The organism is Streptomyces sp. NPDC058662, assembly GCF_042716255.1.
Taxonomy (GTDB): domain Bacteria; phylum Actinomycetota; class Actinomycetes; order Streptomycetales; family Streptomycetaceae; genus Streptomyces.
Genome location: NZ_JBHXRU010000026.1, coordinates 1 through 54753, shown reverse-complemented (window position 1 = coordinate 54753; position 54753 = coordinate 1). Strand labels below are relative to the sequence as shown.

Here is a 54753-nt window from a genome sequence, read left to right as displayed (position 1 = left end):
CGACGCTGGACGACGGCACGGGCCTGGTCGACCTGGCCTTCCTCGACGACAGCCACGACGCGTGCGCGCCCACCGTCTCCCACTCCTTCCTGCTGCTGGTACGCGGCGTGGTGCAGCGTCGGGGGCCGCAGAGCCTGAGCGTGGTGGGAGCGGCGGCGTGGGACCTGGCGGAGCTGGTGGAGCTGCGGGCGGCCGGCGGCCTCGACGCGGTCGCGGCCCGGCTGGCGGCCACCGGCGGCCGGACCGGCGGCGCGGGCGGCGGCGGGCTTGCCCCGGACCCGGCCGGAGGCCGGCGGACCCGGCCGTCCGCGGGGTACGGCGCCCACCCCGGGGCGGACGTCCGGCCCCCGGGCGACGGCCCCGCGGCCGGACGCAAGCTGTGGCACTCCAGCTCCGGGAGCGCGGGATGAGCACGGGTACGGGCGGGATCCCGGGCGCGGGTACGGGTGCGGGCACCGGCGCGGGCACGGGCACCGGCGCGGCGGCCGGCACCGGCGCGGGCCGTGGCGCGGCCCCGGGAGCCGCGGTGATGTGCCTGCGGCTGCACCGGCCCGACGGGGTCCCCGTCGGGGCGCCGGAGTACGCCGGGGTGCTCGCGCTGCTCGGCGGCTTCACCCCCGACGTGCAGGCGCTGCCGCCCGACACCGCCCTCGCCGACATCCGGGCCGCGCTGCGGTACTTCGGCTGCGACGCCGGCCGGCTGGCCGCCGTGGTCCGGGTCCGGGCCCTGGCGCTGTACGGCGTGGACTGCACCGCCGGGGTGGCCGGGAACCCCATGCTGGCCCGGGCCGCCGTCCGGGAGGCCCGCCCCGGCGGGGCCCTGGTGGTACCCGCCGAGCCGGCCGCCGTGCGCGAGTTCCTGGCCGGCAAGCCCGCCACCGCCCTCGACGGGGTCGGCCCCGGCACCGCCCGCACCCTGTGCTCGTACGGCCTGGACTCCGTCGGCCGGATCGCCGCGGCCCCGCCCGCGACCCTGCGGCGGATCCTCGGCGCCCGGCTCGGCCGCGAGGTGCACGAGCGGGCCCAGGGGATCGACCGGACCCCCGTCCGGCCGGGGGCGGCCGCTTCCGCCGTAGCCGCCGAGCGGGCTTTCGACCGGGACGAGCTGGATCCCGTACGGCACCGGCGGGCGCTGCTCTCGCTGACCGAGGAGCTCGGAGCGAAGCTTCGTACACAAAGCGGCCGGGGGCAGGTCTGCCGCACCCTCGCGCTCACCGTCCGCTGCGCCGACCGCACCGTGCTGACGCGGACCCGCACCCTGGCCGAACCCACCGCGCACTCCGACACCCTGACCGAAGCGGCCTACGCCCTCTACACCGGGCTGGGCCTCCAGCGGGCCCGGGTTCGCGCACTGGCCCTGCGGGCCGAGGGGCTGGCCCCGGCCGAAGGGGCCGCGAGGCAGCTGAGCCTCGACCCGCAGGACGAGAGGGCGCGCCGCCTGGAGGCCGTCACGGACCGGGTCCGGGTCCGCTTCGGACCGCACGTCATCGCCCGCGGCACGCTCGCCGCATAACGGCAGCGGCGCGAGACACAGGAGTTTTTACCGACGCGTAACTTCCCAGTCCTGCTACTCGCCCGTAATTTAGCGGCAGCAGCCCCCTTGTGATCCGGATCACGGGACGAATCCCCACGCCCATCCCCTTGACCCCACCCGCAAGGAGATCACTCGATGCTGCCCTGGAGACGCCTGCTCCGCCCGCTGGCCGTCCTCGTCCTCACCGCCGCCGCGCTCGTCGCCCCCACCGGCGCCGCACAGGCCGCGTCCGCCCCCAGCAGCGGCTGGAACAACTGGTCGTGCAAACCGTCCGCCGCCCACCCGCGCCCCGTCGTGCTCGTGCACGGGACCTTCGGCAACTCCGTCGACAACTGGCTCGGCCTCGCGCCGTACCTCGCGCACCGCGGGTACTGCGTCTACTCGCTCGACTACGGGCAGCTGCCCGGCGTGCCCTTCTTCCACGGGCTCGGCCCCATCGACAAGTCCGCCGGCCAGCTCGACGTCTTCGTCGACAAGGTGCTCGCGTCCACCGGCTCGGCCGAGACCGACATCATCGGTCACTCGCAGGGCGGCATGATGCCCCGCTACTACCTGAAGTTCCTCGGCGGCGCCGACAAGGTCAACGCGCTGATCGGGCTGGCTCCCGACAACCACGGCACCACCCTGCTCGGCCTCACCAAGCTGCTGCCGTTCTTCCCGGGCGCCGAGGACCTGATCAGCTCCGCGACGCCGGGCCTCGCCGACCAGATCGCCGGATCGGCCTTCCTGACCAAGCTGAACGAGGGCGGGGACACGGTGCCCGGCGTGCGGTACACGGTGATCTCCACCATGTACGACCAGGTGGTCACGCCGTACCGGAGCCAGTTCCTCGACGGGTCGAACGTGCGCAACGTCGTGCTCCAGGACCTGTGCGCCGTCGACTTCTCCGAGCACGTCGCCATCGGGCTCACCGACCGGATCGCCTGGCACGAGGCGCTCAACGCCCTCGACCCGACCCACGCCGAACGGACCACCTGCGCGTCGGTCTTCGACTGACGACGCACGGGCGGTCCGTCCGGTAACGCGTCACCGGCTACCAGTGCTGGGACCGTCCTAGCCGCCGTGGCGGCCCGTCGTCGTCGCACGGCGACGGGCCAGCCCGAACAGCACGGCCGCGCCGACGGCGAGGACGCCGGCCCCGCCGATCGCGATGACCGGGGTGGCGCCGCTGCCGCCGGTCTCGGCGAGGGCCTCGCCCTGCGCGGGCCGCTGCGCGCCGACGGGCACGGCGGCCGGCTCCCCGTTCGTCCTCGGGTCGTTGTCGCCGTGACCGTTGTGCTCCACGCTGGACTTGCCCGCGCCGTCGGCGATCTGCTGGTCCGTCGGGGCCGAGGGCTGCTCGGCCGGCGCGGTGGCCGGCTGCTCCGTACCGGGCGCGGTGCTCGGTGCGGCGCCCGGCTTCGTGCTGGGCCGGGTGGTCGGCTGGGCGCTCAGGCCGCCCGTGGAGCCGCCGTTGCCGCCGCCCCCGGTGCCGCCGTTGTCCTTGCCGAAGACCACGTCCGAGCAGGTGTAGAAGGCCTCCGGGCTGTCCGAGCGCTGCCAGACGCTGTAGACCAGGTGCCGGCCGGACTTCTTCGGGACGGTGCCGGAGAACACGTAGTCGCCGTTCTGCATGCCCGGGTCGGTGACCTTCGCGAACGGCGCGGCCTCCAGGTCCGACCACGCGAGCGGCTTCGACGGGTCGTACCCGTCCTTCGTCACGTACAGCTCGAACGAACCGCGGTGGGGCGCGGTCCCCTTGTAGCGGAACGTGTGGGGACCGGCCGCGAGCGGGCTCGCCGGCCAGTCGGCGCGCGCCAGGTCGAGCCCCTTGTACTTGCTGTTGCCCGCCGAGCACAGCTGCCCGTCGGGGATCAGCTCCTTGCTCCGGCCGGCCGCGTTGGCGATGTTCACCTCGTTCCAGTCGTAGAACGCCTGGGTGCCGCTCGCCGCGACCGCCGCCTTGCAGGCCGCCGACTTCGGCGACTCCGGGCCCTCCGCGTAGCACGCCGCCACCCGGCTGACCGGGTCCGTCATCGACCCGTGGGCGACCGCGGGGGCGGCGGCGTACGCGGCCACGGCGAGCGGGGCCAGGCCGGCGGCGGCGATACGGGTCAGGGCGCGGGCGGAGGCGGCGGGGGTGCGGCGTGCGGGCATGAGGGTCTCCTTCGGCACAAGGCTGGGGCGCGCCATCGGGAGGGGCTGGGCGGCGCCGTCCCTCGCGGGTCCCGGCACCGCCTCCGGCCCTCCCTGGCCCCGCCAAGCTAGCCCCCGCCGGCGCGTCCACCACCCCCTCGCCGCCCCCGCGGCCGATCCTTAGGGCGGCTTTAAGGAAGCGGTAAGAGGGGGCTCAGGAAACCGGGTTGCCGGCCGCCGTGGGGCTACCCTCCGAGGATGCAGCGAGCTGAGGTCCTCAAGCGAGTCATCGGCATCCTCACGGAGGCCCAGGAGATCCGCCGAGCGGCGGAGGCCGGCGAGGACGACTCCGGCCCCGACACGGAGACGGGCGTGGTCACCAACCTGCTGAACGAGATGCTGCCCTCGATCAGCGTGCCGGCCGACGCCACCCCCCAGCAGGTGGCCCGCCTGGTCGCGGAGGCGCTCGGCCCCGCTTTGCAGACCATGGTCGCCGGCTTCAGCCTGGCCTTCACCAGCCTCGCCATCGTGCACGACGACGGCCGCACGGACGTGACGGCGGTCGAAGTCCTGCAGAAGCTCGCCCTCGAAGTGGAGGCCGGCTACTTCGACGAGGACTGAGCCCCCGCACCCGCCCGGCCGCGCACCCGCCCGCCGCTCCCCGTCACTTGAGGAGGGCGGCCAGGCCGGCCGGGGTGCGGGCCTGGTCGTCCAGGGCGTCGAGGGCGCGGACGGCCTGGGCCGCCGCCTCCGGATCGCCGGCGGCGAGCCCGCTCGCGGCGAACTCGTCCTCGTCCAGCCGCAGTACGCGGGACCCGTCCGCCGAGACCCACAGGTCGAGGTCCAGGTCCTCCACGAAGATCTCCCCGCTGCGGATCACCGCCGGGCGCGTGACGTCGCAGTACCAGCCCTTGAGGACGCCGTCGCCGGTCCACACCTCCTTGACCGCGTACCAGCGGGTCCGCCAGAAGTGCTCCACGAACACGTCGCCCGGCTCGAAGCGCACGAACCCGAAGTCCCGTACGCCCTCCGCCGCCCAGGGTGCGCGGACCGAGATCCGGTCGCCGTCGTCGGCGACGGCCGCCGCCGGGTACCGGATCTTGACGCGTCCCGCCTTGACCAGAACGACGGTCAGCTGCTGCCCGCTCATCGTGCCCCCAGCTTCCTCGTGAAGCGCGTCTCCGTCGCGCAGACCTCGTACCCGAACGCCTTGTTGACAGCCAGCATCGGCGCGTTGCCCGTGTCGTTCCCCGTGAACGCCTCCGTGTACCCGGCCGCGCGGGCCCGGTGCAGCGACACCGTCTTGGCCAGCTTGGCCAGGCCCCGCCCCCGGAAGGCGCGCAGGGTGCCGGTCATGGCCGAGCCGTAGCGGGTGGCGCCGTCCGTCTGCGCGGCGCTGAACGCCGCCACCGCGCCGTCGACCAGGACGACGGTGGTCAGGTCCCGGTCGAGGGACGGGTTGGCCCAGGTGTGCCGGAGCCAGTCCTCGTAGTCGTCGAGGGCGGCCCCGACGTCACCCGGTTCGTCGGCGGTTACCTCCGCGTCGGCCTCGAACAGCGGGCGCGGATCGGCGGCGAAGGCGGAGCCGGGCCGCACCTCGACCCCGGCCGGCAGGGCGTCCGGCAGCGGGGGCAGCGCGGCGGTGGCGAGGTCCAGCCGCAGGAAGTGCGCCGAGCGGCCGGGGCGGTAGCCGCGCCGCTCGGCGAAGGCCCGGTGGGCGGGCTCGTCCAGCACCCAGGCGTACACCTCCTCGGCGCCCCGGGCGGCGAGGTGCTCCTCGGCGGTGCGCAGCAGGCGCCGGCCCGCGCCGAGGCCCCGGTGCGCGGGGTCGACGTACACGTTGACGAACGACCGGCCGGGCTCGGGGCTCTCGTAGGCGATGCCGACCTGGGCGGTGCCGATGACGCGGCCGTCGGCGGTCTCGGCGACGAGGAGGCGGTAGTGCTTGTCGGGGTGGGCGCAGGACAGCTCGAAGGCGACCGAGGTCCCGGTGGTGATCATGAACGGCAGTGCGGCACGGCGCACCCGGGCGACGGACTCCGCGTCCTGGAGGTCGCCCGGGCGGAGGTCGCGGATCGATACGGTCATGGGCCGACGCTACGTCCGCATGTGCGCCCGGCGCCCCCCAATAAACCGCCGATGGGGAACAATCGGGCCCGTGACCTCGACGAACCTGAAGATCGCCATCGACGGCTCGGCCGGCTCGGCCGCCCCGTACGAACAGCTGCGCGCGCAGATCGCGGACCGGGCCCGATCGGGCCGGCTGCCGGCCGGCTTCAAGCTGCCGACGGTGCGGGGGCTGGCGGAGGACCTGGGGCTGGCCGCCAACACGGTCGCGAAGGCGTACCGGGCGCTGGAGGCGGACGGGGTGGTCGAGACGCGGGGCCGCAACGGCACGTTCGTCGCGGCCGCCGGCGAGGGCGCCGCCCGCGAGGCGGCCGCGGCGGCTCAGGCGTTCGCGGAACGGGCCCACCGGTTGGGCCTGACCCGCGCGGAGGCCCTCGCCGCGGCCACGGAAGCCCTGCGCGCCCGCTACGCCACCCCGTAGCGCCGGGGGTCGGCCGGCGTGTGCGGCGCGGGTACGGGCGGAGCCCGGCGAGCCCGCTACCGGGACCGCCCCGGACCAGTGGCCGTCCGGACCGGTGGCCGTCCGTACCTCCGGCCCCGCCGGGGGCTAGAGGTACAGGCCGGCTTCCGCGGTGTGCGGCTGCGGCGGCAGCACCGCCGCCGGCCCCGTACCGCGCCGCAGGGCGAACAGCTCCGCCAGGCTGGCACCCTCGCGGGGCACCCCCTCGTCCGTGCCCAGCCAGTCCACCGCCTCGCGGTGGGTCAGCCGGCCGACCTCGATCCGTGCCAGGCAGCGCCCCGGCCGGACCACCGCCGGGTGCAGACGCTCCAGGTCCTCGTTCGTGGTGACGCCGACCAGGACGTTGCGGCCCTGCCCCAGCAGACCGTCCGTCAGGTTCAGCAGCCGCGACAGCGCCTGCCCCGCCGTGTGGCGCGCCTCGCCTCGGATCAGCTCGTCGCAGTCCTCCAGCAGCAGCAGCCGCCACCGGCCCTTGGCCGTACCCTCGTCCTCGCCGATCGCGATGTCCATCAGGTACCCGACGTCGTTGAACAGCCGCTCCGGGTCCAGGACGCAGTCCACCTGGCACCAGTCGCGCCACGAGCGCGCCAGCGTGCGCAGGGCCGAGGTCTTGCCGGTACCGGGCGGCCCGTGCAGCAGCAGCAGCCGCCCGGCGATGTCGTCCGGGGTCACCTTCATCAGCCGGTCCATCGCCCCCGCCACGGGCGCGGTGTAGTTGGGCCGCACCTCGGGCCAGGTACCGGCGGCGATCTGGCGGGTGGTCCGGTACGGGCCGCGCCGCGGGGAGACGTACCAGAACCCCATCGTCACGTTCTCGGGCTGCGGTTCGGGGTCGTCCTGCGCCCCCGCCGTCGCCTCGCCGAGCACGTTCGCGGCGAGGTCGTCGCTGACCGCCGTCACCGTGACGTCCGCGCCCCGGCTCCAGCGGGAGACGAGCATGGTCCAACCCTCGCCCTCCGCGAGGACGGCGCTGCGGTCGCTGTCGCGCGCCGAGCGCAAGATGCTGGCCCCGGGCGGCAGCAGGCTGGCCTCCGCCTTGACGCGGTCGATCGAGACGCTGTGCGAGAACGGCTGCTCGCCGGACGCGAACCGGCCGAGGAACAGCGCGTCGACGACGTCCGACGGTGAATCGCTGTCGTCGACGTTGAGCCGGATCGGCAGCGCGTCATGCGGGTTGGCTGGCATGGCGCCCATGATCCGGCACACCGTGCCCCCGTGCACGCGTGTTTCGCCGGAACGAGTGCTCGGATTCCCTCTTCAAACGCGTGGGCCGTGAAGGTTCGGACCGTAATCCGCCGCAAAACATTCTTGGCATGGACACTTACAGAAGTCCTCGGCTCCTTGTACCACGGACTCAGGAGTAACCCCCACAAGGAGCCGCATCCCCATGAGCATGAGACTGACGCGCTTCGCAGCCCTGACCTCCACCCTGTTACTCGCCGCGGGCACCGCCCTGTTCGGCGCCGGCCAGGCGTCCGCCGCCCAGGCCGACTTCGGCTACGTCGCCCTCGGCGACTCCTACTCCTCCGGCGTCGGCGCCGGCAACTACGACAGCGGGAGCGGCAACTGCAAACGAACCCCCCGCGCCTACCCGGCCCTGTGGGCCGCCGCCCACTCCCCGCAGACCTTCTCCTTCACCGCCTGCTCCGGTGCCCGCACGGGTGACGTCCTCAACGGCCAGCTCGGCCCGCTGAACTCCGGTACCGACCTGGTGTCCGTCACCGTCGGAGGCAACGACGCCGGATTCTCCGACGTCATGACGACCTGTGTGCTCCAGTCGGAGTCCACCTGCGTCAACCGCGTCAACCAGGCCAAGGCGTACGTCGACTCCACCCTCCCCGGCCAACTCGACCAGGTCTACGGCGCCATCGACAGCCGCGCGCCGAACGCGCGTGTCGTCGTCCTCGGCTATCCCCGCTTCTACAAGCTCAACGGCACCTGCACCGCCGGCCTCAGCGAGGGCGAACGGGCCGCCATCAACGGCGCGGCCGACTACCTCAACGCCGCCATCGCCAAGCGCGCCGCCGACCACGGCTTCACCTTCGCCTCGGTCGCCGGAGCCTTCACGGGCCACGAGATCTGCTCCGGCAGCGCGTGGCTGCACAGCGTCAACTGGCTGAACATCGGCGAGTCGTACCACCCCACCGCCGCCGGGCAGTCCAGCGGCTACCTGCCGGTCTTCACCAACGCCGCCTGAACGGAGCGCACCGCAGGGCACCACAGCGCAGGGTGAGCAGGGGGCCCCGGCCCGGGGCCTCCTACTCCAGCAGCAGCCATCCGAGCACGCCCACCGCCAGCAGCACGAAGACGACACCGACGGCGAGGACCAGCGCCGCCCGCCCCGGCCGCGGCGCCGGATCCCGCCCCGCGGCCCCGGCCGCCGGGGCCGGCGGCGAGTCCCCGGAGTCCCCGGAGTCCCCGGAGCCCCCGGAGCCCCCGGAGCCCCCGGCGTCGCCCCCGCCCCCGCCGCCGTGCCCGTCCCCACTCCCGCGTCGGTGCGGCGCGGTGTCCGCGGCGGCGGGTCCCGACTCCGGCCCGCCCGGGGCCCGTACGGCGCCGCCCGCGCCCAGCACCCGCAGCATCCCGGCCGCCTCGCCCGCCGACAGCCGGGCGGCGGGATCCTTGCGCAGCAGCCCCTCCAGTACCGGTTCCAGGGGTCCGGCCCTGCGCGGCGCCGGCACCTCGCCCTCCAGTACGGCCCGCAGCGTGTCCGCCCGGTCCGCCCGGCGGAACGGCGATATCCCCTCGACGGCCACGTACAGCAGCACCCCGAGGGCCCACAGGTCGGACCGCGGCCCGGGATCGCCCCCCGACACCCGCTCCGGCGCCAGGTATTCGGGGGAGCCCGCCGTCCCGCCCGCGGCGGTGGGCCCCGGGGACCCCTGCGGGACCGCGACCCCGAAATCGCTCAGCAGCACCCGACCGTCGTTGGCGAGCAGAATGTTGCCGGGCTTGACGTCCCCGTGCAGTACCCCGGAGTCGTGCGCGGCGCGCAGCGCCGCGAGCACCTGCTCCCCGATGTGCGCGGCCCGCTGAGGGGGCATCGGCCCCTCCGCCTCCAGTACCTCCGCCAGCGACAGCCCGCGCACCAGCTCCATCACGATCCAGGGCCGCCCGTCCTCGGAGGCCACGTCGTGGACCGTGACGACCCCCCGGTGCGAGATCCGGGCCGCTGCCCAGGCCTCCCGCTCCAACCGGCGGTACAGGCGCTGGAGTTCGGCCGCCTCCAGGCCCGCCGGCGCCCGTACCTCCTTCACGGCGACGTCGCGGGCCAGGACCTCGTCCCGCGCCCGCCACACGAGACCCGTCACGCCGCGGCCGAGCGGCTCCAGCAGCCGGTAGCGGCCCGATATGAGACGTTCGGCCCCTGGATCCCCGCCGGTGTCGCGCACGTCACTCACATTTCCGCTCATGCGAGCCCCCCTGTGTGTCCCCGCGCTGTGTGCCCCTGTGCGCCCCCGCGCACCCACAGGTCACTGGTTGATCACTCCAAGTTAGCGCAGTGGGCCGGAAGTGGCGCCCGTCGTGACGTGACTTGCACCGACAGTTCCGAGGCCCTCGAAACCTGTGCGGAGAGTGACGGTCGACTCCACTGAGTAATCGTCAACTCCCCGTCGCCACAGGGGTAATTCACACCACCGGGATACCCGGGGGCGACCCGGGGGCGATAGGGTTAACCTGCCCGGGCCGGGTGCCCTCGTACGGGTGGGGAGAGAACATGGAACAGATAGCAATGCGCAGCAGGCCGCCTCGCGTGCCTGCCATCACCTGCGGCAGCGGTGCGACCAGTTCGCGCCTCGACCGCCATCTCGCCGTGCTGGGCGGACCCGCCGTCCCGCACCGGGAGGCCGCCGAGGCGACGCTCCTGATGCGCGAGCTCACCTCCCGCGACCACACGCACCGTCTGCGGAGCCGGAGCGCGCGTGTGTCGCTCTTCGCGCCGCTGCGCCGTCTGCGTCGCACGCTCTTCGGCAGCCGCCGCTTGTAACTGCCGCAACCCTTGGGGCCGTTCACCGTCCGGCCCCCGGCACCTCCGGCTCCCCGGCCCTACGCGACCACACCGTCCCGGCGCAGCGCTGAGATCTGCTCGTCCGACATCCCCAGGGCGTGCAGCAGGGCTCCGGTGTGCTCGCCCAGCGCGGGCACCGCACCCATGTGCGGTGCCGCGCTGTCCGGCAGTCCGATCGGCGGCAGCAGGGCCCGCAGCGGACCGGCCGGTGAACCCACCTCCCGCCAGCGGTCGCGCGCCGCCAGCTGCGGATGCCCCGCCAGCTGCGCCACCGAGTTCAGCCGTGCACACGCGATCCCCGCCGCCTCCAGCCGCCGGATCGCCTCGTCCGCGCCCAGCCGGCCCAGCGCCCGTGCGACCACCGCGTCGGTCTCCGCGCGGTTCGCGGTGCGCGCCGCGTTCGTCGCGTACGCCGGGTCGTCCGCCAACCGCGGTGCGTCCAGGACCTGTTCGGTGAGCCGGCGCCATTCGCGGTCGTTCTGTACCGAGAGCAGCACCCGGTCGCCGTCGGCCGTCGGGTAGGCGTCGTAGGGCGCGATCACCGCGTGCGCCAGCCCGGTCCGCGCGGGCTGCTGCCCGCCGTGCATCGTGTGGTGCAGCGGGTGCCCCATCCACTCGGCGAGCGCGTCGAGCATGGACACCTCCACCCTGCCCCCGCGCCCGGTGGTGCCGCGCCGCAGCAGCGCGGCCAGCACACCCGAGAACGCGTACATGGCCGCCGCGATGTCCGCGGCCGGGATCCCCGCCTTGACGGGCTGCTCCGGGGTGCCGGTCACCGACACCAGTCCCGCCTCGCACTGCACGAGCATGTCGTAGGCGCGTTTGTGCGCGTACGGGCCCTGCGCACCGTAGCCGGACACGTCCACGGCGACCAGCCTCGGGTAACGGGCGCAGAGCGCGGCGGAGTCGATCCCCAGCCGGGCGGCGGCTCCGTGCGCGAGGTTCTGGACGAAGACGTCCGCGTCGGCCAGCAGGCCGTGCAGGACCTCCAGCCCGCGCGGGTCCTTCAGGTCGAGCGCGATCGACTCCTTGCCACGGTTCGCCCAGACGAAGTGCGAGGCGAGGCCGTGCGCGGCGGTGTCGTAGGCGCGCGCGAAGTCGCCGCCGTCGGGACGCTCGACCTTGATCACCCGGGCGCCGAGGTCGGCGAGCTGGCGGGTGGCGAAGGGGGCCGAGACGGCCTGTTCGACGGCGACGACGGTAAGTCCGTGCAGGGGGAGGGGCTCGGGCTGGTGCGTGTCAGTGCTCATGTCAGCCGTGCCTACCCGGTCCGGCCGCTCCTGTCACCCCGCTGAGGGTGAACGGCGGGCCGCGGCGGTGCCGGAGTCCGCGCCCGCGGCGCGCTCAGCCCAGGCCGCGCGCGAACCGGCGGGTGGCCAGGGGGAGGAACACCGCGAGGAGCAGCGCCGACCAGAGCAGCGCCCCGGCGACCGGATGCGCGGCGGGCCAGGCCGCCCCGGCGGCGGCCTGCCCGCCGGCGTTCCCGCACAGTTCGCGCACGGCGGTGGCGACCGCGCTGATCGGGTTCCACTCCGCCACGGCGCGCAGCCAGCCGGGCAGTCCGTCGGTCGGCAGGTAGGCGCTGGAGAGCAGCGGCAGGACGAAGGTGGCGCTGCCGAGCTGGCCCGCCGCCTCCTCGCTGCGGCTCAGCAGCCCGAGGTATGTGCCCGCCCAGGCGGTGGCGAAGCGGAACAGCAGCAGCACCCCCAGTGCGCCGAGAGCGCCCGGCACCCCGTTCTCGATCCGCCAGCCCATGGCGAGCCCCACGAGCATCAGCGGGACCATGGACAGCCCGGTGGTCAGCAGATCGGCGCCGGTCTGTCCGAGCGGGACGGCGCTGCGGCTCATGGGCAGGGTCCGAAACCGGTCCATCACCCCCCGGTGGGCGTCCTGCGCGGCCGTGAACATGCCCGTCATCAGGCCGTTCGCGGCGGTGGCGGCGAGCAGGCCGGGCACCAGGAACTCGCGGTACTCGGCCCCGGGCATCGCGAGCGCGCTGCCGAAGACGTAGCCGAAGAACAGCAGCATGGTGATCGGCATCGTCTGCGTGAGGATCAGCAGGGCCGGGGCGTGCCGGGCCTTCTGCACCTGGCGGACGAGGACAGCGCCTCCGTCGGGCAGCAGGGTGCTCATGCGGCGTGCTCCTTCGCGGCGGCGGCTGTGTCGGGAGTGGTGGCGGCGGGGGCGCCGCCGTCGGCGGTGCGGACCCGGGTGAGGCGCAGGAACACCTCGTCGAGGGTGGGCGGTCGCAGGCCGGCATCGGTCACGGGGATGCCCGCCCCGTCGAGTTCGCGGACGATGCGCGGCAGGGTCAGCCCGGCGTCCAGCACGGTCACGCCAACGGTGAGGCGCTCCTCGTCGAGCACCGGCCGCCCCCCGGTGAGCCGGTCGAGTACGGCGGCGGCGCCGGCGAGCGCCTCGGCCGCCGGGACGGTGACCTCGGCGTGGGCGCCGATCCGCGCCTTGAGTTCGCCAGGGGTGCCGGCGGCGACGGCGCGGCCCCGGTCGACGACCACGACGTCGTCCGCGAGGCGGTCGGCCTCCTCCAGGTACTGGGTCGTGAGGAGCACCGTCGTGCCCTCGTCGGCCAGCGTCCGTACCGCGGACCAGATGTGGTCCCGCGCCGCCGGGTCCAGTCCGGTGGTGGGTTCGTCGAGGAACAGGACCCGGGGCCGGACGACGAGCCCGGCGGCCAGGTCGAGCCGCCGCCGCATGCCGCCGGACCAGGTCCCGGCCACCCGGTCGGCCGCCTCGCCGAGGCCGAAGCGCTCCAGCAGCTCGTCGGCGCGGGCCCGACCCGCGGAGCCGCGCAGTCCGCTCAGCCGGGCGAAGAGCCGGAGGTTCTCGCGGCCGGTCAGATCCCCGTCCACCGAGGCGTACTGGCCGGTGACGCCGATGGCGCGGCGGACGGCGGCCGGGTCCCGAACGACGTCGTGGCCCGCGACGAGGGCGCGGCCGCCCGAGGGCGGGGAGAGGGTGGTGAGGATCCGGACGGCGGTGGTCTTGCCCGCGCCGTTGGGGCCGAGAAGGCCGCAGACCGTGCCCTCGGCCACAGCGAGGTCGAGGCCTCGCAGTGCATGGACCGGGCCGTAGCTCTTCTCGACACCCTCACTAAGTACAGCGTACGTAGTTGTCATACGGCGCACCCTACCGCACTACGTACGGTGTACGTAACTAGGATGGGGGGCGAGACGGACGAAGGTGATGAGCGATGACACCCAGCGGGCGCCCCGCTGAACCCGAAGTGATCTGGGCCCGCCCGCAGCGGGCGGGCCGCGGACCGCGGCCCGCGCACAGCCGCGAGTCGATCGCCGCCGAGGCGGTGCGGATCGCCGACGCGGAGGGGATCGAGGCCGTCTCGATGCGGCGCGTGGCCGCCGGGATCGGTGCCGGGACGATGTCCCTGTACAACTACGTGCCGCGCAAGGAGGACCTGTACGAGCTGATGGTCGACGCCGTCAGCGCCGAGTACGACCTGGTCGGGCCGACCGGAGACTGGCGGGCCGACCTGCTCGCGCTCGCCCGCCAGACCCGGGCGCTGATGCACCGCCACCCGTGGCTGCCCCGGCTGCTGAGCCCCGTCTACGGCTTCGGGCCGAACGCCCTGCGCTACCTGGAGCACAGCCTGGCCCTGCTCGCGCCGCTGGAGGCACCGGACGGGGAGAAGCTGGAGCTCGTCGCCGCCGTCAACGGCACGGTGGCCACCTACGTGGCGGGTGAACTGGCCCTGGCCGAGCGGGCCCGCTCGCTGCCGTGGAGCGAGGCCGAGGAACAGGCCGTACGGACGGCCTGGCTCGGGTCGCGCCTGGCCACCGGGCAGTACCCGCTGCTCACCGCGGCCCTCACGGCGTCCGCGCCGACCCCCGACGCGGATCCGGCAGGGGCAACGGCTCCGCCCGCCGTCGCGTCCGTGCCCGGCGCGGGACTGGACATGAGCGCGGTCTTCGACCGGTCCCTGACCCGGCTGCTGGGCGCCTGGGGCTGACGGCTGTCGGGGGGACCGGGCTCCGGGGGCTCTCGGGGGTCCCGCCGGGCGCCGGGCGCGGACGGCTGCCCGCGCGCTACAGCAGCGCGAACTGCCCGCCCGGGCCCTCCTCCTGGTGGTCCAGCACCGACGCCGGGCGCCGGGCCCAGCGGGGCGGCGGCAGCACCCCGGCGGCCCGCAGCGCGGCGGCCGGCAGAGGGGGACCCGGCTCGAAGGCGGCCCGCTCGGGGGCGAGGTCCGCCAGTAGCGCCAGGGTCGTGACAAGCGCCGTCAGCTCCGAGGTCCAGCCCTGCGGCCACGGGTCCGGCCCCAGCGCCTCCAGCCCGTCGGCGTCCGGCCCGCGGTGCGCGACCCGGGCCGCGAACCAGGCCTCCAGCACCCGCGTGCCCCTCACCTCGTACTCCCAGGCGCCCTGCGGCACGGGGGAGACCGTCCCGCCCCCGAGGCTCAGGGTCTCGCTCCCGGCGTCGTAGTCGAGGGTCCGCGGCCACGCCGTGACCGCCGAGCGGACGTACGGCCGGCGGCCGCCGGGCAGCCGGGGCGGTTCGGCGCGGGCCCCGCGCAGCTGGACGGCGAGCAGTCGGCGGCCCAGCTCCAGTCCGGCCCGCCAGCGCTCGGGGTCGGCGGCGAGCGGGACCTCGTATCCCCGGGGGCCGGGCCGACCGGCCGTGAGGATCCAGCACAGCACGTCCTCGGCGCGGACCCGGCCGCCGTAGCGCTCGCCCAGCAGGGGCAGCAGGCCGGGGGCGAGGTTCGGCTCGGCGCCGCCGGGGCGTCGGTGCAGCGGCCTGATCCGGCCGAGCCGCCCGACCGGGAGATGGGCGGTGACCAGCGGGTCCGCGCCTTCCACCAGGTACAGCTGGTGCGCATCGCGGACCCGCCACAGCTCCGGACGGGCCGTGTCGATCAACCGCTGGTCGGGCAGCAGCCACTGCTCGTCGAACGGGTCGCGGAGCACCCGCACCGGGTCGGGGAAGGGGCCCGGGACATCCCCGAAGCGCGCGGTGGCGGCCGAGCGCTGCCCCGGCAGCGCGGCCGCGCCGGCGGAGGGCGTACGCCTGCGGCTGGGCCGGAAGAGCCGCTCCCGCTCGGCTCCCGCGGCCCCGGTCAGCGCGGTCCAGCGGGCGCGCAGGGTCCCCGGATCGGGCGCGGCCACCCAGTCCCGGCCCAGGCGCAGACCGCCCACGGCCCAGGGCATCAGATCGTCCAGCAGCGGGTCCGGCCCGGGTTCCTCAGCGCTCACCCGGCCGATGGTAGCGACGGGGCCCGACGACCGGGCCGCGTCCAGGCCGAAGAGCTACGCTCCTTGTAGAGGCGGGTGCGCGGACGCGCACGCGCGCCGACCGAGGAGACGGTCATGAGTCAGTACGACGAATACTCGACTCCGTCGCAGGCCGAGGGCGAGCGCCTGGACGAGGACATGGACGAGCGCCAGAAGCAGCAGCGGCACCCCGACACGATGCGGACCACGCCGTCCCAGGCCGAGGGTGAACGCGGGTCGGACGCCGAGGGCGAGCGGCGCGGGTCGGAAGGCGACGAGCGGAAGACCTGAGAGGACGCCGAGCGCAACCCCTGGGGGCGGCGAGCGGAACCTGGGGGCCGGGGCGACACGCGCCCAGCAGGCGTAGGGAGGGCGACGTGCCGGCGTGCCCGCACGGCCCCTCCGCCCCTCTTACCCGAGCCTCCTCAGTGCGCGTCGACCGTCACCGTGAACGAGAACCGGTCGCCCCGGTACCGGATGCGCGCCACGTCCACCACCCGGCCGTCCTCGTCGTACGTCACACCCGTGTAGTGCAGGATCGGGCTGAGCAGCGGGACGTGGAGCAGCTCGGCCGTCTCCGGGTCCGCGAGCCGGGCCTCGACCGTGTCCGTGATCCGGCTGATGCGCACGCCGACGACGTCCCGCAGCACCTTCGTCATCGGCCAGCGTTCGAGATCGGCCGGGCGCACCGCGGCGGCGAACTCGGGCAGGACCGCGTTCTCCGCCCAGTTGGTCGGCTCCCCGCTCTCGGGATCGCGCCGCAGCCGCCGGTACGTGACCACCTCGGGCGTATCCGGGAAGTGCTCCAGCAGCTCCCCGGACACGGCGGTCCGGCCGTGGCCGAGGACCGTCGTGCGCTCGCCCGACTGCTGGGCCACGATCGCGTCGACCGAGCCCAGCAGCCGCACCGGAGCGCTGCGCAGCGCGCCCGGCTCGATGAAGGTGCCGCGCCGCCGGTGCCTGCTGATCAGCCCCTCGCCCTCCAGCTCCTTGAGGGCCTGGCGCATCGTCAGCACGCTCACCCCGTAGTGCCCGGCCAGCTGCTCCTCGGTGGGGAGGCGCAGCGAGTCGTCCGGGGTGCGCCCGAGTATCGAGGCGCGCAGCGACTGCGACACCTGGTACCACAGGGGCAGCTTCCGGTTCAGCACCAGCGAGTCGGGGGCGAAGGCGGTCACGGGTGGTTCTCCGTACGGCTGGGCAGGGGTGGCGGTGCGGCGGATGCAGGCTATGCGGAGCGGGTCAGGCGCGGAAGTGGCGCTGCAGGCCGCTCCACACGTCGTCGTAGCCGCGCTGGAGGTGCTCGGCGCCGGCGGCCTGCGAGGTGGAGACGATCGGCCACCGGGTCTCGAACATGAAGGCCAGGCCGTCCTCGATCTTCTGCGGCTTCAGCTCGGCGGCGCTCGCCCGGTCGAAGGTCTCCCGGTCCGGACCGTGCGCGGACATCATGTTGTGCAGCGAGCCGCCGCCGGGCACGAAGCCCTCGGCCTTGGCATCGTAGGCGCCCTCGATCAGGCCCATGTACTCGCTCATCACATTGCGGTGGAAGTACGGCGGGCGGAAGGTGTCCTCGCCCACCAGCCAGCGCGGCGCGAAGACGACGAAGTCCACGCCGGCCAGACCGGGGGTGTCGGACGGCGAGGTCAGGACGGTGAAGATCGACGGGTCGGGGTGGTCGTAGCTGATCGACCCCAGGACGTTGAAGCGGCGCAGGTCGTAGACGTACGGGACGTGGCTGCCGTACCAGGCGACGACGTCGAGCGGGGAGTGGTCGTAGGTCGCGGCCCAGAGGTTGCCGCAGAACTTGTTGACCACCTCCGTCGGGCGCTCACCGGCGGCCGGGTCCTCGTACGCCGCGACCGGGGCGCGGAAGTCCCGCGCGGCGGCGAGGCCGTTGGCGCCGATCGGGCCCAGGTTCGGCAGCTCGAAGGGCTGGCCGTAGTTCTCGCAGACGTAGCCGCGGGCCGGGGCCCCGTCCGTGTCGAGGAGCTCCACGCGGAAGCGGACGCCGCGCGGGACGAGGGCGACCTCGCCGGGGCGGGCGGCGAGCAGGCCGAACTCGGTGCGCAGGAGCAGCCCGCCGCGCTCGGGGACGATCAGCAGCTCTCCGTCGGAGTTGCTGAACACCCGGTCGGTCATGGAGGTGTCGGCCGCGTAGAGGTGGATGGCCATGCCGGCGCGCTGGGCCGCGTCGCCGTTGCCGCCGAGGGTCCACAGGCCGGCCAGGAAGTCCGTACCGGGCGCCGGGTCGGGCAGGGGGTTCCAGCGGAGCCGGTTCGGGTCCGCCGGCGCCTCCGTGAAGGGCGCGGTGCGCAGGGCGCCGTTGTCGATCCGGGTGAAGGGCGGATGGGCCGCGGAGGGGCGGATCCGGTAGAGCCAGGACCGGCGGTTGTGGGTGCGCGGCTCGGTGAAGGCGCTGCCGCTGAGCTGCTCGGCGTAGAGGCCGAGGGGGGCGCGCTGGGGCGAGTTGCGGCCGAGGGGAAGCGCGCCGGGGACGGCCTCCGAGCTGTGCTCGTTGCCGAAGCCGGTGAGGTACGTGAGTGCCTCCGCCGTCTTCCTCGCCTGCTCGCTGCCGGCCTGCTCGCTCATGGGCTGCTCCCGCTCCTCGAAGGAATCCTATGGGTGACAGTAGGATTCCGCGGCCCGCACGTCAACGGGGAGATCGGCGCGCCGGCGCGCACGGCCCGCCGTGAGGGGCTCGCGGGGATTCGTGCGCGGGGGGCTCCCAAAAGATGAACAATGCTCTACTCTCACGCGCATGTCGTGGACCCGCAGGTTCCCTGCCGTACCGGCGGCGCTCCTCGCCGCCCTTCTCGCCTTCCTGTCCCTCCTCGCCGCCGCCCCCGCCGCGCGCGCCCACGAGGAGCGCCCCGTCACCTTCCCGGACGGTTCCGGATCCGTGCCCGAGTACCGCGCGGCCGAGCCCGACCTCATCGTGTGCAAGACCGACCGGCCCGGCTTCGAGCGTCGTATATCCGGCTTCCCGGACGAGCTCAGACAGCGCAACCTCGCCCTCTACGAGCGCTGCGAGAAGAACGGCTTCCGGCACCTCCAGCAGGCCGTCGACGCCGTCGACCGGCCCGGGATGAACATCGCGATCCTTCCCGGCCTCTACGAGGAGGAGCCCGCGCTGCCGGCCCCGACCGGCGAGTGCGCGTCGCTCAAGGCCCCCGACTCCTCGCTGGGCTACCAGATCCTCAGCTACGAGCAGCAGGTCCAGTGCCGCCACAACCAGAACCTCGTCGCCATCCTCGGCAAGACGAACCTGCAGATCGAAGGCACGGGCGCCACCCGCCTCGATGTGATCGTGGACGCCAAGTACCAGAAGCTGAACGGCATCCGGGCCGACCGCTCCAACGGCATCTACTTCCGCAACTTCACGGCCCAGCGCACGACCTTCAACTCCCTCTACGTCCTGGCAGGCGACGGATTCGTCATCGACGACGTACTGACCCGCTGGAACGACGAGTACGGCTTCCTGACCTTCGCCAGCGACCACGGGCTCTACAAGAACTGCGAGTCGTACGGGAACGGCGACTCGGGCATCTACCCCGGCAGCGCCTCCGACATCAACGAGGGGCGGGGCTACGAGGTCCCGCGCTACTCCATCGAGATCACCGGCTGCCGCAGCCACCACAACATGGTCGGCTACTCCGGCACCGCGGGCGACTCGGTGTGGGTGCACGACAACGAGTTCGACCAGAACATGGGCGGCGCCTCCATGGACAGCGCCTTCCCCGGCCACCCCGGACTCCCGCAGAACCACGCCAAGTTCGAGCGGAACCTGATCCACGACAACAACCAGGACTACTACCGCCACATCGCCGACGGCACCTGCGCCAAACCGCCCATCGAGCGCGGCTACGAGCGCGGCGTCGTCTGCCCCCAGATCTCCATGCCGCCGGGCACCGGGATCATCACCGCGGGCGGCAACTGGAACCTGTACGAGGACAACTGGGTGTACGGGCACCGGCGCGCCGGCTTCTACCTCAGCGCCGTCCCGGCCTTCATCCGGGGTGAGGAGGCCTGGGACAAGCAGACCGACACCTCCCACCACAACCGGTACGCCGCCAACACCATGGGCAAGGACAAGGACGGGGCCAGCCGGCCCAACGCGATGGACGTCTGGTGGGACGGCCAGGGACGCGGCAACTGCTGGCAGGACGGACCGGCCGGCTCGACCCCCGGCACCCTGCCGCAGTGCGGGGAGCGGCGCGGCGACGTGTCGGGAGCCTCGGCCCGGCTGGTCGGCGAACCGGTGAAGCTGGTGCAGCTCCTCGTCTGCGCCGACTACAGCGCCCAGGCGCGCAGGCTGCCGGCCGGCTGCGACTGGTACGGGGCACGCGGCCTGGAGCGGGTGGAGACCCAGCTCGCACTGGCCGTCGGGGCCGTCCTGCTCCTGGTCGGCGGAGTGCTGTGGTGGCGCCGGCTGCGCGGCACCCGCCTGGGGACGGCGGCCTCGCTCCTGGGCCTCGCGGGACTGGCACTGGACGTGGCGGGTTCCACGACGGGGCTCACCGCCACCTTCGTACCGGCCCTGGCACTCCTGCTTCTCGGCCTGTGGTGGACGGGCGCGGGCCTGGCCCTGCGGCCGACGCGGCCCTGGCTGGCCCGCCTGACCCTGCTGCTGGCCGGACTGACCCTCCTCGACGCCTTCGACAAGGCCGTCCTGATGATCCCGTGGACCCCCCTCAGCCCCGCCTGGGTACGGGCCCTCGTAGCGGTCGCCTGGGTCCTGTGGGCCGTCGCCGCATCAGCCACCCGCCCCTCAGGCCACCCCGCCACCCCAGACACCGCCACCACCCAGCCCACCCCGACCCCGAACCCCGCCGTATGACCCACCCCGCCGCCTCCCGCCAGGGCGAGGCACCGGAGCCCCGCACACCCCACCGGGCCCCCTCCGCCACGCGGGGACACGGCGGGGCGTGCGACGCACCGGAGCCCCGCACATCCCACCGGGCAGGCCCGCTCCCGGCTGCTGTGCGGGGCGCGGCGGGGCGCCCGAGCCCTGCACGTCCCGCAGCGTACGTCCGACCCCGACCGCCGGGCTTGGGCGCGGCGGGGCGTTCTCAGGGCGCGCGACCCACGCGTCCCACCGGGCGCGCCCCCCTCGGCGGCCGTGCGGGGGCGCGGCTGGGCGCTACCCGAACCCCGAGCCCCGCGTGGTCCATTCGGCCGGCGCGGGATCACCGGCCGCATCGACCACTGGAGGCTCGTCGTGACCGACCGCACTGACCGCCGCGTCGCCTGCGACGTCTGTGGGACCCCGCCGCCCGCGCGCCGCAGGACGGCACGGCGACCCGCCCGTACCGCCGCCCTGCTCGCCCTCGCCCTGCTCCTCGCGGGCGGCGCGACGGGCTGCGGGGGGCGGGCCACCACCCACCACAAGCCGGGCACCAGCCACGAGCAGGCCACCGGAAGCGTCGGCACCCTGCTCACCGCCGACGACGGCGCCGGCCACCGGCTCCGCGAGGTCCCGGCCGAGGGCGCGCCCGAGGTACGGCTGACCCTCCGCCCGGACTCCGAGGACGGCTGGAACCTCCAACTGGACGTGCGGAACTTCCGCTTCACCCCCGACAGCGCCGGCGGCGCCGCGCTCCCAGGAGCGGGCCACGCCCACCTGGAGATCGACGGCCGCAAGGCGGCCCGGCTGTACGGCCCTTGGTTCCATCTGCCCGCGGCGCAGGTACCCGAGGGCGCGCGCACCCTGACCGTCCGCCTGTACGCGGACGACCACACCGCCTGGGCGGTGTCCGGCAAGCCGGTCGAGAACGCGGCCCCGCTCGCCGGGCCCGCACCGAACCCGTCCGGCGGCCACAGTCACGGCCACAACGGCACCCCGCCACCCGCCTCGCCGGCCCCGCAGGCCTCGGGGCAGACGCCGGAGCAGGCGGACCGGACGGTGACCATCGGAGTCCGGGACGGCAAGGTCACCCCCGCGCCCGCCCGCACCGAACTCAAGCGGGGCGAACGTGTTGCCCTGCGCGTCACGAGCGACCGCGCCGACACCCTGCACGTCCACGGCTACGACCAGGAACTCGCCCTCCCCGCAGGCCAAGAGGCCACGCTGATCCTCACCGCGGACCGCACCGGCCTCTTCGAGGTCGAGACCCACGAGTCGAAGCTCCTCCTGACCCAACTCCTCGTCCGGTGACCCGACCCCGAACCGGCACGCCCACGAAACCCCCGCCCCGCAGCACCGCACCGCACCGGGCGACGCCCCACAGCCCCGCACCTCACAGCACCGCACCCCACGCCACCGCACCCCACAGCACCGCACCCCACAGCACCGCACCCCGCGCGCGCCTCCGCTCGGCGCCCAGGCCCGGGCCCGGAACCGGGCCCGGGCCCGGAACCGGGATACCCCTGCCCGGTCGGCGTGGGGCGGGGCTTCGGGAGGGTCGGTGCTGAGCTCCGTCGGGCCGGGTCCCCGCCCGGGCGCCGGGGGCGGGGATCGCCAGGACGTGGTCCTTCACCTGGCCGATCCGCTCACCACCCTCGCGCACGGGATCGGGTCCCAGCACGACCTCCCGATCTCGCCCTTCTACGCCTTCGCCGGTGCCTTCGCCGCGTTGTTCGTCTCCTTTCTCGCCCTCGGCCTGCTCTGGTCCGCCTCCCGCTTCCGCGGTGACCGTTCCGGGCTCGCCCTGCCCGCCGCCGTCCGGCGGGCGGCCGACGCGCCGGCCACCCGTACCGTCCTGCGTGCGCTCGGACTCGCCGCCGCACTCGCTCTGCTGCTGCACCTCCTCCTCGGTCCCGACGACCCCGCGCGCAACCCCGCCGCCGGCGCCGTCTACGTCCTGTTCTGGGTCGGACTCGTCCCCGCCTCCCTTCTCCTCGGCCCCGTCTGGCGCCTGGTCAACCCGCTCCGCACCCTCCACCGCCTCCTCACCCGGGGCCGGGCCAGAGCCCTCGCCCCGCACCGGCACGAACCCCGCCTCCGCCGACCGGTCCGCCCGCTCCCCGCCCGCCTGGGACAGTGGCCCGCCGCCGCCGGCCTGTTCGCCTTCACCTGGCTCGAACTCGTCGCTCCCGACCCCGCATCCACCACCACCCTCCTGATCGCCCTCGCCGTCTACGCCACCCTCCAGCTCCTGCTCGCCGCCCGCTTCGGCGAGCGCTGGTTCGACGACGGAGACGCCTTCGAGGCGTACTCCGCCCTCCTCGCCCGGCTCTCCCCCCTCGGCCGCCGCCATGACGGCCACCTGGTGCTCCGCAACCCCTTCCACGGACTCGACGCGACGCCCGAGCGGCCCGGACTCGTCGCCACCGTCTGCGTCCTGCTCGGCTCCACCGCCTACGACGGCTTCTCCGACAACCCCTCATGGATCAACGCCGTACAGACCTCCCCCCTCGGCCGCACCCCCACGGCCACGCTCGGACTGCTCGCTTCCGTCGCCCTCGTCGCCACCCTCTACTGCCTCTGCGCGGCGGCCACCCGCCTCGTCAGCGGCCCGCACCCCGGCCCGCTGACCGCCTTCGCGCACTCACTCGTGCCGATCGCGCTCGGCTATCTCGTCGCCCATTACTTCTCCCTCCTGGTAACCGAAGGACCACGCACAGTAAGCATGGCACTCGGCACTGACAACGCCCCCGAACCCGCTCCACCACTGGCTCCTGGGGGCCTCGCCGCCCTCCAGGTCATCGCCGTCGTCACCGGCCACGTCCTCGGCGTCGTTGCGGCCCACGACCGCTCCGTACGCCTCTTCCCGCCCGCGAAGGCGGTGGCCGGCCAGCTCCCCCTGCTCGCGCTGATGATCACTTACACCATCGGGGGACTGGGCCTCCTGCTGAACTGAGAACGGAGGAGCGGCATGATGGACCCCGTGCCTCCCGCCCACTCCCTGCGCCGTACTCCCGTCCAACAGCGCAGCGCCGACCGGCTCGCCCGGATCCTCGACGCCTGCGCCGAGCTCCTCGACGAGACCGGGTACGAAAACCTCAGCACCCGCGCCGTCGCCCTGCGCGCCGGTGTGCCGATCGGATCCGTGTACCGGTTCTTCGGCAACAAGCGGGCCATGGCCACCGCCCTCGCGCACCGGAACCTCGACCGCTACGCGGACGGCATCGCCGACCGCCTCGCCGGGCTCCCGGCCACCGACTGGCGGCCCGTCGTGGACGCCGTACTGGACGAGTACCTGGCCATGAAGCGCACGGTCCCCGGCTTCGCGCTCGTCGACTTCGGGGTCCCCGCACCGCCCGCCGGCGGGCCGGCGGCCGACCCCAACCACCTCGTGGCCGCGCGCCTCACCGAACTCCTCAGCGGGCACCTCGGGCTGACCCCTGACGCCACGCTGGAACGAGGGGTCCTCGTCGCGGTCGAGGCCACGGACGCGCTGATCCAACTCGCGTTCCGCAGCGATCCGGACGGCGACCCCGGCATCGTGGCCGAGACCCGCGCCATGATGCAGGCCTACCTCGCACGCTTCCTGGACTGAAACGCCTCCCCGCCGTGCGAGCCCCCTCCCGTCCTGACGGAGGAGGCTCCCACCCGCACCCCCACCCCCGGCGCGGTGCGCGGACAGTCTCTCCGTCCACCCCCCTCCCCGCCGTCCCTACCGGTCGGTATGCTCAGTGCGCCCGCGTGCCCGTGCCGCAGCCTGTCGCCCTGGAGGGCCCATGCCCCGCACCGCCCTGCGCATCTGTCCGCTCTGCGAAGCCACCTGCGGCCTCACCCTCACCATCGAGGGCACCGCCGTCACCGGCGCCCGGGGCGACCGCGAAGACATCTTCAGCCGAGGCTTCATCTGCCCCAAGGGCGCCGCCTTCGGAGCCCTCGACTCCGACCCGGACCGGCTGCGCACGCCCCTCGTCCGCAAGGACGGCCGGCTCCAGGAGGCCACCTGGGACGAGGCCTACGACGCCATCGCCGCCGCCGTCCCCGCCCTCGTCCGGGAGTACGGGGCCCAATCGGTCGGCGTCGTCCTGGGCAACCCGAACGTCCACACCATGGCCGGCGCCCTCTACCCGCCGCTGCTGCTCAAAGCCCTGGGCACCCGCAACCTCTTCACCGCCAGCACGCTCGACCAGATGCCCAAGCACGTCTCCAGCGGACTGCTCTTCGGCGACCCCTTCGCCATCCCCGTCCCCGACCTGGACCGTACGGACTTCCTCCTGCTGATCGGCGCCAACCCGGTCGAGTCCAACGGCTCCCTGTGCACCGCCCCCGACTTCCCCGGCCGGCTCAAGGCTCTGCGCGCCCGGGGCGGCACCCTCGTCGTCGTCGACCCGCGCCGCACCCGCACCGCGCGGCTCGCCGACCGCCACCTCGCACCGCGCCCCGGCAGCGACGCCCTGCTGCTCGCAGCCCTCGCGCACACCCTGCTGACCGAGCGGCTGACCGACCCCGGCGTGCTGGAGGAACAGACCGGGGGATTCGGGGAACTCGCCACCGCGCTGGCGCGTTTCACTCCTGAGGCCGTAGCACCCGCATGCGACCTCACGGCCGACGAGATCCGCACCCTCGCCCGCGAGCTCGCGGCCGCGCCGACCGCCGCCGTGTACGGGCGGCTGGGCAGCAGCGCCGTCGCGCACGGAACCCTCGCCAGCTGGCTCGTCGACGTACTGAACATCCTCACCGGCAACCTCGACCGGCCGGGCGGGGCCCTCTTCCCGCTCCCGGCCACCGGCGCCCGCCCGCGTCCCGCGGGGCCCGGGAAGGGCTTCACCCTCGGCCGCTGGCACAGCCGGGTCAGCGGCCACCCCGAGGCCAAGAGCGAACTGCCCACAGCCGCCCTGGCCGAGGAGATCGACACCCCGGGGGAGGGCCGGATCCGCGCCCTGATCGCCATCGCCGCGAATCCGGTCCTGTCCGCCCCGGACGGCCGACGGCTCGACGCCGCCCTGGCCGGACTCGACTTCATGATCAGCATCGACCCCTACCTGAACGAGACCTCGCGCCACGCCCACGTCGTACTGCCCCCGCCGCCGCCCTCGCAGAGCGGGCACCACGACTTCGCCTTCAACGGCTTCGCCATCCGCAACCAGGTGCGCTACTCGCGGCCCGCCGTCCCGCTGGAGCCGGACCGGCTCGACGAGTGCGAGATCCACGCGCGCCTCGTGCTGGCCGTATCCGGCATGCACGGCACGGCAGGCCCGGAAGCCGTCGACGAACTGGCCATCGGCGCGACCCTCGCCCGGGAGACCGCCGACCCGGACTCGCCCCTGCACGGGCAGGACCCGGCGCGCCTCGCCGCCCTGCTGACCGGGGAGAACGGCCCGGAGCGCCGGCTCGACATGATGCTCCGACTCGGGCCGTACGGAGACATGTTCGGCTCCGCCAACGGCCGCGAAGCCGACTCTGCCGCCGACTCCGCTCCGGGCGCCGAGATCGGCCCGGACAGGGGAGGCGTCAGCCTGGAGCAGCTGCTCGCGCACCCGCACGGCATCGACCTCGGCCCGCTCCGGCCCCGGCTGGCGGGCGTGCTGAGGACCCGCAGCGGCAGGATCGAGCTGCTCCCGGACCCGATCGCGGCCGAGCTCCCCAGACTGCGCGCGACGCTCGCCGACCGCCCCGCCGTCCTGGTGCTCGTGGGCCGCCGCCACCTGCGGTCCAACAACAGCTGGTTGCACAACGTCCCGGCCCTCACCGGAGGTTCCAACCGCTGCACCCTGCAGGTCCATCCTCTCGACGCGGACCGGCTGGGCCTCGTCGACGGCGGCCGGGCCCGGGTCGCGGCCGACGGCGGGAGCCTGGAGGTCCCGGTCGAGGTCACCGACACCGTGCGGACCGGCGTGGTGAGCCTGCCGCACGGCTGGGGCCACGACCGCCCCGGCACCCGGCTCTCGGTGGCTTCCGCCGAGCCCGGAGTGAACGTCAACCAGCTCCTCGACGGCACGCTGCTCGACCCGCTGTCCGGCACAGCGGTGCTCAACGGCTTCCCGGTCGAGCTCACACCACTGCCCTGAGCTGGGGTTTTGCTCGTATTGCTCACGGCCGGACACCTTGTTGGCCCCATGAGGAGGCGCCTACGTTCCCAGCATGCTGACCTTCCTCGGCTTCGCCATGATCGCGACCTTCCTGGTTCTGATCATGATGAAGAAAATGTCGCCCATCGCGGCGCTCGTCCTCATCCCCGCGCTCTTCTGCGTGTTCGCCGGACAGGGCGCGCAGCTCGGCGACTACGTCATCGACGGCGTCGGCAAGCTCGCGCCCACCGCCGCCATGCTGATGTTCGCCATCGTCTACTTCGGCCTGATGATCGACGTCGGCCTCTTCGACCCGATCGTCCGCGGCATCCTGCGCTTCTGCAAGGCCGACCCGATGCGGGTCGTCGTCGGCACCGCGATCCTCGCCGCGATCGTCTCGCTCGACGGTGACGGCTCCACCACCTTCATGATCACCGTCTCGGCCATGTATCCGCTGTACAAGCGGCTCGGCCTGAGCCTGGTGGTGATGACGGGTGTCGCGGCGACGGCGAACGGCGTCATGAACACGCTGCCCTGGGGCGGCCCCACCGCGCGCGCCGCGACCGCCCTCAAGCTCGACGCCGCCGACATCTTCGTCCCGATGATCCCGGCTCTGGCCGTCGGGCTGATCTTCGTGTTCGTGCTCGCGTACGTTCTCGGCCTCAGGGAGCGCCGCCGGGTCGGCCTCCTCGCGCTGCCGACGGACGGGGCCGCGGCCGCCGGGAGCGACCCCGCCGACGCTGCCGCCCCCCGTACCGCGCTGGTCACCGTCGGCGCGGGTGCCGGCACGGCCGCCGACGCCACGCCCGACGCCACGCCCGGCATCACACCCGACGTCACGCCCGGCATCACACCCGACGTCACGCCCGGCATCACACCCGACGTCACGCCCGGCATCACACCCGACGTCACGCCCGGTCCCACGCCCGGCGACAGCGCCGTCCCCGCCGCCGACGAGGGCGGTTTCCAGGGCCTCGACCCGCACCGCGCCACCCTGCGGCCGCGCCTCTACTGGTTCAACGCCGGGCTCACCGTCGCCCTCCTCACCGCGATGATCACGGAGTTGCTGCCCATCCCGGTGCTGTTCCTGCTCGGCGCCGCACTCGCCCTCACCGTGAACTTCCCCCACATGCCCGACCAGCGGGCCCGCCTCGCCGCCCACGCCGACAACGTCCTCAACGTCGCCGGCATGGTCTTCGCGGCGGCCGTGTTCACCGGCGTCCTCACCGGCACCGGCATGGTCAAGCACATGGCCGACTGGCTCGTCGGCGCCGTCCCCGAGGGCATGGGACCGCACATGGCCCTGGTCACCGGCCTGCTCAGCCTGCCGCTCACGTACTTCATGTCCAACGACGGCTTCTACTTCGGCGTCCTGCCCGTCCTGGCCGAAGCGGGTGCCGCGCACGGGGTCTCCCCGCTGGAGATCGCCCGCGCCTCCCTGGTCGGACAGGCGCTGCACATGTCCAGCCCGCTGGTCCCGGCCGTGTACGTCCTCGTCGGCATGGCCAAGGTGGAGTTCGCGGACCACACCCGGTTCACCGTGAAATGGGCGGCTCTGACCTCTCTTGTCGTGCTCGGGGCAGGGATGGTTTTCGGCACCATCTGATCCCCGGAGCCTCTGGCGCGCGGAAAACTACCGGCGCTAGTTTGTAGGGTGTTCGAGAGGTCAGGTCTACGCGCGGGTGCGTGCTCGGGAGGAATGCCATGAAGGCCCACGACGGGATGTACATCGGCGGGGAGTGGCGGCCCGCGGTCGGCCGCGAGCGGATCGCGGTCGTCAACCCCGCCGACGAGCAGGTCATCGCCGAGGTCCCGGCCGGAACGGCGGAGGATGTCGACGCCGCCGTACGCGCGGCCCGCGCCGCCCTCCCCGGCTGGGCGGCCACGCCCCCGGCCGAGCGGGCGGCCCTGATCGGAGCGCTGAGCGGCGTACTGGCCGCCCGCAAGAGCGAGATCGCCGAGGTCGTCACCGCCGAACTCGGTTCCCCGCTCGCCTTCGCCGAGATGGTCCACGTCGGATCGCCGGTCGCGGTGTCCGCCTCGTACGCCGAGCTCGGGGCCTCGTACGCCTTCGAGGAGCGGATCCGCAACTCCACCGTGCTGCTGGAGCCGGTGGGCGTGGTCGGAGCGATCACGCCCTGGAACTACCCGCTGCACCAGGTCGTTGCCAAGGTGGCACCCGCTCTCGCCGCCGGCTGCACCCTCGTCCTCAAGCCGGCCGAGGACACCCCGCTGACCGCACAGCTCTTCGCCGAGGCCGTGCACGAGGCGGGCGTCCCGGCCGGGGTCTTCAACCTGGTGACCGGTACGGGCCCGGTCGCCGGTCAGGCGCTGGCCGCGCACGAGGGGGTCGACCTGGTCTCGTTCACCGGCTCGACCGCCGTCGGCCGCAAGATCGGGGCCACGGCGGGGGCCGCCGTCAAGCGGGTCGCTCTCGAACTGGGCGGCAAATCGGCCAATGTCATCCTGCCCGGGGCCGACCTGGCCAAGGCCGTCGCGGCGGGCGTGGGCCACGTCATGAACAACGCCGGCCAGAGCTGCAACGCGCTCACCCGCATGCTCGTCCACCGGGACCAGCACGAGGAAGTCGTCGCGCTGGCGGCCGCCGCCGTCGCCAAGTACACCACCGGCGACCCCCGGGACCCGGCCACCCGCCTCGGTCCCGTCGTCAACGCCAAGCAGCACGAACGCGTGCGCGGATACATCGCCAAGGGCATCGAGGAGGGCGCCCGCCTCGTCGCCGGCGGGCCCGACGCGCCGCACGAGCGCGGGTACTTCGTCGCGCCCACCGTGTTCGCGGACGTGACGCCCGACATGACCATCGCCCAGGAGGAGATCTTCGGTCCGGTCCTGTCGATCCTCCCCTACGAGGACGAGGAGGACGCCCTGCGCATCGCGAACGGCACCGTCTACGGCCTGGGCGGCGCGGTGTGGGCGGCGGACGAGGAGACGGCCGTCGCCTTCGCACGCCGCATGGACACCGGCCAGGTGGACATCAACGGCGGCCGCTTCAACGTGCTCGCACCCTTCGGCGGCTACAAGCAGTCGGGCGTGGGCCGCGAGCTGGGCCCGCACGGCCTGGTCGAGTACCTCCAGACGAAGTCCCTGCAGTTCTGAGCGTCGGCGCCAAGGCCCGAGGCCGACCACCGGCCAGGCCCACCGCCTCACCGGTGGGCCTGCCGGCGGGCCCACCGCCCCGCCCACCTGCCGCCGCCCGTCCGTCGGCCCCGCCGCGACGGCGTCCCACCCCCCGTACCGCCCGCCCAGTACCTCAGCCTGACAAGACGGAGACGACGATCATGGTCCGCGCCGCCATCCTGCCCGCCGTCGGAGCCCCTCTGGAGATACGGGAGATCGTGCTGCCCGAGCCCGGCCCCGGCCAGGTGCGGGTGAAGCTCGCCGCCGCCGGGGTCTGCCACTCCGACCTCTCCCTCACCAACGGCACCATGCGGGTCCCGGTCCCCGCCGTCCTCGGCCACGAGGGCGCGGGCACCGTCCTCGCCGTCGGCGAGGGTGTCACGCACGTCGCCCCCGGCGACGGAGTGGTACTCAACTGGGCCCCGTCCTGCGGCGAGTGCCACCACTGCTCGATCGGCGAGGTCTGGCTCTGCGCCAAGGCCCTCACCGGAGTCGGCGCCGTCCACGCGCACGACGCGCAGGGTACCGAGCTGCACCCCGGGCTGAACGTGGGCGCCTTCGCGGAGGAGACCGTCGTCGCGGCGAACTGCGTGCTGCCCGCGCCTGCGGGGATCCCGCTCCCCGAGGCCGCCCTCCTGGGCTGCGCCGTCCTCACCGGCTACGGCGCGGTCCACCACAGCGCCCAGGTGTTCCCGGGCGAGTCCGTCGCCGTCTTCGGCGTCGGCGGCGTCGGCCTGGCCGCGCTCCAGGCCGCCCGCATCGCCCAGGCGGGCCCCATCGTGGCTGTGGACGTGTCCCCGGCGAAGGAGGAGCTCGCCCGCGCGGCCGGAGCCACGGACTTCGTCCTCGCCTCCGACACCACCGCCAAGCAGATCCGCGCCCTCACCGGCGGTCAGGGTGCGGATGTCGCCATCGAGTGCGTCGGGCGGGCGGACACCATCCGCGGAGCCTGGGAGTCCACCCGGCGCGGCGGCCGGACCACGGTCGTCGGGATCGGGGGCAAGGAGCAGCAGGTCACCTTCCACGCCTTGGAGATCTTCCACTTCGCCCGCACCCTGACCGGCTGCGTCTACGGCAACAGCGACCCGGCCCGGGACCTCCCGGTGATCGCGGAGCACGTCCGCGCGGGCCGGATCGACCTCGGCGCCCTCGTCACCGACCGCATCACCCTGGACGGCATCCCGGCCGCCTTCGAGGCGATGCTCGCGGGCAAGGGCGGCCGTTCGCTGGTCGTCTTCTAGAGCCGCTCCCGGCCGAGGCCCTGCGCCCGGCCGAGGCCCTGCGCCCGGCCGAGTCCCCGCTCCCGGGGCCGAGGCTTCGCTCCCGGCTGATGCCCCGTCCCGCTGCGGCCCCGCACCCCGGGCCCTCGCGCCCCTACGGGCTCTCCTGACCCTCCAGTGCCTCGTACTGGAGGGTCAGCCCGTCCAGGAGCGCGGTCAGGCCCGTCTCGAACGCGCCCTCGTCCACCTCGCGCCGACGGTCCGCCAGCAGGTGGGCCTGGCCGAGATGCGGATAGTCCGCGGGGTCGTAGGCCGCCTCGTCGTCGACGAAACCGCCCGCGAAGGAGGCCACCGCCGAGCCCAGGATGAAGTACCGCATCAGCGCGCCGATCCGGGTGGCCTGTGCCGGCGGCCAGCCCGCCGCCGTCATCGCGCCGAACACGGCGTCCGCCAGGCGCAGCCCGGCCGGCCGGCGGCCCGGACCGCGCGCCAGTACCGGCACGATGTTGGGATGGTCGGACAGGGCGTCCCGGTAGGAGTGCGCCCAGGCGTGCAGCGCCGCCCGCCAGTCCGGCGTGCCCCCCGGCGGCCCGCTCAGGCCGCTCCCACCGCTCCCACCGCTTCCCGGCAAGATCCCCGGCAAGTTTCCCGCCCCGGCCCCGCCCGACGGCCCGAACGCGGCAGCCTCGAACATCGACAAGTCGACGCGGGCGCTCACCGCGTCCGCGACGGCCTCCAGGATCTCGTCCTTGGTCCGGAAGTGGTTGTACAGCGACGGCCCGCTGACCCCGAGGGCGGCCGCCAGCCGCCGCGTCGAGAGCGCCTCCAGCCCCTCCGCGTCCACCAGGGCGCCCGCCGCCTCGACGATGAGGCTTCTGCTGAGGAGAGGCTTGCGCGGTCTGGCCATGCGCCACATAGTAGGGCCTGCCCGCCATAAACTACCGGCGCTAGTTAAAGCGCCTCCGGAGGTGCCCGGTGCATATGGAACTGAGCGAGGAACAGGCCGCCGTCCGCCGGCTCGCGCGCGAGTTCACCGAGCGCGAGGTCGCCCCGTACGCCGCCGAGTGGGACCGTGCCGAGAGCGTCGACCGCGCCGTCGTGAAGAAGCTCGGCGCGCTCGGCTTCCTCGGCCTGACCGTGCCCGAGGAGTACGGCGGCTCGGGCGGCGACCACCTCGCCTACGTCCTGGTCACCGAGGAGCTCGGCCGCGGCGACTCCGCCGTCCGCGGCATCGTCTCCGTCTCCCTCGGCCTCGTCGCCAAGACCATCGCCTCCTGGGGGAGCGAGGAGCAGAAGCGGGCCTGGCTGCCGCGCCTGTGCGCCGGTGACGCGCTCGGCTGCTTCGCCCTCACCGAGCCGGGCACCGGGTCCGACGCCGGCAACCTCACCACCCGCGCCGTGCGCGAGGGCGACTCGTACCTGGTCAGCGGCAGCAAGATGTTCATCACCAACGGGACCTGGGCCGACGTCGTGCTGCTCTTCGCCCGCACCGGCGACGAGCCCGGCCACCGCGGGGTCTCCGCCTTCCTCGTCCCCGCCGACAGTGCGGGGCTGACCCGCCGGGAGATCCACGGCAAGCTCGGCCTGCGCGGCCAGGCCACCGCGGAGCTCACCTTCGACGAAGTCCGCGTACCCGCCTCCGCGATGCTCGGCCCCGAGGGCAAGGGGTTCTCCGTCGCCATGTCCGCGCTGGCCAAGGGGCGGATGTCGGTCGCCGCCGGCTGCGTCGGCATCGCGCAGGCGGCCCTGGACGCGGCCGTGTCGTACGCCGCCCGGCGCGAGCAGTTCGGCAAGCCCATCGCCCACCACCAGCTGGTGCAGGAGCTGATCGCCGACATATCCGTCGACGTCGACGCCGCCCGGCTGCTGACCTGGCGGGTCGCCGACCTCATCGACCGGGGCGAGCCCTTCGCCACCGAGTCCTCCACCGCCAAGCTCTTCGCCTCCGAGGCCGCCGTGCGGGCCGCGAGCAACGCCCTCCAGGTCCACGGGGGTTACGGGTACGTCGACGAGTACCCGGCCGGCAAGCTGCTGCGCGACGCCCGCGTGATGACCCTGTACGAGGGCACGAGCCAGATCCAGAAGCTGCTCATCGGCCGCGCCCGCACCGGGGTCTCCGCGTTCTGACAGCCCGCCGGCACGCGCCGCCGGCCCCGCCCGCCCCGTCGTCCCTGTCCGCCGCACCTCCGGCGCCGCCCCGGCCCCTCGGAGCCCGACGGGCTGAGTACCGGGATGAGTACGCACACGGATGCCCCGCCGGCCCCCGCGCCCGATGCTCGACCCATGGACGAGACACCGGTCAAGCAGCAGAACACGGGGGCGTACTACGGCCAGGCCGTGGCCTCCTTCGGCATCGCCGGCGGCGCCGTGGCCGTGGGCATCTACAACCTGGAGGTGGACGGCTGGGTCCGCGCCTTCCTCGGCATCGCCGCCCTCTACCTCACCACCTCCGCGTTCACCCTCGCCAAGGTGATCCGCGACCGCCAGGAGGTCGGCCGGATCGTCAGCCGGGTGGACCAGGCGCGGATGGAGAAGATGATGGCGGAGTACGACCCGTTCGCGCCGAAGGAGCGGACGCGCGAACACTAAGCGCTTGCTCACCCTCCGGTAAGGTGGTCACTTCCACACGGCGAAGAGGGTGAGTGAGCGATGGACAGCGCGGAGGAGACGGCCGCCGGGTACCAGCCGTGGTCGGAGGTCACCCCCGACGCCGCGCGGCGGCTGCTCGTCGCCGCCGTGGACGCCTTCGCCGAGCGCGGCTACCACGCCACCACCACCCGCGACATCGCGGGCAGGGCAGGTATGAGCCCCGCCGCGCTCTACATCCACTACAAGACCAAGGAAGAGCTGCTCCACCGGATCAGCCGGATCGGCCACGACAAGGCGCTGGAGATCCTGACGACGGCGGCCGGCGGCCCGGGCAGCGCCGCCGAGCGGCTCGACGCCGCGGTGCGCTCCTTCGTGCGCTGGCACGCGGCCCACCACACCACCGCGCGCGTGGTCCAGTACGAGCTCGACGCTCTCGCTCCGGAGCACCGCTCCGAGATCGTGGCGCTGCGCCGGCGCAGCGACGCGGCCGTGCGGCGCATCCTCGCCGACGGGGTCTCGGCGGGGGAGTTCGACGTCCCGGACGTCCCCGGCACCACCCTCGCCGTGCTCTCCCTGTGCATCGACGTGGCCCGCTGGTTCAGCGTGGAGGGCCGGCGCACCCCCGACGAGGTCGGCGCGCTCTACGCCGACCTCGTACTGCGGATGGTGGGCTCCCGCCCCGGCGCCGCCCCCTCCCCGGGGCGGCACTGACCCCGGGCCGCACCGCCCCGGGATCGCACCGCCCCGGGGGCCGCACCGCCCCCGCCGTCGCCCTGCCGCCCCGGCGAGACGGCCCGGGTCAGAAGTAGTAGCGGGACACCGACTCCGCCACGCAGACCGGCTTGTCGCCGCCCTCGCGCTCGACGGTGACCGTGGCCGTCACCTGGATGCCGCCGCCCGCCTCCGTGACGTCCGTGATCACGGCGGTGGAGCGCAGCCGCGACCCGACCGGCACCGGTGCCGGGAAACGCACCTTGTTCGTCCCGTAGTTGATGCCCATGCGCATGCCCTCCACCCGCATGGTCTGCGGCACCAGGCTCGGCAGCAGGGAGAGCGTCAGGTACCCGTGGGCGATGGTGGAGCCGAAGGGCCCGTCCGCCGCCCGCTCGGGGTCCACGTGGATCCACTGGTGGTCCCCGGTGGCGTCCGCGAAGAGGTCGATCCGCTTCTGGTCCACCTCCAGCCACCCGCTGGGGCCGAGCGGCTCGCCGATTCCGGCGTGCAGCTCCTCTGCGGACGTGAAGACCCTCGGCTCGGCCATGCCCTGCTCCTGCCTCTCACGGATGAATAAGCGCTTGCTCAGCATGCTGGGGCCCGCATACGTATGTCAACGGACCTCCGACTACGCTCGGTCGGGTGCCGCAGATTCCCGAGAAAATCCACGAACTCACCGTCGGCCAGCTGTCCGCCCGCAGCGGGGCGGCCGTCTCGGCGCTCCACTTCTACGAGACCAAGGGCCTGATCAGCAGTCGGCGTACCTCCGGCAACCAGCGCCGCTACACCCGTGACGCGCTGCGCCGGGTGGCCTTCGTACGGGCCGCCCAGCGGGTGGGCATCCCGCTGGCGAGCATCCGCGAGGCGCTCGCGCGACTCCCCGAGGAGCGCACGCCGACCCGCGAGGACTGGGCCCGGCTCTCGGAGGCCTGGCGCGCCGAGCTCGACCAGCGCATCAGCCAACTGGGGCGGCTGCGCGACCACCTGACGGACTGTATCGGCTGCGGCTGCCTGTCGCTGCAGACCTGCGCGCTGTCCAACCCCGACGACGTCTTCGGCGAACGGCTCACCGGCTCGCGGCTGTAGCGGCCGCGACCAGCTCCGCGTTCGAGCGGGCCGGGCGCCCGTCGGGAAGCCGCAGTACGTCCCCCACGCCGGTGCGCACCCCTGTACCGCACCGCGCGGCCAGCCGCAGCACCGGCCAGGCGGCGGCCTCCCGTCCGTACAGCACCACTTCCACGGGCGGCAGTCCGCGCAGCCCCGCCACCAGCCCCGGATCGGCCGCCGCCAGCTCGGCCGTGAGCCGGACCCGCCGAGGCTCGCGCACCGGCCAGGCCAGGAACCGCGCCAGCGGATCCGGCCCGGCCGGTCCTCCCAGCCGTACGACCGCGTCCACCGCCACCCCCCGGCCCAGGAGGGCCTCCGCCAGGACCCCGGCCCCCGGTTCCGCGAAATCCACCGCCGCCCGGTCGGGCAGCACCGTCCACGACCGCACCCGGGCCAGCCGTGCGGCGGGATCGGACTCGCTCCCGATGCTCGCCGCCACCGCCAGGGGTACGCCGAGCCCCGCGGCCCGCAACGCCTCCAGTGCGGGCCCCACGACCCGGGGCGAGAGGCTCTCCCGCCCGCACGGGGTCCGCGGGTGCACCAGTACCTCCCCCGCCCCGGCGGCGACCGCCGCCAGCGCCGACTCGGCCAGCTCCTCCGGGGACACGGGTACGGCCGCCCCGTCGGCGGCACTCCGGGAGCCGTTCAGCGACACCAGCGGCCCGCGCCTCACGCCGCTCCCGCCCGGTCGCCTCACGCCGCCGCCCGGTCGCGTACCGCCGCTCCCGCCCGGTCGCGCCCTCCCGCTCCCGCCCGGCGTCCCCGCGCCGCTCCCGACCGGTCCCGTCCCGCCGCTCCCGCCCGGCGTCCCCGCGCCGCTCCCGCCCCGCGCCTCACGCCGCGTCCGCCGCGGGCAGGTCCGCCAGCGCCGGTCTGGGCACCACGATCCCGCAGCCGGCGCACAGCGGCCCGTCCCAGGCCCATGCCCCCTCACAGGGGCCGGGCCCGTGCGGACCGGGGACCCGCCCGTGCCCGTGCCCCGTACCGCGTCCGCTCCCGGAGCGGCGCCCGGGGCTTGAGGGGCCCGCGACCGCCCCCGGCCACCGCAGCTCCGTGTCCCCGCACACCGGGCACCCCGCCCCGGGCGCCGACTCCAGCGCCCGCACCAGCCGCCGCAGCACCTCCCCGAGCGTCCCCTCCGGCCGCACCCCCGGATCCGCGCACCGCACCACCGCGTCGCCGCTGCCGCCCCACGCCCACTCGGGGCGCCGCACCCCGTGGTGCTTCTCGCGCCGCCGCCGCTCCGCGAACTGGCGCTCGTACTCCAACCAGACCGCCCGCGCCTCCTCCAGCTCCTCCAACGCGGCCACCAGCCGCAGCGGATCCGCTCCCCGGTCCTCGGGGGCGATCCCGTGCCGGTCGCACAAGTGCCACCAGGTGGCGCGGTGCCCGTACGGGGCGAACCGCTCCAGGCAGCGGCGCAGCGAGTGGCGCCGCAGGGCCCTGTCGTTGTGTGCGTCCCGCACCTGGTGGGCCAGACTCCGGAATCCCGCCATCACACCTTCACCTCCGCCGATGTGCCCAACATGCCCGGCAGGGTGCGGGCGCATGCGGGGGCGGTCGAGGCGTACGGGTGGCACATGGCCGGAAGTCAGCGCCCCATGCGCCCCGCGGTGACCACGACCCGGGCCAGTTCCTCGTGGCAGATGTCGCTGTGCGCCCCCGACGGGGCCCCGCCCCGCCGCACCACGGAGCCCGCGTCCACGCTCACGCAACCGGCGGCGGGCAGCCCTCCGCGCAGGACCGCATCCAGGCTGAGCCGGGGCGCGCCGGGCACCGCGCGCACCCCGCCGTGCCCGATGGCGCCCCACCGTTCGTCGAAGCCGAGCAGACCGGCCGAATCACCCGCCGTCCGGCAGGCCAGCGGGTAGAACACCCCGAGGGCCGTGTCGTGCGCGGAGTGGCACGCCACCACCGGCCCGTCGACCCGCCGCTGGAGCCCGCCCAGGGCGCCGCCCCGGCCCTGGTCGTGCGGCAGCCGGTCGGCGAACGCGTAGTGGGAGAAGGCTCCTTGGAGCAGGGTCAGGGATTTCACGTACCGGGCCCCGGACGGCACCGCGCGCAGCGAGAAGGACACCACGCGGGCGCCGAAGCTGTGGCCGACCAGGTGGACGCGCAGCGCCGGCCGCTCGTCCGCCAGTCGCGCCAGCACCGGGCCCAGGCCGCGCTCGCCGATCACTCCGGCCCGCTTCTTCATCCGGTAGAACGTCGCCTGCCGCAGCAGCTCCTTGGCGCCGTTCCACAGCTCCCGCTGCCCGGGTCCCCGCAGCCCGGCTCCACCCGGTTCGCCGTGCGCCGTGATGTCCGCGGGCAGCGCCCCCGACTCGGCCAGGGCGAGGGTGAGGGCCCGGCACACCGCCACGACGTCCTGCGTGAAGAGCGCGGGCACCGCGGGCGCCGCCGCCGAGGGGACCGCGTCCACCCCGGCCAGCTCCCTGACCAGGGCGCCGAACTCGGCGAAGGCCGCCGTCGACCCCGGCCGCTCCTCCAGCAGCTCGGCCACCCGGTCCAGGGCCTCCTCGCGCCGCGGCCAGAACTCCCCGAGCGCCCGCCGCGTGGCGGGGTCCAGTGCCGCGCCGCGGACGCCGGGTGCCGCGAGCGCGCCGGGAGGGTCGAAGTCCGGTATGGGCTCGTCCGAGAAGCGCATCGCGGGCCAGACGACCCCCACGTACCCCAGCCGCACCCCGGCCCCGACCAGACCCGGGAAGGGGGCGAAGAAGCGGTCGTAGAGACGGGTCGCCGTGGACCGGTCGCTGTTCCAGCCGTGCGCGAAGACCAGCAGGTCCGTGGCCTCCATCCGGGCCACCGCGCCGAACGAGGCCCGGTCGGCGTCGCCCTCCGCGTCGAAGGTCAGCTCCGCGTACGGGCCGGTCCCGACACCCCTGTCCGCCATGACGTCCCCCTCCGCTCGCCGCCGGAGCGCCCGCGGCCCCGGCCGGACCGGGCCCCGTCGCCGAGGCCGTCCGCCCGACCCCGGCGCGCGCCCGGCTACCCGTAGAGGAGGTATTCCCCGCGTACGGCCTCGAACCGCGCCAGTCCCGCCGACCAGTCGGCCGCGATCTCCGCCGCCCCCGCTCCCGCGTCGATCATCGTGCGGACCCGATCGGATCCCGTGAGCCGGTCGATCCAGTGGTCCGCGCGCCAGGCGAAGCCGCTCGCTGAACGCCGCGCGGTGACCAGCAGGCCGATGCCCGTCAGGACCGGGTCGAAGGCCTGCCGGTCGTGCACGATCAGCCGGACCCCGCCGCAGACCTTCCCGGCGTGCTTGGAGAAGGACGGAGTGAAGTACGCCTCCCGGAACCACACCCCCGGCAGGTCCAGCGCGTTCGCCGCCTCGGCCCACCGCCGGTCGACGCCCTCGGCGCCCAGCACCTCGAAGGGCGTGGTCGTCCCGCGCCCCTCGGACAGGTTCGTGCCCTCGAACAGGCAGGTGCCGGCGTACGCGAGGGCCGTGTCCGGGGTCGGCATGTTCGGACTCGGCGGAACCCACGGCAGTCCGGTCTCGCCGAAGAAGGACCCGCGCCGCCAGCCGGTCATCGCCACCGTCTCCAGCCGCACCGGGGCGTCGGCGAGGAACTCGCCGTTGAAGAGCCGTGCCAGCTCCGCGGCCGTCATCCCGTGCGCGAGCGCGATCGGCTCCCGGCCCACGAAACTCGCGTACGGCCGCTCCAGCACCGGCCCGGCCGCCCGGCGGCCGCCCACCGGGTTGGGCCGGTCCAGCACCACGACCGCCTTGCCGGCGAGCGAGGCCGCGCGCATGCAGTCGTAGAGGGTCCAGATGTAGGTGTAGAAGCGGGCTCCGACGTCCTGGATGTCGAAGACGACGGTGTCCACCCCGGCCGCCGTGAACACGTCCGCGAGCCGCTGACCGCTCGTGGCGTACGTGTCGTACACGGGCAGGCCCGTCGCCGGGTCCCGGGAGGCCCCCTCGGACCCCCCGGCCTGCGCCGTCCCCCGGAACCCGTGCTCGGGCCCGAACACCGCGACGAGGTCCACCCGGTCGTCCGCGTGCAGTACGTCGACCAGGTGGCGGGCGTCCGCGGTGATGCCGGTGGGGTTGGTGACGACTCCGACCCGCCGGCCGGCCAGGACGCCGTACCCGTCGGCGGCGAGCCGCTCGAAGCCCGTCCGCACCCGCGCGGCCCGGGTCGGCGCACCGGCCGCGGGCGCCGCGGGCGCCCCGGGCGGCCCGGCCGCCCCCGCGTCGCCGACCGGGAGCAGCCCGTGGGCCGTTCCCAGGGCCCCCGCCAGTCCCAGCATCCCGCGTCGTGACAGCGTCATCCGGCCACGCTAGGGCGCGCACCCCTTCCGTCAGGACATACCGACTGGTTAGTCTGCCCGCCATCCGGTCATCGGAAGCCGGCGCCCCCCGTGAAAGGTGATCCCCGTGAGCGCGTACCAGGACCAGCGAGTCGTCGTGACCGGAGCGGGCGGCGGCATCGGCGCCGCCCTCGCCCACCGCTTCGCCGCCGAGGGCGCCACCGTCGTCGTCAACGACCTCGACGCGGAGCGGGCCGCCGCCGTGGCGGGCGCGATCGGGCCCCGCGCGATCGCGGTGCCCGGCGACGCCTCGGCGATCGCGGCCGACGCCCGGGAGGCCCTCGGCGGGACGGTCGACGTCTACTGCGCCAACGCCGGGCTCGCCTCCGGCGGCGACGCCTTCGCCGACGAGGCCGTCTGGGAAGCGGCCTGGGACACCAACGTCATGGCCCACGTCCGCGCCGCCCGCCTGCTGCTGCCGGACTGGCTGGCGCGGGGGAGCGGCCGCTTCGTGTCCACCGTCTCCGCCGCCGGACTGCTGACCATGATCGGAGCGGCGCCGTACAGTGTCACCAAGCACGGTGCGCTCGCCTTCGCCGAATGGCTGTCGCTGACCTACCGCCACCGGGGCGTCCAGGTCCACGCCATCTGCCCGCAAGGGGTGCGCACCGACATGCTGACCGCCGCGGGCTCGGCGGGCGAACTCGTCCTCGCACCGACCGCGATCGAGCCGGAAGCGGTCGCGGACGCGCTGTTCGACGGCATGGAGAAGGGCCGGTTCTTGATCCTCCCGCACCCCGAGGTGGCGGACTTCTATGCCGCGCGCGCCACGGACACGGACCGCTGGCTCGGCGGCATGAGCCATCTCCAGCGGAAATGGGAGGACCGGTGACCGCCGAGCCCACCCCGGCGGCGCCCCCGGTGACCGCGGCGCCCGCCCCGGCCGCGCCCGCCGTCACCGCGGCCCCCGCCGAGCCCGCGGTACCCCCCGCGCCCGCCGCCCGGTACGCGGACCGGCCCTGGCTGGGCGTGCTCAGCCCGGCCCAGCGCGCGCCCGTCGCGCCGCCCCCCACCCTGCTGCACGCCTTCCGCGAGGCCTGCGCCCGGGCCCCCGGGCGCACCGCGCTGGCCTACTTCGACGGCCGGACCGCCTACGCCGAGGCCGACACCCTGTCCGACTCGGTCGCCGGGCACCTCGCCGCGCACGGCGTGCGGCGCGGCGACCGCGTCGCCGTCATGCTGCAGAACACCCCGCACTTCGTCCTGGCCGTCCTCGCCGCCTGGAAGGCCGGAGCCGTCGTCGTCCCGGTCAACCCCATGTACAAGTCCGGCGAGGTGCGGCACGTCCTGCGCGACTCCGGAGCCCGCGCGCTGGTCTGCGACGGCGGCGCGTGGACGGCGTACCTCCGCAAGGCAGCCGCCGGGACGAGCGTGCGGATCGCCCTGACCGCCTCCGGCCGGGACTTCCAGACCAGGAACGACCCGCGGGTGCTCCCCCCGGCGGCGACCGCCGTCCCGGACGCCGAGCCCCCCGCCCCCGGCGAACCCGCCGGCGTGCGCGCCGACGACCTCGCCGCCACCGCCCGCCGGGGCCGTCCCGCGCCGCCCGACCCGCTGCTCACGGCCGCCGACACCGCCCTCATCAGCTACACCTCGGGCACCAGCGGGACCCCGAAGGGCGCCATGAACCCCCACGGCGCGCTCACCTACAACGCCGTCCGCCAGGTCACCGGCCACCCCCTGCCCGAGGGAGCCGCCTATTTCGCCCTCGCGCCGCTCTTCCACATCACGGGCATGGTCTGCCAGCTCGGTGCCTGCCTCGCCAACGCCGGCACCCTCGTCCTCGCCCACCGCTTCGACGCCGGCGTCGTCCTCGACGCCTTCCTCGAACACCGCCCCGCCTACACCGTCGGCCCGGCCACCGCCTTCATGGCCCTCGCCGCCCACCCCGACGCCACCGCGGACCACTTCGCCTCGTTCCAGGTGGTCTCCTCCGGCGGGGCCCCGCTCCCGCCCGCCCTGGTCGGGCACCTGCGCGAGACCTTCGGCTTCTACCTCCGCAACGGCTACGGCCTCACCGAGTGCACCGCCCCCTGCGCCTCCGTCCCCGCGCACCGCGAGGCCCCGGTCGACCCCGCCTCCGGCACCCTGTCCGTCGGCGTGCCGGGCGCCGACACCGTCGTCCGCATCCTCGACCGGCACGGCGAGGAGGTCCCCTTCGGCGAGACCGGGGAGATAGCCGTCCGCGGCCCGCAGGTCGTGCCCGGCTACTGGGGCCTGCCCGCCGAGACCGCCGAGGCCTTCCCGGGCGGTGAACTGCGCACCGGCGACGTCGGCTTCATGGACCGGGACGGCTGGCTCTACGTGGTCGACCGCAAGAAGGACATGATCAACGCCTCCGGCTTCAAGGTCTGGCCGCGCGAGGTCGAGGACGTGCTCTACACGCACCCCGCCGTCCGCGAGGCGGCCGTGGTCGGTGTGCCGGACGCGTACCGGGGCGAGAGCGTGAAGGCCTACGTGAGCCTGCGCCCCGGGGCGCACGCCGAGCCGGCGGAACTGTCGGCGTACTGCGCCGCGCGGATCGCCGCGTACAAGTACCCGCGCCAGGTCGAGATCCTGCCTGTCCTTCCGAAGACGACCAGTGGCAAGATCCTGCGACGGGAACTGCGCGAGCGCGGCTGAAAACAGTCGGACGGTCGTACAGCTGGCCAGATCGGTCAGGCAGGGACGAGGAAGGGAAGGTCGGACCATGGCGGCCAGGACCACGGAGCCAGCAGGCACGCACGAAGCCCCGGTACCGCAGCGGCTGCTGGCCGTCGCGACCAGGCTGTTCGCCGAGCGCGGGTACGACCGCACCTCGGTCCAGGAGATCGTGGAGGCGGCCGGAGTCACCAAGGGCGCGCTCTACCACTACTTCGGGTCCAAGGACGACCTGCTCCACGAGGTGTACGCGCGGATGCTCCGGCTCCAGCAGCAGAGGCTGGACGCGGTGGCCGGATCCGACGCTCCCGTCGAGGAGCGGCTGCGGGCGGCCGCCGCCGACGTGGTGGTGACCACCATCGAGAACCTCGACGACGCGATGATCTTCTTCCGGTCGATGCACCAGCTCAGCCCGGAGAAGTTCAAGCAGGTACGTGCCGAGCGCCGGCGCTACCACGAGCGGTTCCGGGCCCTGGTCGAAGAAGGGCAGCGCGCCGGGGTGTTCTCCGACGCGACGCCCGCGGACCTGGTGGTGGACTACCACTTCGGCTCCGTGCACCACCTGTCCACCTGGTACCGCGCGGACGGCCCGCTCACCCCGCAGCAGGTCGCCGACCACCTCGCCGACCTGCTGCTGCGCGCCCTGCGCCCCTAGATCGTCTCTTTCGGATCCTGCCGGGCCCGGCGTCCGGCGCCCACGGGCCCCGGACGCGGGTGCCCGGGGGATCCGGGCACCCCGGCCCCGACGGGCCCGCGGCTACAGGTACCGCTTGAGCTCCCGGCGTGCCAGCGAGCGCTGGTGCACCTCGTCCGGCCCGTCGGCCAGCATCAGCGTCCGCGCCGCCGCCCACAGCTCCGCGAGCGGGAAGTCCTGGCTGACCCCGCCCGCGCCGTGCAGCTGCACCGCCCGGTCCAGGATCTCCACGACCGCCCGCGGGGTCGCGATCTTGATGGCCTGGATCTCGGTGTGCGCGCCCCGGTTCCCGACGGTGTCCATCAGCCAGGCCGTCTTCAACACCAGCAGCCGGAGCTGCTCCACGGTGACCCGGGCGTCCGCGATCCAGTTCTGCACGACTCCCTGCGAAGCCAGCGGCTTGCCGAAGGCGGTGCGTTCCACCGCGCGCCGGCACATCAGCTCGATGGCCCGCTCGGCCATGCCGATCAACCGCATGCAGTGGTGGATCCGGCCCGGACCGAGCCGGGCCTGGGCGATGGCGAAGCCCGCGCCCTCCTCGCCGATCAGGTACGAGGCCGGTACCCGGGCCCCGTCGAAGACCACCTCGGCGTGGCCGCCGTGGTCGTGGTCCTCGTAGCCGTACACCGTCATGGCCCGGCGCACCTCGACGCCCGGGGTGTCGCGGGGGACCAGGACCATCGACTGCAGGCGGCGCGGATCGGAGCCCCCGGGGTCGGTCTTGCCCATCACGATGAAGACCTTGCAGTCCGGGTTCATGGCGCCGGAGATGAACCACTTGCGGCCCGTCACCACGTACGTGTCACCGGAACCGCCCTCGGACCGCTCGATGCGCGTCTCGATGTTCGTCGCGTCCGAGGAGGCCACCTCCGGCTCGGTCATCGCGAAGGCGGACCGGATCGCACCGGCCAGCAGCGGCTCCAGCCACTGCTTCTTCTGCTGCTCGTTCCCGAACTGGGCGAGCAGCTCCATGTTCCCGGTGTCCGGAGCCGCGCAGTTGGTCGCCGTCGGCGCCAGGTGCGGGCTGCGCCCCATGATCTCGGCGAGCGGGGCGTACTGGAGGTTGGTCAGCCCGGCGCCGTGCTCGGCGTCCGGCAGGAAGAGGTTCCACAGGCCCTGGCGGCGCGCCTGCGCCTTCAGTTCACCGAAGACGGCCGGGGTGTCCCAGGGCGAGGCCAGCCGCGCGCGCTGCTCGGCGGCGACGGGCTCCGCCGGGTAGACGTACTCCTCCATGAACGCGAGCAGCCGCTCGCGGAGTTCCTCGGTCCGGGCGTCGAATGCGAAGTCCATGGTGCGTGCCTCAGCCTTCCTGGCGGACCGGGTGGTCCTGACGGTCCTGGAGTGTGGTCAGTCCGTGCTCGATGAAGACCGGGACCAGCTCGCCGATCCGGTCGAAGCCCGCGCCGACGGTCTGCCCGAGCGTGTAGCGGTAGTGGATGCCTTCGAGGATCACCGCGAGCTTGAACCAGGCGAAGGCCGTGTACCAGGCGATGGATCCGGTGTCCCGGCCGGAGCGGGCCGCGTACCGCTCGATCAGCTCGGCCGGCCGCGGGTGCCCCGGCGCCGCGCTCGTCGTACTGACCGGGGAGTCGCCCAGGCCCAGGTCGGAGCTGTACATCACCAGCAGGCCCAGATCGGTCAGCGGGTCGCCGAGTGTCGACATCTCCCAGTCCAGCACCGCCCGGATCGAGTCGTCCGGCCCGCCGATCAGGACGTTGTCGAGCCGGAAGTCGCCGTGCACGACGGTCGCCGCGGGGGAGGCGGGCAGCGCCCCGCCGAGCGCGCCGTGCAGCTCGTCGATCCCGGCGAGTTCCCGGCCCCGCGAGGCCGCGAGCTGCTTGCCCCAGCGGCGCAGCTGCCGGTCGAGGAAGCCCTCGGGTCGGCCGAAGTCGCCCAGACCCACCGACTCCGGTTCCACCGCGTGCAGTTCCACCAGGGTGTCCACCAGGCCCAGCACGGCCCGCCGGGTGCGCTCGGGACCGATCGCGGTGAGCTCGCCCGCGGTCCGGTACGGCACCCCGTCCACGAACTCCATGACGTAGAAGGGCGCTCCGAGCACCGCGTCGTCCTCGCACAGCAGCACCGTCCGCGGCACCGGTACGGCCGTGTCCCGCAGCGCCGTGACGACCCGGTGCTCGCGCCGCATGTCGTGCGCGGTCGCCAGGACGTGGCCGAGGGGCGGCCGGCGCACGACCCAGCGGGCGGAGCCGTCCGTGACCTCGTAGGTGAGGTTGGAGCGGCCGCCCTCGATCAGGCGTCCGCACAGCGGTCCGCCCACGAGTCCGGGGCGCACCCGGTCGAGATGGCCGCGCAGCCGTTCCAGGTCGAGGCCGCGGGGGCCGGCCGGGCCGGGGGCCGGGGCTGTCGTCATAGTGCGCACCTCCGAGGGAGCGGACGGGGGGAGGAGGGTGGGGCGACCGTGCCCCGTACCCGCCGCCTGCCATCATGCCGACCAGTCGGTATGGCGTCCAGAGCGCCGGGCGGAAAAGTCCCGGACCCGGCGGCGGCCTCGCGGGCGCCCGCTCCCCTACGCGTGGCAGAGGATGGGCGTCCCGCCGTTCATCACCGTCATGTCCCTGAGCACCGCCGGGATGTCCAGCGGGGCGCCCTCCGGCTCGCCGGCCAGTTCCACGTACGCCCGGTGCAGGTTCGCCACGAGCCGCCCGCTCTCCCGCCAGGCGGCGAACTCGCCCAGATCGGCCCGCCGGGCCGTCTCCAGCGGGGTCAGCCCCTCCTCCCGGCCCGCCGCCGCCAGTGCGGCCATGTGGCGCAGGTACCGCTCGGTGGAGTCGTAGGCCGAGGCGTCGGTCAGCGGCCCGTGGCCCGGGACGACGGTCTCCGCGTCCAGCGAGCGCAGCAGCTCCAGGGCCCGCAGGGAGCCGGCCAGCGACCCCATGGCCAGGAACGGGGTCCCCCCGGCGAAGACGAGGTCGCCGGTGAACACCACCCGCTGCCGGGGCAGCCACACGACCGAGTCGCCGGTGGTGTGCGCCACCCCCGGGTGCAGGACCCGTACGTCCGTCCCGCCGACGTGCAGGGTCAGGCGCTCGCTGTAGGTGAGGTCGGGGGCGGTGATCTCTGTCGCGCCGAAATCCGTCGCGGGCCAGATCATCTCCAACTGGTGGCCCGCGGCGAGATGCTCCGCCCGCGCGCGGTCGTGCCCCACGATCAGGGCCTCGGGTGCGAAGACCGAGTTGCCGTAGGTGTGGTCACCGTGGTGGTGGGTGTTCACCACCGTGCGGGGGAGCGGCGCGCCGGCGCCCACGACGGCCGCGCGCAGGGCCAGGGCATCGGCGCTCTCCCCGGGTCGCGGCGTCAGGCGCACCGCATCCTGCCGGCCGCGGTGGTCCCGGGGGAGAGCGGGTCGACATCAGTAGGGGGGGCGAATCGCCGCCGGCCGGTCGGTCGGTCGACGGGTCCGGTCTTGGGTCGAACGGCTGTCAGTGGTCGTCGTAGTGGCCGTCGTGGGCGGCGTGCCGGTGTCCGTCGTGCAGGTAGTCGAGGTGGTCGCCGTGCGGGACCGCGTCGTGCCCGCAGCCCGTGCCGTGCTCGTGCGCGTGGCCCTCGTGGGTCGCGTGGCGCGGGGCCTCGCACTCCTCCCAGTGCCCGGAGTGCTCCCGGTGCAGATGGCCGTCGTGCGCGTAGTCCAGGTGGTCGCCGTGCGGGACCGCCCGGTGCCCGCAGTCGGCGCCGTGGGCGTGCTCGTGCGTGGGGTGCTCGTGGTGCAGGGTCGTCATGGGGCCGAGGCTAGTGCGGTTCGGGCGGTATCGCCCGTTGCGTCCCGGCGGCGCGGACAAGGCCGATCATGGGATCCCCCGATCATCGGACCGCACGGCAGCCCGCGACGGCGCTCCGCACCCGCCCACGCCGCCGCCCTCCACGCCCACGTCCCCCCGCCGCCCGCCTGCGCCCCCCGCCCCCGCCCCTGCGACGCCAACCCGCCGGTTCACAGGACCACCGCCGCGGCGAGCACCGCCAGCGCCACCGTGCACCCCGCCACCGCCGCGGCCGCCCGGGGCGCCAGCGGGCCCGGCCGGGCCCGCGCGAGCACCCGTACCCGGCGGTGCGCCACCACCAGGAACGCCAGCCACAGCAGCGCGATCACCGCGGCGCCGGCCACCTCCACCGGCGCCCCGGTCCCGCGCATCGCCTGCCGCAGCCCCAGGACCGCCACGACCGAGCAGGCCAGGGTCGTACGCCGCCAGGCGAGCCGGGTCCGCTCCGGCTGCAGGCCCGCGTCGCGGAGCTCGCCGGGAACGCTCACGACCCCGTCGTCCAGCCCAGTAGGACGACCACCACCATCGCCACCGCGACCAGTCCCACCCCCAGGCTGAGCACCACCGGGAACCGCGACACCGGCAGGTCCTCGCCCCGGCGCATCGCCCGCTCGCACCGCGTCCAGTGGTTCACGGCGCGCACCGAGCACGCAGCACCCACCGCGAGCAGCGCGACGGCCATGCCGACGCGCACCGCCCACCGCAGGTCGGGCAGGAACTGGTCCACCGCGAAACCGCCGCCCACCAGGGCCAGCGCGGTGCGGATCCAGGCCAGGAAGGTCCGCTCGTTGGCGAGCGAGAACCGGTAGTCGGGGGTCTCGCCCTCGTCCCGGAGCCGCTGCGGCGCGAACCAGAGGCGTACGTCTTTGACGAAGTCGATCACAGGCGCAATCTACGGGGAGCTAGCCCGCGGAGCCGAGACCGCCCCGGGCGCGGAACCGTGCCAGCCGCCGGTACGCCTCCAGCCCGTCCGGCACCCACGGCCAGGCGCCGCCGGCCACCCGCCGCTCCACCTCGTCCGGGCCGAGGAAGGCGTACCAGTCCACCTCCGAGACCTGCGGCCGCACCGGGAGTTCGCACCGCACCTGGTGCACGTACGACCACCACGCCCCGGCCGGCCCCTCGTACAGGAACTTGAACAGCGGCTCCGGCTGCTCCAGTCCCGACACCCCCAGCTCCTCCTCGGCCTCGCGCAGGGCGGCCCGCGCGCAGTCCTCGCCGGCGCCCACCACCCCGCCCACGAACATGTCGTAGTGGCCGGGGAACACGAGCTTCGACGCCGTCCGGCGGTGCACGAAGACCGTCCCGCCCGGCCCCAGGACCTCCACGAACACGCAGCGGTGGATCAGCCCCCGCGCGTACACCTCGCCCCGGGGGGCCCGGCCCGTCACCCGGTCGTCCCGGTCCACCACGTCCAGTACCTCATCAGCGGCGTTCACCCGCTCATCCAATCACCGCTGTTGACTGGTTACCGCTCCGTAGCCAAGGATCTGCCCCACCACCGACGGAGGACGGGAACACCCATGACGTACGACGCAGACGTGATCGTGATCGGGGCCGGCCTCGCCGGCCTCGCGGCCACCGCCGAGCTCGTCGACGCGGGCCGCAAGGTCATCCTGCTCGACCAGGAGCCGGAGCAGTCCCTCGGCGGCCAGGCGCACTGGTCCTTCGGCGGGCTCTTCCTCGTGGACTCGCCCGAGCAGCGCCGGATGCGTGTCAAGGACAACCGGGACCTCGCCCTCCAGGACTGGATGGGCACCGCCGGGTTCGACCGGGACGAGGACGCCTGGCCGCGCCGCTGGGCCGAGGCCTACGTGGACTTCGCGGCCGGGGAGAAGCGGTCCTGGCTGCGCGCCCAGGGCGTCCGCTTCTTCCCGGTGGTGGGCTGGGCGGAGCGCGGCGGCTACGACGCGAACGGGCACGGCAACTCCGTGCCCCGCTTCCACATCACCTGGGGTACGGGCCCCGGCCTCGTGGAGCCCTTCGAGCGCCGCGTCCGGGCCGGGGTGGCCCGCGGCCTGGTGCAGCTGCGGTTCCGCCACCGGGTCACCGGCCTCGCGCGCACGGCCGGCGCGCTGGACACCGTGACGGGGGAGGTGCTGGAGCCCTCCGACGCCGTACGCGGCGCCGCGAGCGGCCGCACGGCCACCGGGGCGTTCTCCCTGCGGGCCCAAGCCGTCATCGTCACCTCCGGCGGCATCGGCGGCAACCACGACCTCGTCCGCGCGCAGTGGCCGGCCCGCCTCGGCACCCCGCCCGAGCGGATGCTCTCCGGGGTCCCCGCGCACGTCGACGGGCTGATGCTGGGCATCGCGGAGGCGGCGGGCGCCAGCCACATCAACAAGGACCGGATGTGGCACTACACCGAGGGCATCGAGAACTGGGACCCGATCTGGTCCCGGCACGGCATCCGGATCCTGCCGGGCCCCTCGTCGCTGTGGTTGGACGCCACCGGCAAGCGGCTCCCCGTGCCGCTCTTCCCGGGATTCGACACCCTCGGCACCCTCGACCACATCATGGGGACCGGGTACGACCACACCTGGTTCGTCCTCAACCAGCGCGTCATCGGCAAGGAGTTCGCCCTCTCCGGCTCCGAGCAGAACCCGGACCTCACCGGCAAGTCGGTCCGCGACGTGATCTCGCGCGCGCGGCAGGCCGTGCCGGGGCCGGTGAAGGCGTTCATGGACAAGGGCGCGGACTTCGTCGTCGAGCGCGACCTGTCCGCCCTGGTGCGCGGGATGAACGCGGTGACCGGCAAGGACCTGATCGACGAGGCCGCGCTGCGCGAGGTGGTCACCTCCCGGGACCGGGAGATCGCCAACCCCTTCACCAAGGACCTCCAGGTGATGTCGATCCACGGCGCCCGCAAGTACCTCGGCGACAAGCTGATCCGCACCGCCGCCCCGCACCGGATCCTGGATCCGGCGGCCGGTCCGCTGATCGCGGTCCGCCTCTCGATCCTGACCCGCAAGTCGCTGGGCGGCCTGGAGACCGACCTCTCCTCCCGGGTCCTGGCCGGGGACGGCGAGCCGCTGCCCGGTGTCTACGCGGCGGGCGAGGCGGCCGGCTTCGGCGGCGGCGGGGTGCACGGGTACCGCGCCCTGGAGGGAACGTTCCTGGGCGGGTGCATCTTCTCGGGTCGGGCGGCGGGCCGCGCCGCGGCGCGAGCCGTGGCCTGACGGCGGGCGGGCGGTACGGGGCCGCCGGGCGCGGGCGGTTCAGCCGCCCTCGCCGGCGGCCTCCACCACGCGGAATCGTTCCGCCACCACCAGCGTGTCGTCGCCGACCGTGAACCCGGGGTCCCCGAGCAGTTCCCGCATCTGCGGTCCGTGCCAGAAACCCTCGTGCGACGAGCGCCATTCGGCCACTGACGCATATCCCTCGCCCTCGTCCAGAGCGTGCCGCAGGTCCACCTCGGCGAGCGGCAGGACCCGTACGTCCGTGATCTCCAGGACGGCCACCGGACGCTCCGCGGAGTCCACCAGGGCGGAGCGCTGCCCCGGTTCGGGCAGCGGCTCGCCCTCCACCCGGTACGCGGCGAGCAGCCCTGTGGTGCTTGTCTTCCTTCCGCTGAGCACCGCCGCGACCAGCTGGTCGCGCAGCGGCCCGGGGAAGGCCATCTGGTACGGGGGAAGATCGTCGCAAGGGTTCATGGCCCCACCCTACGATGCGGCCCGACCGGCTCCCGAACCGGCACAAGCGGACCAACTCATCCCATCGGCGCAGCAGTTGAAACCCGCCACGCAGTGGACTGGACCTTGACGCGGAGCTGTGCGTACCGCTTTGCTGTGCGTGATCATCCGGCCGCTCGCCGGTACGGTCCCCGGCCGCCCGGGACGGCACCCGCGCACACCCCGCGCGCGCTCCGGCCACGGCTCGCGCCCGTCCACCCGTGTTCTGCCCGTCCACCCGTGTTCTGGAGGGAAACCCGCGGATGTCCCCGCCTCCGCCGCCCCTCGGCCGCGCCCGCAAGCGGGACGCCCAGCTCTTCGACTCGGCCCTGTGCGACTCCGAGCTCGTCGACGTACGGACCAAGTTCACCCAGGGCCGCTGGTCCGCGGCCCGGTCCCTCCTCGTCGCCACCGGCGACGACTGGGACCGCAGGGGCCACCGCGTCGTCGTCCTCGCCGAGACCCCGGCGGCCACCGCCTGGGCCCGCGAGTGGCTGCTCGCCGAGCCGGAGAGCGCCGACGCCGCCACCCTCCTCGCCTGCGCCGCCGTCGTCACCGCCCTGCGCGGCAAGGGCGCCCCCGAAGCCGCCGAGAACGCCTGCCGCCGGGCCGCCGCGCTGCTCCCCGCCGACCCCACCCCCTGGCTCGGCCTGCTGCTGCTCTCCCGCGCCTTCGGCAACGAGGAGGACTTCAGCCGCCACTTCGACCAGGTCCGGGCCCGCCACCGGGAGCACCACCACGCCCACCACCTGATGGTCGCCCGGCTCGCGGAGCGGGCCCCCGGCTCCGGTCACGACCCGCTGCACGAGGTCTACGACTTCGCGGCCTGGGCCGCCGAGGAGTCCCCGGCGGACTCCCCGCTCGCCGTGCTCCCCGTCGTCGCCCACGCGGAGCGCTACCGGGTGCTCGCCGCCACCCAGGGCCACGCCCCGGGCGCCGCGGCCGCCCACTGGTCCGGCCGCCGGGCCCGCCAGGTGCTGCGCTCGGCCTTCGACTGGTGGCTGGAGTGGGAGCGGGAGGACCACCCCCGCAACCGGGTCGACCTCAACTTCCTGGCCCACGCCAAGCTCTGCGAGGGCCGCCCGGCGGAAGCCGCCGCGCTCTTCCACCGCATCGGCAGCCACGCCACACGCGCCCCCTGGTCCTATCCGGACCGCGACCCGCACCAGGCCTTCCTCGCCGCGCGCAACGCGGCCCTCGGCACCGCCTGACGTCCACCCGACGCCGCCCCGCCCCCGGACCGACCACCCCGAAAGGACGCCGCCATGCCGACGGGCAGATCCACCACGCTCCGCGACCCCGCCGAGATCCGTACCTACAAGGGCCAGGACCGCGCCCTGCGCGCCGACCGGCTGGGAACCGCCGGCCTGCTGCTCTCCGTACTCGCCGCCAGCGCACCCCTCATGGTGGTCGCGGGTGTCATGCCCACGACCTTCGGGGTGATGGGCATCGTCGGCCAGCCGCTGCTGTTCGTCATCCTCGGCATCGTCCTCGCGCTCTTCAGCATCGGCTACGCCGAGATGAGCCGGCACGTCCACAACGCCGGCGCCTTCTACGCGTACATCGCCCGCGGCCTCGGCCCCACCGCGGGCGCCGGCGCCTCCCTCGTCGCCCTCGTCGCGTACAGCGCCATGCAGGTCGGCGTGTACGGCATCCTCGGCTTCGAGATCTCCGGCCTCTTCGCCACCTACCTGCGGATCGAACTCGCCTGGTGGATACCGGCCCTGCTCGCGGTCGCCGCCACCGGCGCCCTCGGCTGGCTCAAGATCGACCTCAACGCCAAGGTGCTCGGCGTCCTGCTCCTGATCGAGTGCGCCCTCGTCGTCGTCTTCGACCTCGCCGCCCTCACCGAGCCCGGCCCCGAGGGACTCTCGCTGCACGCCTTCAACCCCGAGACGCTCACCGGCGCCGGCCTCGGCACCGCCCTGTGCTTCTGCATCGCCGCCTTCGTCGGCTTCGAGCAGTCCCCGGTGTACGCCGAGGAGACCAGCAGGCCGCACATCGTCGTGTCCCGGGTGATGTTCCTCGCCGTGGGCTTCGTCGCCCTCTTCTTCGCCTTCAGCGCCTGGGCCCTCACCGTCGCCACCGGCCCCTCCGAGGTGGTCGCCACCTCCAAGGACGCGGGCCCCGGGCTGCTCTTCGCCCTCACCGAGAGCCGGCTGGGCGCCACCTTCACCGACGTCCTGCACATCCTCTTCGTGACCGGCATGTTCGCGGCCGTGCTCAGCTTCCACAACGTGGTCGCCCGCTACGCCTTCGCGATGGGCCGCGAGGGCCTGCTCCCGGCCGCCTTCGGACGCACCAACAGCGGCACCGGCGCACCCGGCACCGGATCCCTCCTGCAGAGCGTGATCGCCACCGTCGTCGTCATCGCCTTCGCCGTCACCGACGACATGCCGGCCGGCGACCCCACGGCCCCGGTCCTGCACCTGTTCACCTGGATGGGCAGCGTCGGCGCCCTCGGCGTGACCCTGCTGATGGCCGCCGCCTCCTTCGCCGTCATCGCCTTCTTCGTCCGCCGCGGCACCGCCGGGGCCCAGGTCTGGCGGCTCGTCGCGGCCGGCGCCGCCGGGCTCGCGCTCCTCGCCATCGCCGCGTACACGGTCAAGGACTTCGGCGTCCTGGTCGGCGCCGAGGAGGGCTCCGCCCTCAGCTGGGCGCTGCCCGCCATCATCGGCGCCGCGGTCGCGGCAGGCCTGGGGTACGGCCTGCTGCTGCGCAGCCGCCGCCCCGAGGTGCACGCACGGATCGGCCTGGGCAACGAGGCCTTCCGGCTCGACCAGGCGGCAGAGGCCACCGCGGGGGACTGACCTCGCTTTCCAGCCTTCACGAAGCCCCCGGCGCCGGATTCCAAGGTCGTCGGGGGCTTCTGGCGCATGGGTCCGATTTTGGCGGGTAGCGGAACCCCGTGGTCTCCTGGGGCGACCGAAACGACCGGACCGCCGCCCGGGCGACACCACCCAGCTCCCCCGCGCGGCGGTCCGGGCCTGCCTGCCCCATCCACGAAGGCGAAGTCATACATGAGTGACCGCACCTTGACCGAGGCCACCGCCCCGGCGTCTTCCCGCCATGTCGACGCCGGTGACGAGGGCTACAGCAAGGACCTCAAGTCCCGCCACATCAACATGATCGCGATCGGCGGGGCGATAGGCACCGGCCTGTTCCTCGGCGCGGGCGGACGCCTCGCCGGAGCCGGCCCCTCCCTCGCGATCGCCTACGCGGTGTGCGGCGTCTTCGCCTTCTTCGTCGTCCGGGCCCTCGGCGAGCTCGTGCTCTACCGCCCCTCCTCCGGAGCCTTCGTCTCCTACGCCCGCGAGTTCATGGGGGAGAAGGGCGCCTACACGGCCGGCTGGCTGTACTTCCTGAACTGGTCCACGACCACCGTGGCCGACATCACGGCCGCCGCGACCTACGCCCACTTCTGGTCCCTGTTCACCGACGTCCCGCAGTGGGTCCTCGCCTTCATCGCCCTCGCCGTGGTCCTCACCGCGAACCTGATCTCGGTGAAGTACTTCGGCGAGATGGAGTTCTGGTTCTCCCTGGTCAAGGTCGCCGCCTTGGTGATCTTCCTGATCGTCGGCATCTGGCTCGTGGCCACCAGCCACGAGATCGGCGGCCACACGCCGGGCCTGTCCACGATCACGGACAACGGCGGGCTCTTCCCCTCCGGCGTCCTCCCGATGCTCCTGGTCATCCAGGGCGTGGTCTTCGCCTACGCCTCCGTCGAGCTCTGCGGCGTCGCGGCGGGCGAGACCGAGAACCCCGAGAAGATCATGCCGAGGGCCATCAACTCGATCATGTGGCGCGTGGGCCTCTTCTACGTGGGCTCCGTCGTCCTGCTCGCGCTGCTGCTCCCGTACACGGCGTACAGCTCCGACCAGAGCCCCTTCGTCACCGTCTTCGACGAGCTCGGCGTGCCCGGCGCCGCGGGCATCATGAACCTGGTCGTCCTGACGGCCGCCCTCTCCAGCCTGAACTCCGGCCTGTACTCCACCGGCCGCATCCTGCGCTCCATGTCCCTGGCCGGCTCGGCCCCCAGGTTCACGGGCGTCATGAACAAGGGCAAGGTGCCCTACGGCGGGGTCCTGTTCACGGCCGCCTTCGGCGTCGCGGGCGTCGTCCTGAACTACTTCATGGCGGAGGAGGCCTTCGAGATCGTCCTGAACTTCGCCTCGCTCGGCATCCTCGGCACCTGGGCCATGGTCATGCTCTGCTCGCTCCACTTCTGGCGCCGCGCGAAGCAGGGCCGCCTGGAGCGCCCCTCCTACCGGCTGCCGTGGGCCCCGTACACGCAGATCGTGACGCTCGTCTTCCTGGCCACGGTCCTGGTCCTGATGTGGTGCGACGGGGGCGTCGGCCGCACGACCGTCATGTTCGTCCCGCTGATCGGCGCCGCCCTGGTCGGCGGCTGGTTCCTGGTCCGCGGCCGCGTGGCGGAGATCGCCGCCGCCCGCGACTGACCGCCCGCGTCCGTACGCCGCCCCGCCC

General features: G+C 74.3%; 52 protein-coding genes and 1 pseudogene (1 of these 53 only partly in view). 28 read left to right on the top strand and 25 right to left on the bottom strand.

The window, feature by feature from the left end:
• The 3 genes and pseudogenes from ACFWUQ_RS12630 to ACFWUQ_RS12620 all read left to right on the top strand — a co-directional run.
• Positions 1-410 (top strand): annotated as a pseudogene (locus ACFWUQ_RS12630) (PHP domain-containing protein) (it extends 3134 nt beyond the left edge of the window).
• 119 nt (positions 411-529) lie between these two features.
• Positions 530-1513: a hypothetical protein gene (locus ACFWUQ_RS12625; protein ID WP_384536743.1), complete on the top strand. Its 984-nt coding sequence runs from the start codon at positions 530-532 to the stop codon at positions 1511-1513.
• 156 nt (positions 1514-1669) lie between these two features.
• The gene (locus tag ACFWUQ_RS12620; RefSeq protein ID WP_384536703.1) at positions 1670-2530 is read left to right on the top strand and encodes an esterase/lipase family protein; all 861 of its coding nucleotides are present in this window, start codon (positions 1670-1672) and stop codon (positions 2528-2530) included.
• 57 nt (positions 2531-2587) lie between these two features.
• On the opposite strand, the gene ACFWUQ_RS12615 is transcribed toward ACFWUQ_RS12620, so the two are convergent.
• The gene (locus ACFWUQ_RS12615; protein WP_384536700.1) at positions 2588-3670 is read right to left on the bottom strand and encodes a lytic polysaccharide monooxygenase; all 1083 of its coding nucleotides are present in this window, start codon (positions 3668-3670) and stop codon (positions 2588-2590) included.
• A gap of 237 nt (positions 3671-3907) precedes the next feature.
• On the opposite strand from ACFWUQ_RS12615, the gene ACFWUQ_RS12610 reads away from it, so the two are divergent.
• A complete protein-coding gene (locus ACFWUQ_RS12610) occupies positions 3908-4270 on the top strand; it encodes a hypothetical protein (protein WP_384536698.1) in 363 nt (120 codons plus the stop codon).
• Positions 4271-4313: 43 nt separating this feature from the next.
• Here ACFWUQ_RS12610 and ACFWUQ_RS12605 read toward each other — a convergent pair whose 3' ends face one another.
• Together ACFWUQ_RS12605 and ACFWUQ_RS12600 are read right to left on the bottom strand one after the other, a co-directional pair.
• Positions 4314-4799 carry a DUF402 domain-containing protein gene (locus tag ACFWUQ_RS12605; protein WP_384536695.1) on the bottom strand — a complete coding sequence of 162 codons (486 nt, stop codon included), beginning with the start codon at positions 4797-4799 and terminating at the stop codon, positions 4314-4316.
• A complete protein-coding gene (locus tag ACFWUQ_RS12600) occupies positions 4796-5737 on the bottom strand; it encodes a GNAT family N-acetyltransferase (protein ID WP_384536693.1) in 942 nt (313 codons plus the stop codon). The genes ACFWUQ_RS12605 and ACFWUQ_RS12600 overlap by 4 nt, the downstream gene beginning before the upstream one ends.
• A gap of 70 nt (positions 5738-5807) precedes the next feature.
• Here ACFWUQ_RS12600 and ACFWUQ_RS12595 point away from each other — a divergent pair, with 70 nt between their 5' ends.
• Positions 5808-6197 carry a GntR family transcriptional regulator gene (locus tag ACFWUQ_RS12595; RefSeq protein WP_384536690.1) on the top strand — a complete coding sequence of 130 codons (390 nt, stop codon included), beginning with the start codon at positions 5808-5810 and terminating at the stop codon, positions 6195-6197.
• Between the two features lie 126 nt (positions 6198-6323).
• Here the strand turns inward: ACFWUQ_RS12595 and ACFWUQ_RS12590 are convergent, their stop codons facing one another.
• Complete coding sequence (locus tag ACFWUQ_RS12590; RefSeq protein ID WP_384536687.1) at positions 6324-7421, bottom strand: DUF5925 domain-containing protein; 1098 nt, start codon at positions 7419-7421, stop codon at positions 6324-6326.
• A 208-nt stretch (positions 7422-7629) separates the two neighbouring features.
• Between ACFWUQ_RS12590 and ACFWUQ_RS12585 the strand changes: the two genes are divergently transcribed.
• On the top strand, positions 7630-8433 hold the full coding sequence (locus tag ACFWUQ_RS12585; protein WP_384536740.1) for an SGNH/GDSL hydrolase family protein: 804 nt from the start codon (positions 7630-7632) through the stop codon (positions 8431-8433).
• 61 nt (positions 8434-8494) lie between these two features.
• Here ACFWUQ_RS12585 and ACFWUQ_RS12580 read toward each other — a convergent pair whose 3' ends face one another.
• Positions 8495-9649, bottom strand: a complete 1155-nt coding sequence (locus ACFWUQ_RS12580; protein ID WP_384536684.1) for a serine/threonine-protein kinase — start codon at positions 9647-9649, stop codon at positions 8495-8497.
• 305 nt (positions 9650-9954) lie between these two features.
• On the opposite strand from ACFWUQ_RS12580, the gene ACFWUQ_RS12575 reads away from it, so the two are divergent.
• A complete protein-coding gene (locus ACFWUQ_RS12575) occupies positions 9955-10224 on the top strand; it encodes a hypothetical protein (protein ID WP_384536681.1) in 270 nt (89 codons plus the stop codon).
• A 59-nt stretch (positions 10225-10283) separates the two neighbouring features.
• On the opposite strand, the gene ACFWUQ_RS12570 is transcribed toward ACFWUQ_RS12575, so the two are convergent.
• From ACFWUQ_RS12570 to ACFWUQ_RS12560, 3 genes are all read right to left on the bottom strand, one after another.
• On the bottom strand, positions 10284-11495 hold the full coding sequence (locus ACFWUQ_RS12570; RefSeq protein WP_384536679.1) for a CaiB/BaiF CoA transferase family protein: 1212 nt from the start codon (positions 11493-11495) through the stop codon (positions 10284-10286).
• Positions 11496-11589: 94 nt separating this feature from the next.
• Positions 11590-12378, bottom strand: a complete 789-nt coding sequence (locus ACFWUQ_RS12565; RefSeq protein ID WP_384536676.1) for an ABC transporter permease — start codon at positions 12376-12378, stop codon at positions 11590-11592.
• Positions 12375-13382 (bottom strand): ATP-binding cassette domain-containing protein, encoded by a 1008-nt coding sequence (locus ACFWUQ_RS12560; RefSeq protein WP_384536674.1) that lies wholly within the window; start codon positions 13380-13382, stop codon positions 12375-12377. Before ACFWUQ_RS12560 ends, ACFWUQ_RS12565 begins: the two co-directional genes overlap by 4 nt.
• A gap of 74 nt (positions 13383-13456) precedes the next feature.
• On the opposite strand from ACFWUQ_RS12560, the gene ACFWUQ_RS12555 reads away from it, so the two are divergent.
• Positions 13457-14230 (top strand): TetR/AcrR family transcriptional regulator, encoded by a 774-nt coding sequence (locus ACFWUQ_RS12555; RefSeq protein ID WP_384536671.1) that lies wholly within the window; start codon positions 13457-13459, stop codon positions 14228-14230.
• A 76-nt stretch (positions 14231-14306) separates the two neighbouring features.
• Here the strand turns inward: ACFWUQ_RS12555 and ACFWUQ_RS12550 are convergent, their stop codons facing one another.
• Positions 14307-15428: a type ISP restriction/modification enzyme gene (locus ACFWUQ_RS12550; RefSeq protein WP_384536737.1), complete on the bottom strand. Its 1122-nt coding sequence runs from the start codon at positions 15426-15428 to the stop codon at positions 14307-14309.
• Between the two features lie 159 nt (positions 15429-15587).
• Here ACFWUQ_RS12550 and ACFWUQ_RS12545 point away from each other — a divergent pair, with 159 nt between their 5' ends.
• Positions 15588-15782 carry a hypothetical protein gene (locus tag ACFWUQ_RS12545; protein ID WP_384536668.1) on the top strand — a complete coding sequence of 65 codons (195 nt, stop codon included), beginning with the start codon at positions 15588-15590 and terminating at the stop codon, positions 15780-15782.
• 134 nt (positions 15783-15916) lie between these two features.
• On the opposite strand, the gene ACFWUQ_RS12540 is transcribed toward ACFWUQ_RS12545, so the two are convergent.
• Positions 15917-16666, bottom strand: a complete 750-nt coding sequence (locus tag ACFWUQ_RS12540) for a GntR family transcriptional regulator (RefSeq protein WP_384536665.1) — start codon at positions 16664-16666, stop codon at positions 15917-15919.
• Positions 16667-16730: 64 nt separating this feature from the next.
• Positions 16731-18077, bottom strand: coding sequence for a homogentisate 1,2-dioxygenase (gene hmgA / locus ACFWUQ_RS12535; protein ID WP_384536662.1), 1347 nt, complete (start codon positions 18075-18077; stop codon positions 16731-16733).
• A 169-nt stretch (positions 18078-18246) separates the two neighbouring features.
• On the opposite strand from hmgA, the gene ACFWUQ_RS12530 reads away from it, so the two are divergent.
• The 8 genes from ACFWUQ_RS12530 (at position 18247) to ACFWUQ_RS12495 (ending at position 30775) form a co-directional block, all read left to right on the top strand.
• Positions 18247-20325: a right-handed parallel beta-helix repeat-containing protein gene (locus ACFWUQ_RS12530; protein ID WP_384536659.1), complete on the top strand. Its 2079-nt coding sequence runs from the start codon at positions 18247-18249 to the stop codon at positions 20323-20325.
• Positions 20326-20805: 480 nt separating this feature from the next.
• Positions 20806-21642, top strand: coding sequence for a hypothetical protein (locus tag ACFWUQ_RS12525; RefSeq protein WP_384536735.1), 837 nt, complete (start codon positions 20806-20808; stop codon positions 21640-21642).
• 310 nt (positions 21643-21952) lie between these two features.
• A complete protein-coding gene (locus ACFWUQ_RS12520) occupies positions 21953-23287 on the top strand; it encodes a hypothetical protein (protein ID WP_384536656.1) in 1335 nt (444 codons plus the stop codon).
• Between the two features lie 18 nt (positions 23288-23305).
• A complete protein-coding gene (locus ACFWUQ_RS12515) occupies positions 23306-23926 on the top strand; it encodes a TetR family transcriptional regulator (protein ID WP_384536732.1) in 621 nt (206 codons plus the stop codon).
• 181 nt (positions 23927-24107) lie between these two features.
• Positions 24108-26396: a molybdopterin oxidoreductase family protein gene (locus ACFWUQ_RS12510; RefSeq protein ID WP_384536653.1), complete on the top strand. Its 2289-nt coding sequence runs from the start codon at positions 24108-24110 to the stop codon at positions 26394-26396.
• Between the two features lie 73 nt (positions 26397-26469).
• Positions 26470-28002: a citrate:proton symporter gene (locus tag ACFWUQ_RS12505; RefSeq protein ID WP_384536650.1), complete on the top strand. Its 1533-nt coding sequence runs from the start codon at positions 26470-26472 to the stop codon at positions 28000-28002.
• A 98-nt stretch (positions 28003-28100) separates the two neighbouring features.
• On the top strand, positions 28101-29513 hold the full coding sequence (locus ACFWUQ_RS12500; protein ID WP_384536647.1) for an aldehyde dehydrogenase family protein: 1413 nt from the start codon (positions 28101-28103) through the stop codon (positions 29511-29513).
• Positions 29514-29695: 182 nt separating this feature from the next.
• Positions 29696-30775, top strand: a complete 1080-nt coding sequence (locus ACFWUQ_RS12495) for a Zn-dependent alcohol dehydrogenase (protein WP_384536644.1) — start codon at positions 29696-29698, stop codon at positions 30773-30775.
• A gap of 133 nt (positions 30776-30908) precedes the next feature.
• Here the strand turns inward: ACFWUQ_RS12495 and ACFWUQ_RS12490 are convergent, their stop codons facing one another.
• The gene (locus ACFWUQ_RS12490) at positions 30909-31661 is read right to left on the bottom strand and encodes a TetR/AcrR family transcriptional regulator (protein ID WP_384536642.1); all 753 of its coding nucleotides are present in this window, start codon (positions 31659-31661) and stop codon (positions 30909-30911) included.
• 68 nt (positions 31662-31729) lie between these two features.
• Here ACFWUQ_RS12490 and ACFWUQ_RS12485 point away from each other — a divergent pair, with 68 nt between their 5' ends.
• The 3 genes from ACFWUQ_RS12485 (at position 31730) to ACFWUQ_RS12475 (ending at position 34054) form a co-directional block, all read left to right on the top strand.
• Positions 31730-32881, top strand: a complete 1152-nt coding sequence (locus ACFWUQ_RS12485; RefSeq protein WP_384536639.1) for an acyl-CoA dehydrogenase family protein — start codon at positions 31730-31732, stop codon at positions 32879-32881.
• Between the two features lie 156 nt (positions 32882-33037).
• Positions 33038-33343, top strand: a complete 306-nt coding sequence (locus ACFWUQ_RS12480) for a YiaA/YiaB family inner membrane protein (protein ID WP_384536636.1) — start codon at positions 33038-33040, stop codon at positions 33341-33343.
• Between the two features lie 60 nt (positions 33344-33403).
• Entirely contained in the window at positions 33404-34054 is a 651-nt protein-coding gene (locus ACFWUQ_RS12475; RefSeq protein ID WP_384536633.1) for a TetR/AcrR family transcriptional regulator, read from the top strand.
• Between the two features lie 88 nt (positions 34055-34142).
• On the opposite strand, the gene ACFWUQ_RS12470 is transcribed toward ACFWUQ_RS12475, so the two are convergent.
• The gene (locus ACFWUQ_RS12470; RefSeq protein WP_384536630.1) at positions 34143-34604 is read right to left on the bottom strand and encodes a MaoC family dehydratase; all 462 of its coding nucleotides are present in this window, start codon (positions 34602-34604) and stop codon (positions 34143-34145) included.
• Between the two features lie 95 nt (positions 34605-34699).
• Here ACFWUQ_RS12470 and soxR point away from each other — a divergent pair, with 95 nt between their 5' ends.
• A complete protein-coding gene (soxR, locus tag ACFWUQ_RS12465; RefSeq protein ID WP_384536627.1) occupies positions 34700-35143 on the top strand; it encodes a redox-sensitive transcriptional activator SoxR in 444 nt (147 codons plus the stop codon).
• Here the strand turns inward: soxR and ACFWUQ_RS12460 are convergent.
• From ACFWUQ_RS12460 to ACFWUQ_RS12445, 4 genes are all read right to left on the bottom strand, one after another.
• Positions 35124-35837 carry a 3-keto-5-aminohexanoate cleavage protein gene (locus tag ACFWUQ_RS12460; protein ID WP_384536624.1) on the bottom strand — a complete coding sequence of 238 codons (714 nt, stop codon included), beginning with the start codon at positions 35835-35837 and terminating at the stop codon, positions 35124-35126. The two genes, soxR and ACFWUQ_RS12460, sit on opposite strands and share 20 nt — an antisense overlap.
• A 160-nt stretch (positions 35838-35997) precedes the next feature.
• Positions 35998-36660 carry a hypothetical protein gene (locus ACFWUQ_RS12455; RefSeq protein WP_384536621.1) on the bottom strand — a complete coding sequence of 221 codons (663 nt, stop codon included), beginning with the start codon at positions 36658-36660 and terminating at the stop codon, positions 35998-36000.
• A gap of 95 nt (positions 36661-36755) precedes the next feature.
• The gene (locus ACFWUQ_RS12450; RefSeq protein WP_384536618.1) at positions 36756-38057 is read right to left on the bottom strand and encodes a serine-threonine protein kinase; all 1302 of its coding nucleotides are present in this window, start codon (positions 38055-38057) and stop codon (positions 36756-36758) included.
• 95 nt (positions 38058-38152) lie between these two features.
• Positions 38153-39445, bottom strand: coding sequence for an exo-beta-N-acetylmuramidase NamZ domain-containing protein (locus ACFWUQ_RS12445; protein WP_384536615.1), 1293 nt, complete (start codon positions 39443-39445; stop codon positions 38153-38155).
• Positions 39446-39542: 97 nt separating this feature from the next.
• On the opposite strand from ACFWUQ_RS12445, the gene ACFWUQ_RS12440 reads away from it, so the two are divergent.
• From ACFWUQ_RS12440 to ACFWUQ_RS12430, 3 genes are all read left to right on the top strand, one after another.
• A complete protein-coding gene (locus ACFWUQ_RS12440) occupies positions 39543-40316 on the top strand; it encodes an SDR family oxidoreductase (RefSeq protein WP_384536612.1) in 774 nt (257 codons plus the stop codon).
• On the top strand, positions 40313-42106 hold the full coding sequence (locus ACFWUQ_RS12435) for a class I adenylate-forming enzyme family protein (protein WP_384536609.1): 1794 nt from the start codon (positions 40313-40315) through the stop codon (positions 42104-42106). Before ACFWUQ_RS12440 ends, ACFWUQ_RS12435 begins: the two co-directional genes overlap by 4 nt.
• A gap of 67 nt (positions 42107-42173) precedes the next feature.
• The gene (locus tag ACFWUQ_RS12430) at positions 42174-42779 is read left to right on the top strand and encodes a TetR/AcrR family transcriptional regulator (RefSeq protein WP_384536607.1); all 606 of its coding nucleotides are present in this window, start codon (positions 42174-42176) and stop codon (positions 42777-42779) included.
• A gap of 102 nt (positions 42780-42881) precedes the next feature.
• Here ACFWUQ_RS12430 and ACFWUQ_RS12425 read toward each other — a convergent pair whose 3' ends face one another.
• From ACFWUQ_RS12425 to ACFWUQ_RS12395, 7 genes are all read right to left on the bottom strand, one after another.
• Complete coding sequence (locus tag ACFWUQ_RS12425; protein WP_384536604.1) at positions 42882-44108, bottom strand: acyl-CoA dehydrogenase family protein; 1227 nt, start codon at positions 44106-44108, stop codon at positions 42882-42884.
• A 10-nt stretch (positions 44109-44118) separates the two neighbouring features.
• Entirely contained in the window at positions 44119-45189 is a 1071-nt protein-coding gene (locus ACFWUQ_RS12420) for a phosphotransferase family protein (protein ID WP_384536601.1), read from the bottom strand.
• Positions 45190-45345: 156 nt separating this feature from the next.
• Positions 45346-46143, bottom strand: a complete 798-nt coding sequence (locus tag ACFWUQ_RS12415) for an MBL fold metallo-hydrolase (protein ID WP_384536598.1) — start codon at positions 46141-46143, stop codon at positions 45346-45348.
• Between the two features lie 115 nt (positions 46144-46258).
• Entirely contained in the window at positions 46259-46555 is a 297-nt protein-coding gene (locus ACFWUQ_RS12410; RefSeq protein ID WP_384536595.1) for a hypothetical protein, read from the bottom strand.
• A gap of 209 nt (positions 46556-46764) precedes the next feature.
• Positions 46765-47082, bottom strand: coding sequence for a DUF202 domain-containing protein (locus ACFWUQ_RS12405; protein WP_384536593.1), 318 nt, complete (start codon positions 47080-47082; stop codon positions 46765-46767).
• Entirely contained in the window at positions 47079-47477 is a 399-nt protein-coding gene (locus ACFWUQ_RS12400; protein ID WP_384536590.1) for a YidH family protein, read from the bottom strand. Before ACFWUQ_RS12400 ends, ACFWUQ_RS12405 begins: the two co-directional genes overlap by 4 nt.
• Before the next feature lie 19 nt (positions 47478-47496).
• Positions 47497-48033, bottom strand: a complete 537-nt coding sequence (locus ACFWUQ_RS12395; protein WP_384536587.1) for an NUDIX domain-containing protein — start codon at positions 48031-48033, stop codon at positions 47497-47499.
• Between the two features lie 84 nt (positions 48034-48117).
• Here ACFWUQ_RS12395 and ACFWUQ_RS12390 point away from each other — a divergent pair, with 84 nt between their 5' ends.
• Entirely contained in the window at positions 48118-49773 is a 1656-nt protein-coding gene (locus tag ACFWUQ_RS12390) for an FAD-binding dehydrogenase (protein WP_384536584.1), read from the top strand.
• Between the two features lie 39 nt (positions 49774-49812).
• On the opposite strand, the gene ACFWUQ_RS12385 is transcribed toward ACFWUQ_RS12390, so the two are convergent.
• Positions 49813-50247, bottom strand: coding sequence for an ASCH domain-containing protein (locus ACFWUQ_RS12385; RefSeq protein WP_384536581.1), 435 nt, complete (start codon positions 50245-50247; stop codon positions 49813-49815).
• 281 nt (positions 50248-50528) lie between these two features.
• On the opposite strand from ACFWUQ_RS12385, the gene ACFWUQ_RS12380 reads away from it, so the two are divergent.
• From ACFWUQ_RS12380 to ACFWUQ_RS12370, 3 genes are all read left to right on the top strand, one after another.
• Positions 50529-51476 carry a hypothetical protein gene (locus ACFWUQ_RS12380; protein WP_384536578.1) on the top strand — a complete coding sequence of 316 codons (948 nt, stop codon included), beginning with the start codon at positions 50529-50531 and terminating at the stop codon, positions 51474-51476.
• 54 nt (positions 51477-51530) lie between these two features.
• Positions 51531-53075: an APC family permease gene (locus ACFWUQ_RS12375; RefSeq protein WP_384536575.1), complete on the top strand. Its 1545-nt coding sequence runs from the start codon at positions 51531-51533 to the stop codon at positions 53073-53075.
• Between the two features lie 210 nt (positions 53076-53285).
• A complete protein-coding gene (locus ACFWUQ_RS12370; RefSeq protein WP_384536572.1) occupies positions 53286-54725 on the top strand; it encodes an amino acid permease in 1440 nt (479 codons plus the stop codon).
• Positions 54726-54753: the final 28 nt, after the last annotated feature.

What these genes read in the sequence shown, in the direction of transcription:
- ACFWUQ_RS12470 (WP_384536630.1), bottom strand. Translation starts at nt 34,604, where the DNA reads ATGGCCGAGCCGAGGGTCTTCACGTCCGCAGAGGAGCTGCACGCCGGA.
- ACFWUQ_RS12490 (WP_384536642.1), bottom strand. Translation starts at nt 31,661, where the DNA reads ATGGCCAGACCGCGCAAGCCTCTCCTCAGCAGAAGCCTCATCGTCGAG.
- ACFWUQ_RS12600 (WP_384536693.1), bottom strand. Translation starts at nt 5,737, where the DNA reads ATGACCGTATCGATCCGCGACCTCCGCCCGGGCGACCTCCAGGACGCG.
- ACFWUQ_RS12565 (WP_384536676.1), bottom strand. Translation starts at nt 12,378, where the DNA reads ATGAGCACCCTGCTGCCCGACGGAGGCGCTGTCCTCGTCCGCCAGGTG.
- ACFWUQ_RS12615 (WP_384536700.1), bottom strand. Translation starts at nt 3,670, where the DNA reads ATGCCCGCACGCCGCACCCCCGCCGCCTCCGCCCGCGCCCTGACCCGT.
- ACFWUQ_RS12610 (WP_384536698.1), top strand. Translation starts at nt 3,908, where the DNA reads ATGCAGCGAGCTGAGGTCCTCAAGCGAGTCATCGGCATCCTCACGGAG.
- ACFWUQ_RS12450 (WP_384536618.1), bottom strand. Translation starts at nt 38,057, where the DNA reads ATGGCGGACAGGGGTGTCGGGACCGGCCCGTACGCGGAGCTGACCTTC.
- ACFWUQ_RS12370 (WP_384536572.1), top strand. Translation starts at nt 53,286, where the DNA reads ATGAGTGACCGCACCTTGACCGAGGCCACCGCCCCGGCGTCTTCCCGC.
- ACFWUQ_RS12555 (WP_384536671.1), top strand. Translation starts at nt 13,457, where the DNA reads ATGACACCCAGCGGGCGCCCCGCTGAACCCGAAGTGATCTGGGCCCGC.
- ACFWUQ_RS12375 (WP_384536575.1), top strand. Translation starts at nt 51,531, where the DNA reads ATGCCGACGGGCAGATCCACCACGCTCCGCGACCCCGCCGAGATCCGT.
- ACFWUQ_RS12550 (WP_384536737.1), bottom strand. Translation starts at nt 15,428, where the DNA reads ATGCCCTGGGCCGTGGGCGGTCTGCGCCTGGGCCGGGACTGGGTGGCC.
- ACFWUQ_RS12390 (WP_384536584.1), top strand. Translation starts at nt 48,118, where the DNA reads ATGACGTACGACGCAGACGTGATCGTGATCGGGGCCGGCCTCGCCGGC.
- ACFWUQ_RS12385 (WP_384536581.1), bottom strand. Translation starts at nt 50,247, where the DNA reads ATGAACCCTTGCGACGATCTTCCCCCGTACCAGATGGCCTTCCCCGGG.
- ACFWUQ_RS12500 (WP_384536647.1), top strand. Translation starts at nt 28,101, where the DNA reads ATGAAGGCCCACGACGGGATGTACATCGGCGGGGAGTGGCGGCCCGCG.
- ACFWUQ_RS12560 (WP_384536674.1), bottom strand. Translation starts at nt 13,382, where the DNA reads ATGACAACTACGTACGCTGTACTTAGTGAGGGTGTCGAGAAGAGCTAC.
- hmgA (WP_384536662.1), bottom strand. Translation starts at nt 18,077, where the DNA reads ATGAGCGAGCAGGCCGGCAGCGAGCAGGCGAGGAAGACGGCGGAGGCA.
- ACFWUQ_RS12605 (WP_384536695.1), bottom strand. Translation starts at nt 4,799, where the DNA reads ATGAGCGGGCAGCAGCTGACCGTCGTTCTGGTCAAGGCGGGACGCGTC.
- ACFWUQ_RS12620 (WP_384536703.1), top strand. Translation starts at nt 1,670, where the DNA reads ATGCTGCCCTGGAGACGCCTGCTCCGCCCGCTGGCCGTCCTCGTCCTC.
- ACFWUQ_RS12580 (WP_384536684.1), bottom strand. Translation starts at nt 9,649, where the DNA reads ATGAGCGGAAATGTGAGTGACGTGCGCGACACCGGCGGGGATCCAGGG.
- ACFWUQ_RS12545 (WP_384536668.1), top strand. Translation starts at nt 15,588, where the DNA reads ATGAGTCAGTACGACGAATACTCGACTCCGTCGCAGGCCGAGGGCGAG.
- ACFWUQ_RS12420 (WP_384536601.1), bottom strand. Translation starts at nt 45,189, where the DNA reads ATGACGACAGCCCCGGCCCCCGGCCCGGCCGGCCCCCGCGGCCTCGAC.
- ACFWUQ_RS12455 (WP_384536621.1), bottom strand. Translation starts at nt 36,660, where the DNA reads ATGGCGGGATTCCGGAGTCTGGCCCACCAGGTGCGGGACGCACACAAC.
- ACFWUQ_RS12430 (WP_384536607.1), top strand. Translation starts at nt 42,174, where the DNA reads ATGGCGGCCAGGACCACGGAGCCAGCAGGCACGCACGAAGCCCCGGTA.
- ACFWUQ_RS12495 (WP_384536644.1), top strand. Translation starts at nt 29,696, where the DNA reads ATGGTCCGCGCCGCCATCCTGCCCGCCGTCGGAGCCCCTCTGGAGATA.
- ACFWUQ_RS12505 (WP_384536650.1), top strand. Translation starts at nt 26,470, where the DNA reads ATGCTGACCTTCCTCGGCTTCGCCATGATCGCGACCTTCCTGGTTCTG.
- ACFWUQ_RS12515 (WP_384536732.1), top strand. Translation starts at nt 23,306, where the DNA reads ATGGACCCCGTGCCTCCCGCCCACTCCCTGCGCCGTACTCCCGTCCAA.
- ACFWUQ_RS12590 (WP_384536687.1), bottom strand. Translation starts at nt 7,421, where the DNA reads ATGCCAGCCAACCCGCATGACGCGCTGCCGATCCGGCTCAACGTCGAC.
- ACFWUQ_RS12410 (WP_384536595.1), bottom strand. Translation starts at nt 46,555, where the DNA reads ATGACGACCCTGCACCACGAGCACCCCACGCACGAGCACGCCCACGGC.
- ACFWUQ_RS12625 (WP_384536743.1), top strand. Translation starts at nt 530, where the DNA reads ATGTGCCTGCGGCTGCACCGGCCCGACGGGGTCCCCGTCGGGGCGCCG.
- ACFWUQ_RS12585 (WP_384536740.1), top strand. Translation starts at nt 7,630, where the DNA reads ATGAGACTGACGCGCTTCGCAGCCCTGACCTCCACCCTGTTACTCGCC.
- ACFWUQ_RS12445 (WP_384536615.1), bottom strand. Translation starts at nt 39,445, where the DNA reads ATGACGCTGTCACGACGCGGGATGCTGGGACTGGCGGGGGCCCTGGGA.
- ACFWUQ_RS12570 (WP_384536679.1), bottom strand. Translation starts at nt 11,495, where the DNA reads ATGAGCACTGACACGCACCAGCCCGAGCCCCTCCCCCTGCACGGACTT.
- ACFWUQ_RS12480 (WP_384536636.1), top strand. Translation starts at nt 33,038, where the DNA reads ATGGACGAGACACCGGTCAAGCAGCAGAACACGGGGGCGTACTACGGC.
- ACFWUQ_RS12530 (WP_384536659.1), top strand. Translation starts at nt 18,247, where the DNA reads ATGTCGTGGACCCGCAGGTTCCCTGCCGTACCGGCGGCGCTCCTCGCC.
- ACFWUQ_RS12380 (WP_384536578.1), top strand. Translation starts at nt 50,529, where the DNA reads ATGTCCCCGCCTCCGCCGCCCCTCGGCCGCGCCCGCAAGCGGGACGCC.
- ACFWUQ_RS12425 (WP_384536604.1), bottom strand. Translation starts at nt 44,108, where the DNA reads ATGGACTTCGCATTCGACGCCCGGACCGAGGAACTCCGCGAGCGGCTG.
- ACFWUQ_RS12575 (WP_384536681.1), top strand. Translation starts at nt 9,955, where the DNA reads ATGGAACAGATAGCAATGCGCAGCAGGCCGCCTCGCGTGCCTGCCATC.
- ACFWUQ_RS12475 (WP_384536633.1), top strand. Translation starts at nt 33,404, where the DNA reads ATGGACAGCGCGGAGGAGACGGCCGCCGGGTACCAGCCGTGGTCGGAG.
- ACFWUQ_RS12510 (WP_384536653.1), top strand. Translation starts at nt 24,108, where the DNA reads ATGCCCCGCACCGCCCTGCGCATCTGTCCGCTCTGCGAAGCCACCTGC.